The organism is Celeribacter ethanolicus (genome assembly GCF_001550095.1).
In the GTDB taxonomy this organism is placed as follows: domain Bacteria; phylum Pseudomonadota; class Alphaproteobacteria; order Rhodobacterales; family Rhodobacteraceae; genus Celeribacter; species Celeribacter ethanolicus.
Genome location: NZ_LRUC01000007.1, coordinates 1 through 57671 on the forward strand (window position 1 = coordinate 1; position 57671 = coordinate 57671).

At 59.2% G+C, this 57671-nt stretch carries 52 protein-coding genes and 1 pseudogene (1 of these 53 running past the window's edge); 32 read left to right on the forward strand and 21 right to left on the reverse strand.

Annotated elements, in window-relative coordinates:
- The 9 genes and pseudogenes from NH195_RS03210 to NH195_RS21640 all read left to right on the forward strand — a co-directional run.
- A partial coding sequence (locus NH195_RS03210) for a transposase (protein WP_155846031.1) occupies positions 1 to 616 on the forward strand: 616 nt, incomplete at its 5' end.
- Positions 617 to 1210: 594 nt separating this feature from the next.
- Entirely contained in the window at positions 1211 to 1648 is a 438-nt protein-coding gene (locus tag NH195_RS03215; protein WP_066703027.1) for a DUF4123 domain-containing protein, read from the forward strand.
- On the forward strand, positions 1579 to 2988 hold the full coding sequence (locus NH195_RS03220) for a hypothetical protein (protein ID WP_155846062.1): 1410 nt from the start codon (positions 1579 to 1581) through the stop codon (positions 2986 to 2988). The genes NH195_RS03215 and NH195_RS03220 overlap by 70 nt, the downstream gene beginning before the upstream one ends.
- A gap of 41 nt (positions 2989 to 3029) precedes the next feature.
- Positions 3030 to 3296, forward strand: a complete 267-nt coding sequence (locus NH195_RS03225) for a hypothetical protein (protein WP_155846063.1) — start codon at positions 3030 to 3032, stop codon at positions 3294 to 3296.
- Positions 3297 to 4258: 962 nt separating this feature from the next.
- A complete protein-coding gene (locus NH195_RS03230) occupies positions 4259 to 5536 on the forward strand; it encodes a hypothetical protein (protein WP_155846064.1) in 1278 nt (425 codons plus the stop codon).
- Complete coding sequence (locus NH195_RS03235) at positions 5533 to 6513, forward strand: ATP-binding protein (RefSeq protein ID WP_066703037.1); 981 nt, start codon at positions 5533 to 5535, stop codon at positions 6511 to 6513. Before NH195_RS03230 ends, NH195_RS03235 begins: the two co-directional genes overlap by 4 nt.
- A 546-nt stretch (positions 6514 to 7059) precedes the next feature.
- Complete coding sequence (locus tag NH195_RS03245) at positions 7060 to 7800, forward strand: hypothetical protein (protein ID WP_066703043.1); 741 nt, start codon at positions 7060 to 7062, stop codon at positions 7798 to 7800.
- A gap of 125 nt (positions 7801 to 7925) precedes the next feature.
- Positions 7926 to 8963: a hypothetical protein gene (locus NH195_RS20745; protein ID WP_238379683.1), complete on the forward strand. Its 1038-nt coding sequence runs from the start codon at positions 7926 to 7928 to the stop codon at positions 8961 to 8963.
- 190 nt (positions 8964 to 9153) lie between these two features.
- A pseudogene (locus NH195_RS21640) lies at positions 9154 to 9249 on the forward strand (chemotaxis protein MotB); the annotation flags it as partial.
- 224 nt (positions 9250 to 9473) lie between these two features.
- On the opposite strand, the gene NH195_RS03250 reads toward NH195_RS21640, so the two are convergent.
- Together NH195_RS03250 and NH195_RS03255 are read right to left on the reverse strand one after the other, a co-directional pair.
- Positions 9474 to 9827 carry a hypothetical protein gene (locus NH195_RS03250; RefSeq protein ID WP_066703046.1) on the reverse strand — a complete coding sequence of 118 codons (354 nt, stop codon included), beginning with the start codon at positions 9825 to 9827 and terminating at the stop codon, positions 9474 to 9476.
- Positions 9814 to 10104, reverse strand: a complete 291-nt coding sequence (locus NH195_RS03255; protein WP_066703050.1) for a rod-binding protein — start codon at positions 10102 to 10104, stop codon at positions 9814 to 9816. The genes NH195_RS03250 and NH195_RS03255 overlap by 14 nt, the downstream gene beginning before the upstream one ends.
- A gap of 106 nt (positions 10105 to 10210) precedes the next feature.
- Between NH195_RS03255 and NH195_RS03260 the strand changes: the two genes are divergently transcribed.
- The 3 genes from NH195_RS03260 (at position 10211) to NH195_RS03270 (ending at position 13982) form a co-directional block, all read left to right on the forward strand.
- A complete protein-coding gene (locus NH195_RS03260) occupies positions 10211 to 12370 on the forward strand; it encodes a flagellar hook-length control protein FliK (RefSeq protein ID WP_066703059.1) in 2160 nt (719 codons plus the stop codon).
- A gap of 12 nt (positions 12371 to 12382) precedes the next feature.
- Positions 12383 to 13057 carry a flagellar hook capping FlgD N-terminal domain-containing protein gene (locus tag NH195_RS03265; RefSeq protein WP_066703060.1) on the forward strand — a complete coding sequence of 225 codons (675 nt, stop codon included), beginning with the start codon at positions 12383 to 12385 and terminating at the stop codon, positions 13055 to 13057.
- A gap of 64 nt (positions 13058 to 13121) precedes the next feature.
- Positions 13122 to 13982 carry a phosphotransferase gene (locus tag NH195_RS03270; protein ID WP_066703061.1) on the forward strand — a complete coding sequence of 287 codons (861 nt, stop codon included), beginning with the start codon at positions 13122 to 13124 and terminating at the stop codon, positions 13980 to 13982.
- Here NH195_RS03270 and ubiB read toward each other — a convergent pair.
- Both ubiB and ubiE read right to left on the reverse strand, forming a co-directional pair.
- A complete protein-coding gene (gene ubiB / locus NH195_RS03275; protein ID WP_066703063.1) occupies positions 13963 to 15498 on the reverse strand; it encodes a 2-polyprenylphenol 6-hydroxylase in 1536 nt (511 codons plus the stop codon). The genes NH195_RS03270 and ubiB overlap by 20 nt on opposite strands.
- Complete coding sequence (gene ubiE / locus NH195_RS03280; RefSeq protein ID WP_066703064.1) at positions 15498 to 16247, reverse strand: bifunctional demethylmenaquinone methyltransferase/2-methoxy-6-polyprenyl-1,4-benzoquinol methylase UbiE; 750 nt, start codon at positions 16245 to 16247, stop codon at positions 15498 to 15500. Before ubiE ends, ubiB begins: the two co-directional genes overlap by 1 nt.
- An 87-nt stretch (positions 16248 to 16334) precedes the next feature.
- Here ubiE and mutM point away from each other — a divergent pair, with 87 nt between their 5' ends.
- From mutM to gyrB, 9 genes are all read left to right on the forward strand, one after another.
- Positions 16335 to 17186, forward strand: coding sequence for a bifunctional DNA-formamidopyrimidine glycosylase/DNA-(apurinic or apyrimidinic site) lyase (mutM, locus tag NH195_RS03285; protein WP_066703187.1), 852 nt, complete (start codon positions 16335 to 16337; stop codon positions 17184 to 17186).
- A gap of 60 nt (positions 17187 to 17246) precedes the next feature.
- Positions 17247 to 18023 carry an enoyl-CoA hydratase gene (locus NH195_RS03290; RefSeq protein WP_066703066.1) on the forward strand — a complete coding sequence of 259 codons (777 nt, stop codon included), beginning with the start codon at positions 17247 to 17249 and terminating at the stop codon, positions 18021 to 18023.
- A gap of 172 nt (positions 18024 to 18195) precedes the next feature.
- Complete coding sequence (gene rpsT / locus NH195_RS03295) at positions 18196 to 18459, forward strand: 30S ribosomal protein S20 (protein WP_066703068.1); 264 nt, start codon at positions 18196 to 18198, stop codon at positions 18457 to 18459.
- A gap of 777 nt (positions 18460 to 19236) precedes the next feature.
- The gene (dnaA, locus tag NH195_RS03300) at positions 19237 to 20607 is read left to right on the forward strand and encodes a chromosomal replication initiator protein DnaA (RefSeq protein ID WP_066703071.1); all 1371 of its coding nucleotides are present in this window, start codon (positions 19237 to 19239) and stop codon (positions 20605 to 20607) included.
- Positions 20608 to 20778: 171 nt separating this feature from the next.
- The gene (gene dnaN / locus NH195_RS03305; RefSeq protein WP_066703074.1) at positions 20779 to 21897 is read left to right on the forward strand and encodes a DNA polymerase III subunit beta; all 1119 of its coding nucleotides are present in this window, start codon (positions 20779 to 20781) and stop codon (positions 21895 to 21897) included.
- Positions 21898 to 21931: 34 nt separating this feature from the next.
- The gene (gene recF / locus NH195_RS03310) at positions 21932 to 23047 is read left to right on the forward strand and encodes a DNA replication/repair protein RecF (RefSeq protein ID WP_066703076.1); all 1116 of its coding nucleotides are present in this window, start codon (positions 21932 to 21934) and stop codon (positions 23045 to 23047) included.
- Positions 23044 to 23490 (forward strand): VOC family protein, encoded by a 447-nt coding sequence (locus NH195_RS03315; protein WP_066703078.1) that lies wholly within the window; start codon positions 23044 to 23046, stop codon positions 23488 to 23490. Before recF ends, NH195_RS03315 begins: the two co-directional genes overlap by 4 nt.
- A complete protein-coding gene (locus NH195_RS03320; protein ID WP_066703081.1) occupies positions 23487 to 24107 on the forward strand; it encodes a LysE family translocator in 621 nt (206 codons plus the stop codon). The genes NH195_RS03315 and NH195_RS03320 overlap by 4 nt, the downstream gene beginning before the upstream one ends.
- 101 nt (positions 24108 to 24208) lie before the next feature.
- Entirely contained in the window at positions 24209 to 26644 is a 2436-nt protein-coding gene (gene gyrB, locus NH195_RS03325) for a DNA topoisomerase (ATP-hydrolyzing) subunit B (RefSeq protein ID WP_066703084.1), read from the forward strand.
- A gap of 36 nt (positions 26645 to 26680) precedes the next feature.
- On the opposite strand, the gene NH195_RS03330 is transcribed toward gyrB, so the two are convergent.
- The 6 genes from NH195_RS03330 to NH195_RS03355 form a co-directional block, all read right to left on the reverse strand.
- A complete protein-coding gene (locus NH195_RS03330; protein WP_162265847.1) occupies positions 26681 to 27556 on the reverse strand; it encodes a class I SAM-dependent methyltransferase in 876 nt (291 codons plus the stop codon).
- A gap of 30 nt (positions 27557 to 27586) precedes the next feature.
- Positions 27587 to 28255, reverse strand: a complete 669-nt coding sequence (locus NH195_RS03335; RefSeq protein ID WP_066703090.1) for an ABC transporter ATP-binding protein — start codon at positions 28253 to 28255, stop codon at positions 27587 to 27589.
- Positions 28256 to 28258: 3 nt separating this feature from the next.
- Positions 28259 to 29455, reverse strand: a complete 1197-nt coding sequence (locus tag NH195_RS03340) for a KpsE/RkpR family capsule polysaccharide export protein (protein ID WP_238379684.1) — start codon at positions 29453 to 29455, stop codon at positions 28259 to 28261.
- Positions 29456 to 29539: 84 nt separating this feature from the next.
- Positions 29540 to 30493 (reverse strand): glycosyltransferase, encoded by a 954-nt coding sequence (locus NH195_RS03345; protein ID WP_066703092.1) that lies wholly within the window; start codon positions 30491 to 30493, stop codon positions 29540 to 29542.
- On the reverse strand, positions 30493 to 31653 hold the full coding sequence (locus NH195_RS03350) for a UDP-galactopyranose/dTDP-fucopyranose mutase family protein (protein WP_066703094.1): 1161 nt from the start codon (positions 31651 to 31653) through the stop codon (positions 30493 to 30495). Before NH195_RS03350 ends, NH195_RS03345 begins: the two co-directional genes overlap by 1 nt.
- 74 nt (positions 31654 to 31727) lie before the next feature.
- Positions 31728 to 32861: a hypothetical protein gene (locus NH195_RS03355; RefSeq protein ID WP_155846065.1), complete on the reverse strand. Its 1134-nt coding sequence runs from the start codon at positions 32859 to 32861 to the stop codon at positions 31728 to 31730.
- A 196-nt stretch (positions 32862 to 33057) separates the two neighbouring features.
- Between NH195_RS03355 and NH195_RS03360 the strand changes: the two genes are divergently transcribed.
- From NH195_RS03360 to NH195_RS03390, 7 genes are all read left to right on the forward strand, one after another.
- Positions 33058 to 33843 (forward strand): ABC transporter permease, encoded by a 786-nt coding sequence (locus tag NH195_RS03360; RefSeq protein ID WP_274377263.1) that lies wholly within the window; start codon positions 33058 to 33060, stop codon positions 33841 to 33843.
- 50 nt (positions 33844 to 33893) lie between these two features.
- A complete protein-coding gene (locus tag NH195_RS03365) occupies positions 33894 to 35525 on the forward strand; it encodes a glycosyltransferase family 2 protein (RefSeq protein WP_066703100.1) in 1632 nt (543 codons plus the stop codon).
- A 59-nt stretch (positions 35526 to 35584) separates the two neighbouring features.
- Positions 35585 to 36097 (forward strand): hypothetical protein, encoded by a 513-nt coding sequence (locus NH195_RS21410; protein ID WP_162265848.1) that lies wholly within the window; start codon positions 35585 to 35587, stop codon positions 36095 to 36097.
- Positions 36094 to 36990: a glycosyltransferase family 2 protein gene (locus tag NH195_RS03375; protein WP_066703105.1), complete on the forward strand. Its 897-nt coding sequence runs from the start codon at positions 36094 to 36096 to the stop codon at positions 36988 to 36990. The genes NH195_RS21410 and NH195_RS03375 overlap by 4 nt, the downstream gene beginning before the upstream one ends.
- A gap of 111 nt (positions 36991 to 37101) precedes the next feature.
- Positions 37102 to 39369 carry a calcium-binding protein gene (locus NH195_RS03380; RefSeq protein ID WP_066703109.1) on the forward strand — a complete coding sequence of 756 codons (2268 nt, stop codon included), beginning with the start codon at positions 37102 to 37104 and terminating at the stop codon, positions 39367 to 39369.
- A gap of 99 nt (positions 39370 to 39468) precedes the next feature.
- A complete protein-coding gene (locus NH195_RS03385; RefSeq protein WP_066703113.1) occupies positions 39469 to 39906 on the forward strand; it encodes a hypothetical protein in 438 nt (145 codons plus the stop codon).
- A gap of 34 nt (positions 39907 to 39940) precedes the next feature.
- Positions 39941 to 41566, forward strand: coding sequence for a M10 family metallopeptidase (locus NH195_RS03390; protein ID WP_066703116.1), 1626 nt, complete (start codon positions 39941 to 39943; stop codon positions 41564 to 41566).
- 26 nt (positions 41567 to 41592) lie between these two features.
- On the opposite strand, the gene NH195_RS03395 is transcribed toward NH195_RS03390, so the two are convergent.
- The 7 genes from NH195_RS03395 to trhO form a co-directional block, all read right to left on the reverse strand.
- Positions 41593 to 44022, reverse strand: a complete 2430-nt coding sequence (locus NH195_RS03395) for a glycosyltransferase family protein (RefSeq protein ID WP_066703119.1) — start codon at positions 44020 to 44022, stop codon at positions 41593 to 41595.
- A gap of 24 nt (positions 44023 to 44046) precedes the next feature.
- Positions 44047 to 44661, reverse strand: a complete 615-nt coding sequence (locus NH195_RS03400; protein ID WP_066703122.1) for a class I SAM-dependent methyltransferase — start codon at positions 44659 to 44661, stop codon at positions 44047 to 44049.
- 2 nt (positions 44662 to 44663) lie between these two features.
- Complete coding sequence (locus tag NH195_RS03405; RefSeq protein WP_066703128.1) at positions 44664 to 44900, reverse strand: hypothetical protein; 237 nt, start codon at positions 44898 to 44900, stop codon at positions 44664 to 44666.
- Positions 44887 to 46491, reverse strand: a complete 1605-nt coding sequence (locus NH195_RS03410) for a glycosyltransferase family 4 protein (protein WP_066703131.1) — start codon at positions 46489 to 46491, stop codon at positions 44887 to 44889. Before NH195_RS03410 ends, NH195_RS03405 begins: the two co-directional genes overlap by 14 nt.
- A gap of 6 nt (positions 46492 to 46497) precedes the next feature.
- Positions 46498 to 47793: a UDP-N-acetyl-D-mannosamine dehydrogenase gene (gene wecC / locus NH195_RS03415; protein ID WP_198403423.1), complete on the reverse strand. Its 1296-nt coding sequence runs from the start codon at positions 47791 to 47793 to the stop codon at positions 46498 to 46500.
- A complete protein-coding gene (gene wecB, locus NH195_RS03420; protein ID WP_066703142.1) occupies positions 47790 to 48944 on the reverse strand; it encodes a non-hydrolyzing UDP-N-acetylglucosamine 2-epimerase in 1155 nt (384 codons plus the stop codon). The genes wecC and wecB overlap by 4 nt, the downstream gene beginning before the upstream one ends.
- An 86-nt stretch (positions 48945 to 49030) precedes the next feature.
- The gene (trhO, locus tag NH195_RS03425; protein ID WP_066703192.1) at positions 49031 to 49954 is read right to left on the reverse strand and encodes an oxygen-dependent tRNA uridine(34) hydroxylase TrhO; all 924 of its coding nucleotides are present in this window, start codon (positions 49952 to 49954) and stop codon (positions 49031 to 49033) included.
- Positions 49955 to 50057: 103 nt separating this feature from the next.
- Here trhO and NH195_RS03430 point away from each other — a divergent pair, with 103 nt between their 5' ends.
- The 4 genes from NH195_RS03430 to pncB all read left to right on the forward strand — a co-directional run bounded on the left by NH195_RS03430 (position 50058) and on the right by pncB (position 54893).
- The gene (locus tag NH195_RS03430) at positions 50058 to 51452 is read left to right on the forward strand and encodes a trypsin-like peptidase domain-containing protein (protein ID WP_066703144.1); all 1395 of its coding nucleotides are present in this window, start codon (positions 50058 to 50060) and stop codon (positions 51450 to 51452) included.
- 185 nt (positions 51453 to 51637) lie between these two features.
- A complete protein-coding gene (pncA, locus tag NH195_RS03435; protein ID WP_066703146.1) occupies positions 51638 to 52249 on the forward strand; it encodes a bifunctional nicotinamidase/pyrazinamidase in 612 nt (203 codons plus the stop codon).
- Between the two features lie 4 nt (positions 52250 to 52253).
- Complete coding sequence (locus NH195_RS03440) at positions 52254 to 53513, forward strand: SulP family inorganic anion transporter (protein WP_066703149.1); 1260 nt, start codon at positions 52254 to 52256, stop codon at positions 53511 to 53513.
- A gap of 87 nt (positions 53514 to 53600) precedes the next feature.
- Positions 53601 to 54893: a nicotinate phosphoribosyltransferase gene (pncB, locus tag NH195_RS03445; RefSeq protein ID WP_066703153.1), complete on the forward strand. Its 1293-nt coding sequence runs from the start codon at positions 53601 to 53603 to the stop codon at positions 54891 to 54893.
- Here the strand turns inward: pncB and NH195_RS03450 are convergent.
- The 4 genes from NH195_RS03450 to NH195_RS03460 form a co-directional block, all read right to left on the reverse strand.
- Entirely contained in the window at positions 54890 to 55249 is a 360-nt protein-coding gene (locus tag NH195_RS03450) for a hypothetical protein (protein ID WP_081423772.1), read from the reverse strand. The genes pncB and NH195_RS03450 overlap by 4 nt on opposite strands.
- 62 nt (positions 55250 to 55311) lie before the next feature.
- A complete protein-coding gene (locus tag NH195_RS20750; protein ID WP_081423769.1) occupies positions 55312 to 56463 on the reverse strand; it encodes an ATP-binding protein in 1152 nt (383 codons plus the stop codon).
- 62 nt (positions 56464 to 56525) lie between these two features.
- A complete protein-coding gene (gene arfB / locus NH195_RS03455; RefSeq protein WP_066703160.1) occupies positions 56526 to 56942 on the reverse strand; it encodes an alternative ribosome rescue aminoacyl-tRNA hydrolase ArfB in 417 nt (138 codons plus the stop codon).
- Positions 56943 to 57304: 362 nt separating this feature from the next.
- A protein-coding gene (locus NH195_RS03460) for a queuosine precursor transporter (protein ID WP_066703162.1) crosses the window boundary here: on the reverse strand, positions 57305 to 57671 show its 3' portion. It continues 275 nt past the right edge of the window; only the last 367 of its 642 coding nucleotides appear in the window; its start codon lies off the right edge, out of view; it ends in the stop codon at positions 57305 to 57307.

The window sequence follows — 57671 nt, forward strand, 5'->3', positions numbered from 1 at the left end:
TACCCGTGTCAAAGACCGGTTCGATCTGCACCCCGAGCGTTTGATCGCAGACACAGCTTATGGATCAGGCCCAATGCTGGGTTGGCTGGTTGAGCGTGAGATTGCGCCGCATATTCCCGTCATCGACAAGGCGGGGCGCAGCGACGGCACTTGGTCACGCGCGGAGTTCGAATGGGACGCGGAGAATGATCAGTATATCTGCCCCGAAGGTCACGAACTGAAGCAGTTCCGGCGAAACTACTCCGACCCGAACCGAGGTCCGACCGGCAAAGGCACAGCCCGCTATCGAGCTTTGAAGGAGGTTTGCCAAACCTGTCCATCGAAACCAACTTGCTGCCCGAATGCAGAAGCCCGCAAAATCACCCGCGAAGAACACGAAGACGCCCGCCAAGTTGCCCGTGATATCGCCAAAACCCACCAATACGATATCTCGATGAAGCTCCGAAAGAAGGTCGAGATGCTCTTCGCGCATCTCAAACGAATTCTTGGCCTGAACCGGCTCAGGTTACGTGGACCCTGCGGCGCAAATGACGAATTCCTCCTCGCCGCAACCGCCCAAAACCTCCGTAAACTGGCCAAGATCTTTCCTGCGCCGCAGCAACCGCGAAAAGCCTGAAAAGAAAGGCGCTCACGCCCATTCGGGAACCGCAAATTCTGCGCTCGCAAACATCAGTTTTTCAACAGAATCGGCGGAAAGTTGCCGTTCGCTGCGTAATGCTTGAATGTCGGTTTTGCGAAATGTTGAGCCGATTTCGTGGTGCGTGAATACCTTTTCGCAAGGTGATTCATGCCTAAGCCGCCTATAATAAAGTTGATCGATAGCATACCTCAGGATCCAGATGACGGAAGGTTCAGAAATCGCTGATGTGGTAATCCGATCTCTTTTGCAGGGGATTGATCGTAGCATTCACACGATCATTATTATTTTTAAGCAGGTACGATGCCGTTGTTTCTTATATTGGAGCGATCGTTGTTGTAAGTCCGTAGCTATTCCGTTGCGATCTTGCTGAACCTAGTCGATGCTCACCAAAGAATGGAGGGCCAGCCTTCCGAGTCAGACAAAGGCGTCCTAAATCCGATCCACCAGACGCCGAAGCTGCACGCCTTACGCAAGTTTTTTACTATGATGTTTATAGTTGGCTTCTTGCGCCGATAGCGACCGCGATGCATAGTCCCCGCCATGTTTTAGGTATTGTTATGTAAGGCCGACGTGAGCGAAGATTTTTGGCTGGATATTGAGAGTGTTGCTGTGCAACGGGCAGACCGTCCTCTGGTCCTTCAGATCGAGGATATTTCGAAGGTCGAGCCGTTGGATAAGCAATTTGGGGTCGATCCGAAGCGTTCCGTCCCGGATGTTTTGCGCCCGGCTGTCTTTGGTGGACAGGATGGCGCCTCGCAGTGCTTTGCCATTCTGGATGCGGGAAAGGTCGAGAACTTGCCAGAGATGCTGGCGACGTCCGGTCTTGAGTATCGCTGCTTGTTCAAAGGGGAAACGGCAGAGGAACTAAGCGAGGTTGCGCCTTGGCTGGTGCGGCTGGAGGACGGCAATAAGTTCACGATGGGTCTGTTCACCCGGTCATGCGACACTGGCATATTGCGAATGGCACGATTTACCTCAGCACCCGCATCAACCGAAACATTGATGTAAACAACTTCTTCCTTGGCGATGACGAGGATCACATCAACCGGATGCCGACCAATGCCGAGGGCGCGGATTGGCTGAACGCGGTGATGGGCGACTGGATGGCGCGATCCGGCATTCCGGGGGCGAGCGCAGACGAAGAATTTTCCGACAACTGGAGTGCCCGCATAGCTTGGGGCGGGATGAATATCGTCTTTGGCGCGGCGGAATTTATCGGCGGCGTGGCGCTGACGGCGGGAACGCTGGGGTGGGGAACGGTTGCGGGTGGCGCTTTGTCCCTCGCAGGCTTTGAGGCAATCACTCAGGGCATCGACATGTGGCACACGCCGAATGAAGCCGCCCACAGCACCGGCTGGCTGGGCGATGCCACCTATGCCATGATGAACACGTTCGGTGTGCTTGATCAAAATGATCAGGCCTCGTTCAATCGCTACTGGTCCTTTGCGATGCTGGGGCTGAGCTTGGGCGGCGCGGGCGTTCTGGGTTATGCAGGCAAAGCCGTGCAGGCTGGGCGTGTGGGGCAAGCCGCGCGGCAGCTCGATTTCATTGCCGAGGTGTCCAAACGCACTTTGGCGTCGGCCCGCACCGCCATCGTCGGCATCAAGGGCGCGCGTTTCGGCGAATTAATTTTACATTATGCTTCGCTCCCTTCTGGGAGGATTGCAGTGAATATCAAAGGCGTAGGTCGCCTCGTCGTTCCACATTGGGAAAGCTTACCCCGCCTGCGTCTCAGGATGAATACTGCGAAGCAGAGCGTACTTACGGCCAACATGCGCCGAGCGCATGCAGGATACGCAAGCGCTCGACGTGTGGCTGGAGACCTGGACGCTGAAAAGTTACTGGAGGAAGCGGCCTCTCATTTGGGGATTGCGGACTATAGGCTCTACGTCGACGTAGTGAGATATGAGCCAACAGGATCCAGTTACTTTACGATAGAGAATGGGCAACGCATCTTGGCTTTGTCGGGTGAGCAAGTTAATGTGCTCGGACAAGCAGGGAAATTGATAACAGCTGGTCATGAGCTTCAGCACGCAAAGATATTCAATCTCCTCCGTAGATTGAGTAATCTGTCCGATGACGCATTCACCAATCTGCACTTTAGCCATCCTCAACTTTCAGTCGCCTATGTACGAGAGGAGTTCATCGTCGAAGGCGCGGCTCAGCGCAGAGTTTTGCGATCTTTGGACGCACAGGGGATCAAAATCTCGCCGAGCGATCTAAGGGAGACGAAAGAGTATTTCGCGGCACACAAATCCGCATTCGATTACTATAAAAGTACCGGAAACTGGCCACCCAAAGGTCAGAACTTTTACATTGATTACTATCGTGATGCAGGGGGGGGATGATGCGCGGAACACCTGAGCAGTTAAATAAGACACTTCAATCCATGAAACTGACTGAGCCACAAAAATGGATGGTCCAGCTTTGCGGCTATCAGATCAACCCTCGATGGCTTGTGACACCACTCCCAGAGGAGACCAAAGCCATACAGCAACAAAAGGCGCGGGCCTCTCTTGTTGCTCTTCTGGGCAAGGATTTTGGGAGTAATCTCTTGGATTGGCACCAAGCATTAAAAGGAAGTCAAGCCTATGGAGAGCGATATTGGCACGAGCGGTTTGACCGAATTATCGAAAGCATTGCTACTTCCAATTGACGATTGAATGTTAAAGGTCCCCTTGATCCGCTCCCAAATTCATGGGCACGACCTAGGTGATAATAATGCTTAGCAATTAACCAAGCTCGGCCGTGGCGTTTGTCAAAGGAGTTGTCCGCCAGCTTTATGCGTAATCTCTGATTTCAACTTTGCGGATTTTGGTTTCTGGATTGGCCAGCCAGAACCGGTCATTAGCTGCACCTAAAACGATTGACAGCATTGGGCCGAAAGCGCCCAAAGTAACACATGCAACTAACGGCCCTTTGCCGCCATTCCCCAATTGTCGCTATGACGCAGCGCAGCCCGCCAAACCTGCCATTCGTCGTACCTAGAAGCCTCAGGCATTATGCGACATAATTGAACTGTTGGGCTTAGAGTGGGGGATCACCTCTCGGGTGAAGGAGCACTGCGCGGACTGTCGGCGATGGCTTTTGCTCTTGCGAAAATGCCTATGTGAATCGGACTGTTCTCGTGATTCCCAGAATCTCACACGGGTGCTTGAGTAATCTATCTGCACACCCAAATTGAGAAAGTGGATTGCGGGGATAAGAACATGATAACGGAAACGCATATTCGGTAATGGGCAGATCGCATTGAAGCGCGTTCCCTGCTGCCTGTACTTGTTCGTCGCCTGATCCGTGAAACCACTCGGGGTCTGAAGTCGCTTCGCTTTCCCGGCAATGATGCAATCGCCCTCCACGGCGTTGATGGTGAGGCAGTGAGTGAGATCTCAACCCCGTGGGTGCCGGCTGGAAAGTCGCTATGGGAAATGGGCTGCGATCAATCTCCCTCCACAAAGGCTAACGCCGATTTATGATAAGAGGGTCAAAGAATTCGATGCCGAAATCCGGAAGGATACAGCATTTGTCTTTGTGACTCCAAGACGTTGGGCTAGTAAAGAGGAATGGCTGACTGAGCGCCGCGCAAGCAGGGACTGGGCAGAGGTCCATGCTTGGGACGCGGTGGATATCGAAACATGGCTGGAAGAGGCTCCCGGGATGCAGGCATCTCGCAAGATTGCCTTCGCACAGAATTGCTCTGGGCACTTGAAGCGCTTGCGTGGTCTCCAAACCGCGACGTCTTTATGCTCCCGTATTTCGGGCAGGAATGGATTGTCGCGGATGCGCGCGCTGTGCCGTGATTTTTCGATAAACGGCGTGTCACTTGGCAACGGCGTGGAGGAGGCTGGCTGCGAGAGCGATCCCATGCCCGCCGTCGGTATCGGTTCTATCGTTGGGGATAACGGCTCCGGCCTGCGCAATGCTTCTGTGAAAGCGGCTACCGTAGGCGTACTCGGGCAGAGCGTTGACGCCCGCAGCTATCATGGCATCGACAAACCGTTTCTAGAACGGATGTTCGGGTCTCTGGAAAGCATCCTGATCAACCTCATTCACGGCTATACTGGCCGAAAGGCAGGGGCTTTGCCCGGCTATGATCCGATCAAGAACGGTGTGCTGGATTGTCAGGAGCTCTATGGCCTGATCACGCGCTATCTGGTCGATCAATATCCCTATCAGCGACATTACGGTACAACGATGCTTGGGCAACGCCCGATCAAGCAGCTGCAGCTGACGAACCAATTCTATGGTGCCTTTGCAGAAATCTGCCCGCATGATCGCCGCATTCACCTCGGCTGGAAGAGCAAAGCGACTATCAGTGACGAGGGCGTCAAAGCTTTCGGGCTGCCCTATAACTCTCCCGAACTGCAGGCTGTCCGCGATCACGTCCACGGCAAAGTCTCCGTTTTCTCGGACCCCGATTGCACCAACCATGTCACCATCCTGATCGAGGGCCACCCTGATCCCATTTTGGGCTATCTCACATGGACCGCCATGTCCGATATGACGATCCCCGAATTCCTCGCGATCGCGGAGGCAACGCGGGCAGAAGACCCCGAAGAGACGGAGGAGTTCGAGGCGCGGCTTGCACGGGTACGGCGCGCGCGGTTCGATCAGCTTCATTTCATCGCGGTCGAGCATAAGCTTGCCCGCAGCTATATGACTATCGCAGAGGCCCAGAAGAAGGCTGAAATCGTCACGGCAGGCCAACATTCCCGTCCTTACAGCGCCCTGCCTGGCACCATGGATCCGAGCAGTATCGCGGATGAACACGCGACCGCCGGCGTTCGGAAGGTCGGCGCAGGGTTCAAGCCACCTCTGGACGGTTCGGTTGCCCCGAATGAGGTGCCAAACACCACAAAAGCCCTGCCGAAGCCAAATACGAAGGGGAAACTGTCATGAGTTTCATCAACCTATCGGCGGCTGACAACATTTCGACACTCAAGGCCGCGCATTACAGCTTCCCGAGGGCGGATCGATTGAGGGAGGACATGGTCTGGATGGTCACGGATTACTACGCCAAAGCCTCCCTGCGTCGCCCCTTTGAGGCGCGTGGTTTGCTGGTCACGGGCCCGTCCCGCACGGGCAAGTCGACCGAAATCCGGCGCCAGATCGACGCCTTGAACGATGGCTCCACGATCATGCCGGATGGCCGACCCGCGCGCTTTGTATCGGTTGTCTTGAAAGGCCTGCTCTCGTGGAAGGATCTCGGGATCCACACTTTGGATCAGGGGCTGAATTACCCCGCCATCGGACGACTTACACAGCGGGAAGTCTGGGAGCGCGTCGTCATCCAGGCCCGAGAACAGGGTGTGATCGGCATCCATTACGACGAATGTCAGCATATCTTTCCCCGCGTGACTGGAGAGGCGCGGGCGATGATACTCGACAGCTTCAAATCCCTTTTGAAGCAACCGGAATGGCCGCTCATGCTGATCCTGTCCGGGGTCGACAGCCTCGTTCAGCATATAACCAGTGAGGAACAGTTGGCCTATCTGATGCGGCCTATTTCTTTTCCCGAGGTAGCGCTACATCGGCCCGCTGATCTGGCGGAAATGGTCAGCCTTTGTCATGCCTATGCGGATAAGGCCGGGCTAACGTTTGACGTTCTCAATACGCGGGACTTCTACGAGCGGCTTGCCTGCGCCTGTGCCAATCGGTGGGGTCTCGTCATCGAGCTACTGATCGACGCATTTGTCATCGCGCTGGATCAGAAGGCAAGCGAACCAGCTCCACAGCATTTCTGTCTCGCCTTCACGCGGAGAACGGGCCTGCGGGATGGCTATTCACCCTTCTCGATCGATAGCTATGAGGCGCTATTCTCTCCGCAGAAGATCTTCGAGATATGGGAGAAGCGACGGGCTGCGATCAGCGCCTGACCAACCCCCATTACCAACTGATCGGGCTCGTGCTTTGCGCGGGCCTTTTTTCGTTTCACCGGCGGCGAGGGCGCCAGAGGCGGCGTTTGCAATTGCTCCAAATTAGTATGGAATTGCTCCAAACGCGAAAGATGGTGAAAATTATGATGATATCTCAATTGGTTGCGGATGATTCGTTTTGAGGCCCGTCGAAATTTGCGCTCTTATGGTCCAATGACATCTTTCCTAGTCACCCACGAATTTAGCATCAGTTTCAGCACCTTCCGCAAGTCGGCAGGGTGACGTTTGCGCTTTCGATTTTTCAGGCTTCCCGCTAGGCTATGCTCAGGATTGGCAAAAAGAGCCGATCCCGGGGCGTAGTAACCCCTCCAAGAGCGGCCGGTGTCGGCCGGAATGACACCTCCTCGAACCCTATGGTCGGGGAGGCACTGGCGTATGTCCAGGGCTCCGGCCTAAAGGCCAGCGCGGTCGTCTCTTGGCGGCTTACTAACTCCCCGGCTGCCAGAGGAAACTCTGGTGGCCGATTTCGTTAGTAGAGGAGCCATTATGAACCCCAAAAGCCATAAGACTGAGCCATCACCAGACGCGAAGCCGTCGATCTTGCGCCGTTATGTTCGCTTCCAAGTCGTTCTGATTGAACTTGCCCTTCTGGGCTACGCCCTGCACCTCCTGCAAAAGGCGAACGCCAGCGCCCAGACGCTCGTCGCGACGGCGCTGTTTTTAATCGCGATGTTCACGCTGATCACGGGCAAGGGCTTCCCGCATTTTCGGAGGCGGGGCAAAGCCCTGCTGTTCGTGTTGTTGTCCGGTTTTTTCGTGATGTCTGGCGCTGTCGTTTTCGACCAGGAGCTTGAGGCCCATCTTGCGGAACTGCGTGAAACTGACCCGGCGACCTACCTGACAGAGCTGCGTGCAATCGACGCGGAGCGCTGGCTTGCAGCGCTGAAAGAGATTGACCCGGACGCCTATGCGCAGGAGGTGGAGCACCGTGCCGCAGAAGCTGAGGCTCAGCGCTTTGATGCCTGTTCCAAGGCGAGCGTCAGCTTAGCCTATGTCATGATACAGTCGGACGTCAAAAATCAGCTGCGCGCACCATCGACGGCAAAATTTCCGGGTCGGTATGAGACCGGGACAGGATACTTGGGCAACTGCATTTTTCAGGTCGTGGGCTCATTCGATGCACAGAACGGCTTCGGCGCGATGATCCGGGGCGATTTCCACGGAACAATAGAGTACTACCCCGAAACCCAAAGCTGGCGCACACAGGCGCTTGAGGTGCAGGGGTAGCGGATATTCTCGGGCACGCCCGGTACAGGTCCCCCTTCGTCCGTCATGGCGGGCCAGCCGTTACGCTTCATCTCAAGCAGCTCGAGCGCCCTCTGAATCTGACGTTTGTCGAAGATGGGGAGGAGTTGGACTTTGGTGATCGACGGAATTTGACTATTGTCCGTGCCTATCCCAAGGGGCGTTTAGACGTCAGGGAGGCGTTGCTGCTGTCGCACGTGCCCTCAGAAACCTTTCGCGCTGAACTTGAGAGCATGGGGCTGTCGCGCGATGACGCGGATAACCTCTCTATCAAGGTCGGCCATTCTGTTCCCGTATTGCGGCGTCAGCTCTCAGGCGATCCTGAAGTTCGGCGGCCAAGTTGGGTCAGAGATCGTGCAGCAGCAAAAAGTGTTCTCCCGTTTGCATTGGTAGGCTCTTGGGGCGAGCGCGAGAACCTGGATGATAGCACAATTCTACAGCTATTAGGTGATTTTCGGGATGGTGAAGTAGAAACAGTTCGAGACGAACTGCTCGCTCTGAACGACGCACCAATTGCGCGCTATGGGTATGTGAATGTCGTTGTATCACAAATCGACGCGCTTTTTGCCGTAAGGCATTACATAAGTAGAGACGATTTGGACCGCTTCTTTCAACTCTTGCCGGAATTGCTAGGCGATAGAGACCCCGCCTTAGACCTACCTCAAGATCAGTGGTACATGGCCAATGTTTTGGGGCACGCGCGAAGTTTTTCGGGAGCCCTGCTTTCCGGTCTCGGCGACGCGTTGTGCATTCTATCCGTTCATGGTGCAGAAATCTGCGGTGACAGGTTGGAAGTTGATCTTGCATACCGTGCTGGGGAAGTCGTTCGGTCCCTAATGCAAGGTGCAGATGAAGAACGTTGGCTTTCCATCCGGGGGCATTTGCGTGCATTGGCGGAGGCATCGCCATCTGCGTTCCTAGATTGCCTCGAAGCTGAGCTTAGAGAGCCGGAACCGGCCATACGCGCCATTAACCAGCCTCCAACACCATCTGATCGGGCTCGCGCTTTGCGCGGGCCTTTTTCCGTTTCACCGGCGGCGAGGGCGCTCGAGGCGGCGTTTGCAATTGCTCCAAATTGGTGTGGAATTGCTCCAAACGCGAAAGATGTTGGAAATTACGATGCTATCTCAATTGGTTGCGGATGATTCGTTTTACGAGCCGTTGAGATCGGTATTCTTATGGTCCAATGACACAAATTTCCTGACGCAGACAGGGCGTGGCGCGCCATTTCTCCAGATCTCGGAAGCTTAAAAAGAATCCCCTTAATTTTAGGGGTTAAGCCCGTGTTCATCCCTCTCTGTTACTCCTCAGGCCGGGTGAATATGAGGTGGTGGTATGAGCGGAAAGGGTAACGCTCCGATTATCATCAAGAAGAAGAAGGTTATTCAGGGCGGCGGTCACCACGGCGGTGCCTGGAAAGTCGCCATAGCATAATTTCCTTTGATCTTGGGACGCGTTTTGCGCCACACGAGTTTCGAGATCCGCCCCCACGGGCGGTTTCAGGATCGTCATTCTGACTGATTACGGATGACCGCTTCCGGTCGACCGTGCCACCCCCTCGGGATGCACTCTGATCTTTGGAGCTTAAAGGCTAAAAGTTTCCTAAGCTGGCTCCGATTGATGCTTTTAATTTGAGGCAAAAATTGGACAAAGCCTCAGGCTTTTCTCTTCATGGTTAACGACTTGCGTTCGATCTCGGTCGCTTTCCCCGCCGGGCCGTAGGCTGTGAACCCCCGTGACTGATGGCGCAGGGACAGGATGCGTTCGCGCGCCGTGCGCAGGCCTTTGGCGGAGGCCATAAGGAGGCGCTTGTTGTGCTCGCTGCGCTTTTTCAGATCCTGGAGCACCACGACGGGCGTTTTCGATTTCGCGACGAGGGACAGAAGCGATTCCTTCGATTTCGAAAGCGTCTCAAGGGTGGCGAAGTCACCTTTAAGAATCGCGGCCTTTTCCTTGTCGAGCAGATCGGCAAGCGCGCTTGCCGGGCGGAATGCATCAAGAAATGCCATCGGATGTGTCCTTCAATGCGGTGAAAATCTGTTCGGCGAGACCGATTCCCCCGGCCTCGACCATTTTTTCTGCCTGTGCCTGAACCAGAAAGGACGAGAATTGATCCTCCCCCGATCCTCCTCCGAAGGCGTCCGGTGTCTTCCCGAAGCCTGCGCTCTTGAGCATTTCCGCCAGAAACGTCGCCTCAAGCTGTTGCGACACGTCACGCAGCTTTTCCTCCTGCGACGCCTGCGGAAGGGGTGGGTGGGCTGAGGATGGGACAGCGGAGACGGCCATGAGGGATCACTCCAATTCGAAGCATTTTTCGACTCGTAACCGCAATCTGGTAAAGAACCGGTAACTCTCTGCGCAGATAGTGGCATCACGGCGAAAGAAATCCCGGATGCAAGAAATGCAGTTTCAGACCTTTGACTTTGTTAAAGCCGCGGCCAGCCCAGAGGCCGGGCGATCCGAAAAAGCCAATGCTTTCGGAAAAACCAGTACCTTCGGAAAGGTCTCAGGTGAGACGTCACCGGATACCGGTGACAAAGGCATGGCTTTGGACAAGCTGCCTTCGAAGACGACTGCACGCAACGCAACGCAAGGCGATACATTCGCGAGCTATCTTCGTGGACAATCGGGACCGACCCGGGGTCTGCCGGGCGATGGGGTTCCGGCCAAAGACCTGAAAGTCCTGGATGTGGGCAAGGCTGAAACCGAAGGGGGCTCCGCACCTCACATATCCGTTTCGGAAGATGCCTCCGTTTCGGGCGATGCCGCCGATCAGGGGAATGCCGTCATGCACCCAGGTGAAGGCGCACTGGACACAGCGTCCGTTGTGGCGCCCGGTGTCGGAGCCTCACGGAACGGATTTGCCACTCAGACGGCCATTCAGCAGATTCTCGTCGCAAATGGCGATCCTGAAGCAAAGGCGCTACTCACCGGTGATGGCACAGCCGATATGTCTTCGACCGATGCCGATGCATCCCAAGGGGAGACACCCGAAGACGTCTCACCTGAGACCTTTCAAATTCCGCCGGAAGTACTCTTGAACATGGGCGTTCCTTCCGAAGCCACGCCGCTCAAGGGACAGGCGAAAGAGGATGCAGGGCACACGACAGAGCTTTCCATTGAGGCGGATGATGTGCCCGGCGGAGTGAGCCTTGGCCATTCCGAGACGAACACGGATCAAAAGATCCTCTCCCCCGACGAACGCCTGACAGCGATGACGCGTGAGCTGGGGGCGGGGGATCGGAGCGGCTTTTCCGATGCTGTGAGGGAAGCCGAAAATTCATTGACCGCCGAACAATCTGCGACGGATGCGAAGGAGATTGTAAAGGATAATCTGAAGGACGATCAAAGGGTTGTCCTGTTGCAGGAGCAAGTCACGACCATGATGGGCGTGGCGACGCACATGCATGCATCTCAGTTGCAGGAGGCAGAAGATGACACCGCATCGGTGGCGCGTCTCGATCTTCCATCGAAGATGCAAGACGTCGGTGTCTCACGCCTCTTTTCTGTCGCTCCGAACGGGAGGTCGAACGGCGCGGATGCGACATCGCCGCTGGCTGAGGCGGTCGATCTGACATCGCGGAAAGCCAAGGTTGACATGTCACAGCCTGATGCGCAGGCCTCCACCACTTCCGTAAAATCCTCCGTAAATTCTTTGGACGCTACTGCCCTGTCGCTTGGTCAGTTCCCGGCGGTGTCCGATGGTCTGCCCGCTGAAACGCGGCCTGCTGGGCGGGCGAATCCCCTTGCTCCGGGAGGGCATAGCGACCTGAGCCCACAGCAACAGGCCTCGGGCCTCCTTGCGAATACGACCGTCACCTCTGTTTCCAGCGAAAGGAAACAGGCTCCGCAAACGCCAGCCACAGAGATGTCGGGCGCGGCCTCTCTGGGGGACAGGGAAGACATTATCGCACCGAAGGTGCATCGTGAAACGACCGACGCGTTGGCGACTTCCACCGCCCGGCCGCAGCAAAGCTCCGCAGCGCCGGGAATCTCCTTGATCTCCGCAGAGGCCCTGATGTCTTCCGGCCCGGATCGTGATCAAGGGCTTTCGATCGAGGAACTGGGTCCGATGTCCCATATGTCCTCGGAAGCGGACGCCATGCGGGAGCAGAGTTCCGCGACAAGTGCCATGAACCGGGTCGAATTTCCGACTCGTCTGGCGTCGCAGATTGCCGATGTCGCCCGGCAATTGCCGGATCGTCCGGTCGAAATCACGTTGTCTCCGCAGGAACTCGGCAAGGTGAGGCTGTCTTTTCATCTCTCCGAGAACGGCGCGATGCAGTTGGTGATTGCCGCCGAACGGGCCGACACGCTCGATCTGATGCGGCGCAATGTCGAAAGCCTGATCACCGAATTCCGCGATCTCGGCTATGCCGACAGCGGGTTCACCTTTCAGAATTTCGATCAGGGGGCACAACAAGGCGGTTCTGATGTTTTTGCTCCTCCGGCCGGTTCTTCCACCACATCCGACATGACCGATCCCATGCCGTCCGCTCCCCCCGTGCGCCTGTCGCTTGGGAATGAGTCAGGCATGGATCTCAGGCTTTGACAGGAGCGCAAGATGGTAAACACGATCACCGCCGCGACGACGGGCACGACCGGAGCAAGCAGTTCGAGTTCCAGCAGCGAGGCCGGGTCTGCGCTGAGTTCGGATTTCGACACGTTTCTCAAGATGCTTACGGTCCAGATGCAGAATCAGGATCCGCTCAACCCGATCGAATCGAGCGATTACGCGGTGCAGCTCGCCACCTTCTCGCAGGTCGAGCAATCCGTCATCACAAACGATCTGCTGGAAGGTCTTTCGGCGCAGCTCGGTCTCATGGGCTTTTCGGAATTGTCCGGCTGGGTCGGCATGGACGCCCGGAGTGAGGCCGCGGCCTATTTCGATGGCGCTTCGCCGGTCACGCTGACGGGCGAATTTGCGACCGCGGCGGATACCGGCGTCTTGATCGTGCGCGATGCCGATGGGGCGGTGGTCCAAAAGCTCACCATGGTCCCGACAGACCATGCCTTCGAGTGGTCCGGGCACGATGGAAATGGCGACGCATTCGAGGCCGGACTCTACTCTTTCGAGATCGAGAATTACCACAACGGCGATTATCTCTCCACCACAATGGTCGAGGGGTATTCCCGCATCGTGGAGGCCCGCTCCGACGATGGCGATGTCGTTCTGGTTCTGGCCGGTGGCAATGAAATCGGTTCCGACGATGTAACCGCCTTGCGCGATCCGTCGTGATCCGCTTGAGAGCGTGACGCTCCCTCGCTAGACTCGAACGGTCCACAACCCCGGAGCGCCCGTAATGTCCTGTGCCGCAGATCTTCCCCCGAAGGGGCTTCGGGATCTCGTGGCGCAACGCGTCACTGCGCCGGTGTGCTGGCTGCGCTTGCCCGGAGGTCGGACAAACCGCAGTTGGCGGGTACGTGGGGCCACCTGTGACTGGGTGGTCAAACTGTTCGACGCCAGCCGCTCCAACCGCCTGTTCCCGAACGATCCGCAGGCGGAACGTCAGGCGTTGATCGCTTTGGCGGGGCAGGGGCTTGGGCCGGACTTCGTGGCGGAGTTCGAGTTGCAGGGGGAAGTCGGTCTGATCTACGACTATGTCGAGGGTGCGCTTTCCGGCAATACGGATCATCGCACGATCCGCGCGTTGGGCCGTTTGCATCAACTGACGCCTCCCCTGGAGCTGCGCCAGATCGACGTGTGTCCCGTGGCGCTTCTTGAGCAAGGCCGTTCTTTTCTGCGGGGGCTCGATACCCCTCTGGTGCGTCATCTGATCGCAACGGAACCTGCCCCTTCTCCCGTTCCGGGCGGCAGAGAGGTGTTCCTCCATGGCGACCCCGTGCCTGCCAATGTCCTGATCCACGACGGTCGGCTCCGGTTCATCGACTGGCAATGCCCGGCCCGCGGCGATGCGACAGCGGATCTGGCCATCGCTCTGTCCCCGGCCATGCATCATGTCTATGGACGGGGTATTTTTGCGAAAGCGGAACAGGAGACCGCGCTTGCTGCCTATCCTGAGGCCGACACCATTGCACGTTACCGTCAACTCGCCCCCTTTTACCGCTGGCGCATGGCGGCCTATTGCGCGTGGAAGGCGGCGCGGGGCGAGGCGATCTATGAGGTGGCCGCAGAAGCCGAGCTTAACCCAGAACGAGCATGACCGCGGCGCCGATCCCGGCGGAGACGATACCGCCGACGATCAGCCAGAGAACCTGCCAGCGGTTGCTCTGGGCAACGGGGGCGACAGATTCCTTGCTTTGAGCGATCAAAAGTGCCTCTGCCAGTTGCGGCAGGCGAGGTCCGAAGCGCGACAGTACCCTGGCCGTGTGCCAAAGATCGCGGGCCAGGGCCTTGGGGCCAATGTTGGCCTTGATGTACTCTTCGACCACCGGCTTGGAGACTTCCCAGATGTTGATATGCGGATCGAGAGAGCGCGAGACGCCTTCAACCACCACCATGGTGCGCTGCAACAGGATCAGTTCGGTCCGTGTCTGCATCCCGAAGCGTTCGGTCACCTCGAACAGGTAGGACAACAGCCGTGCCATGGAGATGCGCGTCGCGTCCATGCCGAAGATCGGATCGCCGACGGCCCGCAGCGCACGGGCGAATTCATCCATGTCGCGATCAGCGGGAACATAGCCCGCCTCGAAATGCACCTCGGCGACACGTTTGTAGTCTTGTTTGATAAATCCATACAAAATCTCGGCATAAACACGTCGTGTATACTCGTCGAGCATCCCCATGATGCCGAAATCCAGCGCAATGATGTCGCCGTTCGGCGCGATCTTGAGATTGCCGTGATGCATGTCGGCATGAAAGAATCCGTCACGCAAAGCATGGGTCAGGAACATTTGCAGGACGCGGGGACCGAGAACCGTCACATCGTGACCGGCGGCGATGATCTCGTCGATGTCGGAGGCGGCGATGCCCTCGACCCATTCCAGCGTCATGACCCGTTTCGAGGACAGGGCCCAGTCGATGGCCGGGACGTTGAAGCCTTCATCGCCCGCCGTATTCGCGGCATATTCTGAGGCTGAGGCGCTTTCCAGACGTAGGTCCAGCTCACCATGAACGACGCCTTCGAAATGCGCGATGACATCGGTCGGACGGAGGCGGCGCGAAGCGGGAGAGAGCTTCTCGATCAGGGAGGCGAGGAAATAAAAGGCGTCAATATCGGTGCGAAACGCCTTCTCGATGCCGGGACGCAGCACCTTGACGGCAACCGCCTGGCCGGTGTCGGCACGCACGGCCTTGTGGACCTGAGCGATGGAAGCGGCCGCGACCGGTTCGGAGAATTCGGAAAACAGCTCGGAGATCGGCGCCTGAAGTTCGGCCTCCACCGTCTTGATCGCCGCATCGCGCGGGAAGGGCGGCATCCGGTCCTGAAGCACCTGCAACTGCTTGGCGAGATCGGCACCGACCACATCGGGGCGGGTCGAGAGAATCTGTCCGAATTTGATATAGGCCGGCCCCAAGGCGGTAATCGCGCGCGTCAGCGGCGGCAGGTTCGGATCGCCCTTATAGCCGAGCCAGCGGAAGGGCCAGACGACGGTGCGGGCCAGTATGCGAAAGGCGCGGGGGGCGTCGAGCGCGTCCATCGCCTGGGTCATCGCACCGGTACGCTCCATGGTTGCACCGGTGCGGATAAGCCGCCAGAGATTGTGAGGTCCGCGCATCAGATTTTCCACCCGGAATGCAATGCCGCGATGCCCATAGTCAAATTACGATACTTTACATTGGAAAAACCAGCGGTTTTAATCATCTGCGCAAATGTATCCTGATCCGGGAATTTGCGGATGCTTTCTACCAGATATTGATAGCTGTCCCGATCCCCGGCGATCATCTGCCCCATGCGGGGGATGACGTTGAAGGAATAGAGATCGTAAGCCTTCTGCATCATCGGGTTCGGCAGTTGCGAGAATTCAAGCACCATGAGACGTCCGCCGGGTTTCAGAACACGGTAGGCCTCGGAGAGCGCATCTGGGATGCGGGTCACGTTCCGGATGCCGAAGGAGATCGTGTAAACGTCGAACTGATTGTCCTCGAACGGCAGTTTCATTGCGTCGCCCGTGACCCATTGCAGGCTCTCGGCCATCTGTTCGGCCTCGGCGCGTTTGCGACCTTCCACCAGCATCGACTCGGTCATGTCCAGAACGACGGAGGTCGCCCCCGGCGCGCGTTTCAGGAAGCGAAACGAAATGTCGCCCGTGCCACCTGCCACATCGAGAAGGTGCTGATCCGGGCGCGGCGCCAGCCAATCCATCATCGCGTCTTTCCAGACCCGGTGAATGCCCATCGACATCACATCGTTCATGATGTCGTATTTCGACGCGACGGAGGTGAACACCCCATGCACCATCCCGGCTTTCTGATCCTCGGCCACATCCTTGAAACCGAAATGGGTGGTTTTGCCGTTCTCGCTCATCGCTCTTGAACCTTTCTCGAAACTCACCCTTCTTATAGGGCTCACATCGGGCGTGACAATCGCATGTCGCAAAGCAAAGGGGCCAAAATGCCGGAATTGCCAGAGGTCGAGACGGTTCGTCGCGGGCTGGAACCCTCAATGGCGGGGGTGCGGATCACACAGGCCGATGTGAACCGGCCCGATCTGCGCTGGCCCTTCCCGGAGCGGATGGCGGAGCGGCTCATGGGTGCGAGGGTTGAGCGGCTGCGCAGGCGGTCGAAATACATCTTGGCCGATCTGGATACGTCGGAAACCCTGCTCATTCACCTGGGCATGTCCGGGAGAATGACGGTTTCGGGCGATCCGCTTGGGCAATTCGTGCATGACCATCCGGCAAAGGAAAAGCATGACCATGTGGTGTTTCATATGGAAAACGGCGCGCGCGTGACCTTCAACGATCCGCGGCGTTTCGGGGCGATGGACCTGATGGCCACGGGGACGGAGGAGACGCATCCTCTTCTTGCCAAACTCGGGCCGGAGCCTTTGGGCAATGCGTTCAGCGAGGAGCACCTGATTGCCGCGCTCAAAGGCAAGAACACCCCGATCAAATCAGCGCTTTTAGATCAGCATATCGTCGCGGGGCTGGGCAATATCTATGTCTGCGAAGTGCTGTTCCGCGCAGGCATCCATCCGGGGCGCAAGGCGTCAAAGATTTCCGAAGCGCGCATTGCCTCACTCGTCCCGATCATCAGGGAGGTGCTTTTGGAGGCCATCGAGGCCGGGGGATCGTCGCTCAAGGACTTCCGACAGGCCGATGGAGAGCTGGGATATTTCCAGCATAATTTCCGTGTTTACGGACGCGAAGGTGAACCCTGTGTGACGCCGGAGTGTGCGGCGCGTATAAAGAGGATCACCCAATCCGGGCGTTCCAGCTTCTTTTGCCCGACCTGTCAAAGATGACTTGATCCGTTCGGGTCAGATGTTAGGACTGCCCGGAAGGACCAGAAACCGGAGGGCGCAATGGCCTATAAAACGCTTCTTATCGAGATCAAGGATAGTGTCGAACTGATCCGTCTGAACCGACCTGAGGCGCTCAATGCGCTCAATTCCGAATTGCTCTGCGAACTGGCCGATGCGCTGGGCAAGGCCGATCTCGATCCGAAAGTGCGTGCCATCGTCATCACCGGCTCGGAAAAGGCTTTTGCGGCAGGCGCCGACATCAAGGAGATGTCGGAAAAGAGCTATGCCGATATGGCTTCCGAACGTCTCTTCGCCGAAGATGCCGACCGGATCGTGGCAACGCGCAAGCCGGTGATTGCCGCTGTGGCGGGTTATGCGCTGGGCGGGGGCTGCGAGTTGGCGATGATGTGCGATTTCATCCTTGCGGCTGATAACGCGAAATTCGGCCAGCCGGAGATCAATCTTGGCATCATTCCGGGCATCGGCGGCACGCAGCGTCTGACGCGCTTCGTGGGCAAGTCGAAAGCGATGGAGATGATCCTGACCGGACGCTTCATGGAGGCCGAAGAGGCGGAGCGCTCCGGTCTCGTTTCCCGCGTCGTGCCTGCCAAGAAACTGGTCGAGGAAGCACTCGCTGTGGCGGACAAGATCGCTGAGAAAAGCGCGATCTCCGTGGCGGCCGCGAAGGAGGCGGTGAACCGTTCTTATGAAATGACCCTCGCCGAAGGTGTGCGGTTCGAACGCACCAGCTTCCAGGGTCTTTTTGCCACGGAAGACCAGAAAGAGGGTATGGCCGCCTTCATGGAAAAGCGCGCGCCGCAGTTCCGGGACAAGTAAGTCGACAGGTTTCGGTGAAAACGGGCTTTCCTTTTCGGCGATTCTCGACTAAAGGGACGCCTTACATGCGCGTGGAGCCCGCTTTAGGCTATGATTGACCGCCCTTCTCAAAGGGGTTCGGGGTCCGTTTGCGCAATCGACATTGTAACACGACCTCGAAGAGGAAAATCCCATGGCGAATTCGCCCCAGTCCAAAAAACGCGCCCGTCAGGCCGTCCGTCGCACCGACGTCAACAAAGCCCGTCGTTCCCGCATCCGCACCTACCTGCGCAAAGTCGAGGAAGCCATCGCTTCCGGCGATCAGGCCGCTGCCAAAGCCGCTCTGCAGGCTGCTCAGCCGGAGCTGATGCGTGGCGTCACCAAAGGCGTGGTTCACAAGAACACCGCGTCCCGCAAAATGTCCCGCCTGTCTTCGCGCGTCAAAGCGCTCGGCTGATATTTGCGAAGAATTGATGTGAAAACGCGCCCTTTGGGCGCGTTTTTTGCGTTTTGGCGAGGCCATCCGGGGGCGGTTGCGATGCGGCTCCGCAGCGAATCTTTCGCGGCGGCGGCGCCTAGCAAGACTCACCCGAGAGTGACAATCGCCTCGCTCAAATCTTTCTCGAAGAGACGCAATCTGAGGCATATGCGCCACGGCTTTCTCAGCGCTTATTGAGCTTTTTGGATTCGGTTTCGGTAAAGACAGAGTCAAGCGCGAAGTTCGATTGCGACTCCGTCGAAGGGGTTGCTAGCTTGCCCATGCGATTCACGTCGTCTTGGGGGGACATTCAGGATCGTGTCGCGGAAGAGCGATAGGTGTTTGCCGGAGAGAAGAACATTCTTTCCGACACGTTTCCTTTGCCAACGCGCATGGTTTTGAAACCATTTTCGGATAGGGGTATCCGGGAAACGGTTGTCCGAAGAGTTCTGTGCCTTTGCACGGGGCTTTCCGGTCTGTCCATATAACCCGTGTCGCCGCCAATGTGCCTGTCTCCGTGGGGTGTGAGGTTCCCACAGGTTGAAGGGTACATGAGGCGTTCGGCACATCACCATTCTGGCCGGGTCGGCCGCAACCGCGACTTTGTGAGGGTGTCGCGGGGTCGACCGTATTTCGGCCTGCGTGGCGACAAGACGACCCGAGGCGCAAGAGCCGTGGGCGTTGCGGGCAACCGCAATTCCCCATGCCGGATCAAAACCGGCATAGATAAAAACGATAATGGGTCGAAAAGAGAAAATGAAAAACGATACGTGGGGACGTGTTAAGGAACAACTTCTTGAGTCTGTGGGGCGCAGCAATTACGCGAACTGGATCGAGCCGCTGGAACTGAGGAAAGTCGACAACGGGGTTGCCGTATTTTCCGTGCCGACGAGTTTCATGGCAAACTGGGTGTCCCGCAATTTCGCCGATACCATCCTGACCCATCTCAAGGCGGCGAACGCGCCTGCGTCCCGCGTCGAGTTCAAGGTTGAGCCGCATCAGAGCCAGACTGTCACGCCTGTCGACACCGCGCCCGTTGCGCATGAGCCGACTCCGGTGACGGTTCAGGAGACGCCTGCCGCCGATCTGCCCGGCGCGCCGCTCGATCCGCGCTTTACCTTCGACAATTTCGTCGTCGGCAAGCCGAACGAACTGGCCCATGCCGCCGCGCGCCGTGTGGCCGAGGGCGGTCCGGTGACCTTCAATCCGCTGTTTCTCTATGGCGGTGTCGGCCTCGGGAAGACCCACCTGATGCACGCCATCGCCCATGAGATCCGGGTGCGCGATCCGAAGTTGCGTGTGCTTTATCTCTCTGCCGAACAGTTCATGTACCGCTTCGTTCAGGCGCTGCGCGATCGTCAGATGATCGACTTCAAACAGATCTTCCGGTCTGTCGATGTGCTCATGGTCGATGACGTGCAATTCATTGCCGGCAAGGACAGCACGCAGGAAGAGTTTTTCCATACGTTCAACGCCCTCGTGGATCAGAACAAGCAGATCATCATCTCCGCCGACCGCGCGCCGGGCGAGATTCAGGGCCTTGAGGACCGGATCAAATCGCGTCTGCAATGCGGTCTCGTCGTCGATCTGCACCCGACCGATTACGAATTGCGTCTCGGTATTTTGCAGACCAAGGCCGAAGGCTATCGTGCGCAATATCCCGATCTGAAATTCGCCGACGGGGTGCTGGAATTCCTCGCGCATCGCATTTCGACCAACGTGCGGGTGCTCGAAGGGGCCTTGATGCGTCTCTTCGCCTTCGCCTCGCTCGTGGGGCGCGAAATCACGCTGGACCTGACGCAGGAATGTCTGTCCGACATCCTCAAGGCCTCCGAGCGCAAGGTTACGGTCGAGGAGATCCAGCGCAAGGTCTCCGAACATTACGCCATTCGTCTCTCCGATATGATCGGACCGAAACGGGTGCGATCCATCGCCCGCCCGCGTCAGGTCGCCATGTATCTGGCGAAACACATGACCACGCGGTCCCTGCCGGAGATCGGGCGTCGCTTCGGCGGTCGAGACCACACCACCGTCATGCACGGGGTGCGCCGGATCGAGGAGCTCAAGGCCACAGACAGCCAGATCGCCGACGATCTGGAAATGCTGCGCCGCACGCTCGAGGCGTAAGGCCCAACCTGAGTCAAATGCGCTGCACCGCCGTGACAATCGTCTCCGGCGGTGTCTGCGTCTCTTGACCTTCCGAACCGGACGCAACACAGTCTGGGCAAACAAACTATTGCACCCGGCGATGGATCGTTTACCTTCATCGCCCCGGGCTTTGAAACACGCGAGGGTGGTATGAAAATCAGCATCGAACGCGGCACGCTTTTGAAAGCGGTCGGTCAGGCGCAATCCGTGGTCGAGCGCCGCAACACGATCCCGATCCTCGCCAATGTTCTGATCGAGGCCGAGGGCGACACCGTGTCCTTCCGCGCCACCGATCTCGACATCGAGGTGGTGGACAAATGCGCCGCCATGGTCGAACGCGCAGGCGCCACCACGGTCTCCGCCGTGACGCTGCATGAGATCGTGCGCAAGCTGCCGGACGGCGCCATGGTTCAGCTCACCGACGACAGCACGACGGGCCGTCTGACGGTTGAGGCCGGGCGGTCGAACTTCTCGCTCGCGACGCTTCCGAAAGAGGACTTCCCTGTGATGGCCTCCGCTGAATACGACAGCAATTTCGCCGTCCCCGCGCCGGTGCTCCGCCGTCTCTTCGACAAGTCGAAATTCGCCATTTCGACCGAGGAAACCCGCTATTACCTGAACGGTGTCTACATGCATGTCGCCGACAGCGAGAACGGCCGTGCGCTGCGCTGTGTCGCGACCGACGGTCACCGTCTCGCCCGCATCGACGCGACCCTGCCGCCCGAGGCCGCCGATATGCCCGGCGTGATCGTGCCGCGCAAAACCGTGGGTGAGCTGCGCAAGCTTCTCGACGATGACGACATGACGATCGCTGTCTCCGTGTCCGAGGCGAAAGTGCGCTTTGCGACCCCCGAGATCACCCTCACCTCGAAAGTCATCGACGGCACTTTCCCGGACTACTCCCGCGTGATCCCGGTCGGCAACACTCGCAAGCTCGAAGTGGACGCCGCCGAATTCGCCAAGGCCGTGGATCGTGTGGCCACCGTGTCTTCCGAACGCTCGCGTGCGGTGAAGCTGACGCTGGAAGACGACAAGCTGACGCTTTCCGTCAACGCGCCCGACAGCGGTGCCGCCGAGGAAGAGCTGGCCGTCGCCTATAATGACGAACGTCTGGAGATCGGGTTCAACGCGAAATACCTGTTGGAGATTGCCTCTCAGGTGGATCGCGAAAACGCCGTCTTCCTGTTCAATTCCTCGGGCGATCCGACCCTGATGCGCGAAGGCAATGACACCTCCGCCGTCTACGTCGTCATGCCGATGCGCGTGTGAGTATTTTTCCAGCAAAGGAAACGAGTGAGGCGCGATGGGCGGCCTGTTCATAGAAGAGCTAAGCCTGTCGCATTTCCGCTCCCACAAGGCCGCGCGTCTCGAACTGGACGGGCGGCCTGTCGCCATTTGGGGGCCGAATGGCGCGGGCAAGACGAATATTCTCGAAGCGGTGTCTTTGTTGTCTCCGGGGCGGGGGCTGCGGCGCGCCAGTCCCGATGAGATCGCGCGCAAACCCGAAGGTTTCGGTTGGAAGATCCGTGCCGATCTACACTCCCTGCACCAGTTTCACGAGGTTGAAACCTGGGCCGAACCGGGCAATTCGCGCAATGTGAAGATCGACGGTAAGGCGGCGGCGCAGGTGGCGCTTGGGCGGATCGCGCGGGTGGTTTGGCTCATTCCGGCGATGGACCGGCTTTGGATCGAAGGGGCCGAAGGGCGGCGGCGGTTTCTGGATCGCATGGTGATGTCCTTTGAGCCGCGTCATGCCGAGGCGGTTTTGGCCTATGAAAAGGCGATGCGGGAGCGCAACCGCCTGCTCAAGGATATGGTGCGGGATGCCCATTGGTATGGCGCGCTCGAGGCACAGATGGCCGAACATGGTGCGGCGATCATGGCGCATCGGATTGCGACGCTGACGCGATTGGCGGAGGCACAGGAGGGTGCGGAAACCGCGTTTCCCGCCGCAGAGCTAAGCCTGAAAGCCTCCGACGATATGGACTTGCCGGCGGAACAGGAGGCGCTTCTCTCGGCATTTCGAGAGGGTCGCCCGCGCGATCTGGCAGCAGGTCGCACGTTGATCGGTCCACACCGCGCCGACTTGGGGGCGATTTACACGGCCAAAGGTGTACCAGCAGATCAGTGCTCGACCGGAGAGCAAAAGGCGCTTCTGATCTCGCTCATCCTTGCAAATGGCCGCGCATTGGCGGAAGACTTCGGAGCTGCGCCGATCTTTTTGCTGGACGAGGTCGCGGCCCATCTCGATGCCTCCCGGCGCGCCGCGCTTTATGACGAGATTTGCGCCTTGGGGGCACAGGCCTTTATGACCGGGACGGGCCCCGAATTGTTCGCCGAACTCGGCACGCGCGCGATGCAGATCGAAGTGCGGGAAGACGCGGGTCTTTCCCTGATTGACGAAAGGATACCCGGATGACGCCGCAACGTGTGACGCTGATCACTCTTGGTGTGGACGATATGGCGCGCGCCCGTGCCTTTTATGCGGCTCTGGGCTGGGAGATGCATCCGCGCTCACAAGATGAGATGACCGTCTATCAGGCGAACGGGTTTGCGCTTGGCCTTTTCGGGCGGGAAGCTCTGGCCGAGGATCAGGCCCGCCCTGGTGTGCCGCTTGGCACAGGGGCGATGACACTGGCTCAGAATTTTCCGTCGGAAGCGGAGGTTGACGACGCTTTCGCGCGGGCCGAGGCGGCGGGCGCAACCGTATTGAAACGCCCTGAAAAGGTGTTCTGGGGCGGATATTCCGGCTATTATGCCGACCCTGACGGGCATGTCTGGGAACTGGCTTACAATCCCTTTTGGCCGCTTGAGGCGAACGGGAATCTGACGCTGCCTGATCCTGAGAAAGACCCCGAATGACCATCACCCCCGGCGATCTCGGGCTTTATGCCTTTGCGCTTTTGATCCTCTTCCTGACCCCCGGTCCCGTCTGGCTCGCCATGCTCGCGCGCTCGCTTTCGGGCGGGTTCCATGCCGCTTGGCCCCTCGCACTTGGCGTGGTGATTGGCGATTTCCTCTGGTCGCTTCTGGCCATTCTGGGCGTGAGTTGGATCATCTCCGAATTCGCGAGTTTTCTCATCGTCATGCGTTGGATCGCTGTGGTGATGTTCATCGGGATGGGGGCTTTGCTGATCCGCCACGCCGACAAGCAAATCGCCGCTGACAGCCGTCTGACGCGCCCCGGCATGTGGGCCGGGTTCGTTGCGGGGCTGATCTGTATCCTCGGCAACCCGAAAGCGATCCTGTTCTACATGGGCTTTCTGCCAGGGTTCTTCGATCTCTCGGTTCTGACGGTCCCCGACATCGCCGCGATCTGTACGATTTCCGCTGTGATCCCGCTGGTCGGCAACCTGATCCTCGGCGCGTCCGTCGGTGCGGTGCGCAAGATCATGACCTCGCCCAGGGCGCTCAGACGTATGAACATTTCCGCGGGTAGCCTGCTGATTTTCGTGGGCCTGATCCTGCCCTTCGTCTGATTGCGGAAACCTGCCTTTTCCCGGTCTTTTTCCGTGTCAATTGCGTGACATCCCGGGTGTGCTCGCGTATAAAATAAGCAGGAAATAACAAGGATTTTCGAATGTCCGACGACACGCAGCAGCCTTCCGAGTACGGCGCAGATTCCATCAAGGTTCTCAAAGGCTTGGAGGCCGTCCGCAAACGTCCCGGGATGTATATCGGGGACACGGACGACGGTTCCGGCCTGCATCACATGGTCTATGAGGTCGTGGACAACGGCATCGACGAGGCGCTGGCCGGTCACGCCGACTTCGTTTCGGTGAAAATCCACAAGGACAGCTCGGTTTCCGTGCGCGACAACGGCCGGGGCATTCCGACCGATCTGCACCAGGAAGAGGGCGTCTCTGCTGCCGAGGTCATCATGACCCAGCTTCATGCGGGCGGTAAATTCGACAGCAATTCCTACAAGGTCTCCGGCGGTCTTCATGGCGTGGGCGTGTCGGTTGTGAACGCGCTGTCCGAATGGCTGGAACTCAAAATCTGGCGCAAGGGCAAGGTGCATCAGGCGCGGTTTGTCAAAGGCGAAACCTCCGAGCATCTCAAGGTGATCGGCGAGGCGGGAGACGAGACCGGCACCGAGGTGCGCTTCCTCGCCTCCGCCAAAACGAACGACCCGGAAGGCACGTTTTCCAACCTCGAATACTCGTTCGAGACGTTGGAAAAGCGTCTGCGTGAGCTGGCGTTCCTGAACTCCGGGGTGCGGATCATCCTCGAAGACGAACGTCCCGCCGAGCCGCTCAGAACCGAGCTGCATTACGACGGCGGTGTGAAGGAATTCGTCAAATATCTCGACCGGCACAAGACGGCGATGATCCCGGAGCCGATCTTTGTCACCGGCGAGCGCGACGACATCGGCGTCGAGGTCGCGATGTGGTGGAACGACAGCTACCACGAAAACGTCCTGCCCTTCACCAACAACATTCCGCAGCGCGATGGCGGCACGCACCTTGCGGGCTTTCGGGGTGCGCTGACCCGGACGCTGACGAAATACGCGCAGGAAAGCGGCATCGCGAAGAAGGAAAAGATCAACTTTACCGGCGATGACGCGCGCGAAGGTCTGACCTGTGTGCTCTCCGTGAAAGTGCCTGATCCGAAATTCTCCTCGCAAACCAAGGATAAGCTTGTGTCTTCCGAGGTGCGGCCCGCGGTCGAAAACCTTGTCGGCGAAAAGCTCACCGAATGGTTCGACGAAAACCCGGCGGAGGCCAAGATGATCGTCGGCAAGATCGTCGAGGCGGCCATGGCGCGCGAAGCTGCGCGCAAAGCCCGCGAGTTGACCCGCCGCAAATCGGCGCTGGATGTGAATTTCCTCTCCGGCAAGCTCAAGGATTGTTCGGAAAAAGACCCGAGCCTGACCGAAGTTTTCCTCGTCGAGGGGGATTCCGCCGGTGGCTCTGCCCAGACGGGCCGGGATCGTCGGACGCAGGCGATCCTGCCGCTCCGGGGGAAAATCCTCAACGTCGAGCGCGCGCGGTTCGACCGGATGCTGTCGTCTCAGGAGATCGGCAACCTTGTGATGGCGCTTGGCACCGGCATCGGTCGCGACGAGTTCAATCTCGACAAGCTGCGCTACCACAAGATCGTCATCATGACCGATGCCGACGTCGACGGTGCGCACATCCGGACGCTTCTGCTCACCTTCTTCTTCCGCCAGATGCCGGAACTGATCGAGGCCGGGCACCTCTTCATCGCCCAGCCGCCGCTTTACAAAGTCTCTCGTGGCAAGTCCGAAGTGTATCTGAAAGATCAGGCGGCACTTGAGGATCACCTGATCCATCAGGGCGTTGAAGGCGCGGTTCTGCGGCTCAAAAATGGCGAAGAAATTGCCGGCACCGATCTTGAGCGGGTCGTCGAAGGGGCGCGCAGCTTCAAGCGCGTGCTGGAGATTTTCCCGACGCATTATCCGCGTCACATTCTCGAACAGGCGGCGCTGGCCGGCGCGTTCGAACCGGGGCGGGTCGATGCCGATCTGGCGGGCACGGCGGAGACGGTTGCGAAACGTCTCGACATGATTGCGCTGGAATACGAGCGTGGCTGGACCGGACGTCCGACGCAGGATGTCGGCATTCGTCTCACCCGCGTGCTGCGCGGTGTCGAGGAGGTGCGCACCCTCGATGGTACGATCCTGCGCGGTGCCGAAGCGCGCCGCATCCATCAGGAAGTCGCCGCCACCGAAGGCCATTACAAAGACCCGTCGAAACTCGTGCGCAAGGATCGCGAAACCCTGATCCACGGGCCAATCGACCTTCTGGACGCCATTCTGGAAGAGGGTGAAAAGGGCCTGTCGCTGCAACGCTACAAAGGTCTCGGCGAGATGAACCCGGATCAGCTCTGGGAAACCACGCTGGACCCGGAAGCCCGCACGCTGTTGCAGGTGAAGATCGAAGACTTCCAGGAAGCCGACGACATTTTCACCAAGCTGATGGGCGATGTCGTGGAACCGCGCCGCGAGTTCATTCAGGACAACGCGCTCAATGTCGCGAACCTCGACGCGTGACGGTTTACGGGAGAGGTTCAGGCCTCTCCCGTCATTCTATTGTGCGACGAGGACGGCGGTGATGGCGTTGACGGCCAGTTCGTCGAGATCGTGGTGCACATTCAGTTCCGGCATGGCCTTCAAAATGCCGAATCCGACCCCGGTCAGGTGCTCCCGGTAATAGGCGAGGCGGAATCCGTTCTCGGCAAAGAAGATGTCGCGATAGAGCGACAGCGGGTGGCGGTTGACCGTGTAATAGGCGTCTTCGCGCCCGGTGAATTCCGCCACGACCTCTTCGCGGAACAGGTGGTGCATGAAGGGCAGGTTGATTTCTCGCGTCAGATGCGGACCGTTCGCGGCATTGAACTGCGGGCCGAAAGTGGTGCAAAAGACACCTCCCGGCCGGAGCACCCGGGCGATTTCGGAGATTGCTTTTTCCGGGCGGGTGACGTGCTCCAACACATTGAAGCTACATGAAAAATCAAAGGTATCCTGCTCAAAGGGCATGTCTTCGACAGAGGCCTTGATCAGATCCATTCCCTGTTCTCTTGCGGGGAAATGCTGGTCGTCCAGATCAATCCCCGTATAGGCGTGAATCCCGGCCTGTCGGATCGGCCCATGGTTTTCCGCCCGGGCACACCCGACATCGAGCGCCGAGGTAAACGGAATCCCGGCATGGGCTTCGGCCAGTTTGATCGCCCGTTCCACCCGACGCTCCGAACGCTTGCGCAAGGTTTCGGCGTCGTATTTCAACCCGCCGCGCGGCGGCAGGACCGCGTGGATCTGACGCAGGATGCCGATGTCACGGCCCTGCTGCAACAAGGCCACGATCTGCTCCTCTTCGGGACTGAGCGTGACCGTGTCGAGGCTACGACGCACAACGTCGGAAATATCATGAACGCGGGGGTCGAGTTTGCGGGGTTTCTCAAACACGACAGAAGCTTTCTGCAAGAATGGAAAAGGTCATTCGTCCTCCTGTGAACCAAGGATGTCGTGATGAAGCGCGATGGCGTCCTCGAGGTCTTCGAAATAATGCAGTTGCCCCTCATGAAGCACCGCGCCGGAGGTACAGAAGAGCCTGAGCTGCGGCACCGAGTGTGTGACCACGATGGCGCCCGCGTGTTTCATGCGTTCCTGAAAGTAATGTCGACTCTTCACTTTGAAACTGGCGTCGCCCACCGCCGTGACCTCATCCACCAGATAGGTGTCGAAGGGAATGCCGATGGAGATCGCAAAAGCGAGACGCGCGCGCATCCCCGAGGAATAGTGCCGCACCGCGACGTGGAAATGCCCGCCGAGTTCCGAGAATTCCCTGGTGAAATGCAAAAGCGACTCGGTGTCGACGCCGTAGGCACGGGCCACGAATTTCGTGTTCTGCGCCCCCGTCAGATTGCGGTGAAACGATCCGGCAAAGCCCACGGGCCATGAGATGCTGCCGGTTGTCTGAATCTCGCCACTGTCCGGGCTGGTCTTGCCGCCGATCATCTTCAGCAAGGTGGATTTCCCCGCGCCGTTCCGGCCAAGAAGCCCGATCGAGGTCTTGCCCGGCAGCGTCAGGTTCACGCGATCGAGGATCACCTTTTTGCCATCGGGTGTGGCGAAGGATTTGCTGACGTCGACAAACCGGATCATGGATCAGCGCCGGTCTCTGAGCGAGTAGTAGATCAGCAGGAGGATCGTCCAGCCGAGAAAGAGAAACAGCCCGACAAGCATGAGAATCGTGCCGCGCGCCGGGTACATGGAGCGTTCCGCCAGTGTCGGCGTGATGAAGGTCGCCAGATACCGTGTCGTGCGCCGCGCCTCGCCCAGAGCGGCGTCATGAGCGCTGCGGGCCGCCGTATAGGCCATCTGGGCGAATTCATAATCGACGGAGAGTTTTTCGAATTCCGAAACCTTCGCCGCGTAATTGTCCCCGTCGGCGCTCTCTCCGGAGAACTTGTTGCGTTCCTCGGCGATCCGCTTGCGCGTCACGTCGATCCGCCTGCGGGTCTGTTCGAGGCGGGGGTCATTGGGCTGGGCGGTGATGGCCAGAAGGTCGAAATCGATCAGTGCCGTGGCAAGCTGTGACTGAAGTGTGTTCAACAGCCCCATCTGGCCTTCGATGTCCTTGGTCGGATCGACGATCTGGTTGGTGACCCGGAAATCCGTCAACTCCTGCCGGGCCTCTCGAAGCCGGGTTTCGGCGCGTTCGAGATCTTCCTCGGTGTACCGTGTCGCATCGGCACGGGCGGTGGCGGAGATGTCGTTGATGACGGCCTGACTCTCAACGAGGATGGCTTGGGCAATCTGATACGCATCCTCCGGGCGAAACGCGTTGACCCGAATGATCATCAGGCCCGAGCCACTGTCGTAGGACAGGTGCAGCATGCGTTTCCAATATTCGGTCAGATCCTCGATCGTGCCATCCGTCTGGAAGGAGAAAAACGGATCACTGTCCTGATGAATGGAAAACAATGTCCGCAGGTCGATCTTGTCGTCGATGTTCTGGACGATGTCCTGACTTTGGATGAACTCGTAGAGAATATCGCTGTCGTGCCCGCCGGAACTGCCGAGTGTGCGCGTCAGGCCGCCGAAGAAATCCGAGGCGCTGTTGTTTTCCTCGCTGCGCACGGTGAAGGCCACGGTCGAGGCATATTGGTCCTGGGCGAAGGCGAAGAGGTAGACGGCACTGATCAGGAACGGCATCAGAACGACCGAAATGAACGTATAGACAACGATCCGATGCCGCCGTTTCGGGCGCGCCGGTTTCGCGTGCGGCAAAACCGGACGTTGAGGCTGGGGACGCTTTTTCCCCGACGCGGGAGGGCCGCCGGACGGTGCCGTGTCTGTCATGTTCTGACCCGTTTTCATCTCGAAAATCTTAGAGGCAAGCTGTTCAATGTCATAACCTTTTCTGGGGCGCAGGCGCGGGCCCGGTCAGGGGCCGTGCAGATCATCGCATCGTCCCCGTCGCCCCCTGAACCCGTCGCGCAGGCCGCGCCAGAGCAGGCGATAATAGGTCTTCCGCTCCGGACCGTTGCAGGCCAGCCCGCGTTTCGACCAGATCGCGACATAGTAGAGCAGGGCGAAGGGAAAGATCATCGGACCGGCGGATTGCCGTGCGATCTCCACGCCGTTGCGGCAGTGATAGTAGATCTTCCACAGCGGACGATAAACGAAGTCACCGCCGAAGGTCGCGATGTCATGAGTGAAACGGACGGCGGGCATCACAAGGATACGCCATCCGGCTTTCCGTAGTCTGAGGCTGTAGAGAACATCGTCGCCATAGATGAAAAGCCCGGCTTCGGGCGGGCCGATCTCTTCGGCGGTTTTGCGGCGCAGGAAGAAACCGACGAAGGAAGAGAAATCCGCGTCTTTCGGCGTGGCCTCCGGTGCGAGAGCGCTGTCGGCAAGGTGAAATCCCTGCCGGTTGCCGCGAAACATCGTGCGCAGGAAGGCGGAGAGTTGCCAGAACGGGTTCACCCCCTGCCGGTTCATCTCGCAAATCTCGTCGGAGACCGTCTCCACCACGGCGCCGACGGCGCCCACGCGGTCGGGAAGATCGGGGGCCAGCGCTCTGAACCGATCAATCGCCCCGGTTTGCGGCCAGGCGTCGTCGTCGAACAGGCACAGCCAGTCACAGGTGGCAAGCCCCCCTTCGGTCATCGCCTGCACGGCTTGGCTGAACCCACCGGCACCGCCGGTGTTCTCTTCGAGATGCAGACAGCTCAGCCGGGGATCGTCCAGTGCTTCGAGCCGCCGCCGCGTGTCATCTGTCGAGGCATTGTTCACCACCACGACCCGCTCGAAAGGTTCGGCCAGAACCCGTTCGAGGCTCCGCATCAGGCTGTCGCACCGATTGTGCGTGGTGATGATTGCCGCCACCCGCATCAGATCGCCGCCGTCGTGAAGGCGGGCAGGGGAGTATCCCGTACCTGTGTCAGAAGAAACTGTTCCGCCGTGTCCATCGCCTCGCGGACGGAGACATCCATATCGAGATAGCGATAGGTCCCGAGCCGTCCGAGGAAGGTCACGCCAGAGGTCGCCTGCGCAAGATCGACATACTGGCGCAGCATGTCCTGCTCCCTGGCGAGGCGGATCGGATAGAAGGGAATGTCGTCGGGCCCCGCGGCGCGCGAATACTCGCGAAACAGCACGCTGTTCTTATGCGTCTCCCACGGCGCGAAATGCTTGTGCTCGGTGATCCGGGTCCAGGGGACATCCGCGTCGCAGTAATTCATCACCGCGCAGCCCTGCACATCGCCCTCGCCATAGACCCGCTCGAAATCGAGGGTGCGATAGCCAAGCCGACCCAGACGATAATCGAAGAACCGATCAATCGGTCCGGTCCAGAAGACATGGTCCCATCTGACCGCGTCCGTTGCGCTGAACGCGGTGTTCAAAACGACCTCGATGTTCGGGTGATCCAGCATAGTCTCGATCAGTGCGGTATAACCGTCCCGCGGCATGCCCTCGTACTGATGGGAGAAATACCGGCAGTTGTAATCGAACCGCAGCGGCATGCGTTTGAGGATCGAGGCCGGAAGATGGGTCGGATCGCAGCCCCATTGTTTGCGCGTGTAGCCCTCGAAGAACGTGCGGTAGATTTCTTCGCCCATCAGAGCGAGCGCCTGTTCTTCGAAATTCTCAGGCATTTCACAAGCATGGGTGAGCGTGTCGAGATGGGCTTTTGCCTCGGCAGGGGAGAAATTCCGTTTGAAAAGCTGGTTGATCGTGCCGAGATTGATCGGCAGGGAATAGGTATGCCCGCCCGCATTGGCCACGACCGTGTGGCGATAGGTTTCGAACCGGGTGAAGCGGTTGACGAAATCCCAGACCGCGCTGTCATTGGTGTGAAAGATATGCGGCCCGTATTCATGCACTATAACGCCGGTCTGCGCATCCCGGGCGGTGTGGCAATTGCCCGCCACGTGATCGCGGCTTTCGAACACCGTGACGCGATACCCGGCTTCCGCGAGGCGCCGCGCGACAGTCGCACCGGAGAATCCTGCGCCAGCGATTGCGACTCCGCTGTTCTGACCGATTTTCATCTTATGTCCTGATATCCATGAACTGGCGTTTATTTGGCCGGATCAGATATGGCAGCAGTATCGTTAAAATTTTCTTATTCTGACGACAGGTTCGGGATATTCGGGAGAAATGTGATCCCATCGAGGAATGGCGACAGGACCGTGTCTTCGCGCAGCGCGGAGCGGGACAGGAGCTGTGTTTTGAGCCGATCCCACAGCGCATGTTCCGGGATCGCACGGCAGTGACCGAGCGCGTCGATATCGGGGAAGAACGCCTGACGCCCTGTGACTTCTGACAACCAGTCATGGATCGGCGCAAAGACACGCAGCATCTTGGCGCGTGCCACGGGGCCGAACATTTCGATCTCTTTCGCGGGCGGCAAGGCATCATTCAAAGCGATTTTTGAGACGATCTCGCGAAACCGGAGCGCGTCTTGGCGCGAAAGCTGAATATTCGCCCGCCTGATGAACTCGATCAGGCCCGGGTGCACGCTTGTGTTCAGCCGTCGCGAGGTTTGCCAGGGCGGCGGGGGCTTCAGACCGGCCAGCTTGAAAAAATTCTTGACGCTGCCGCCTTGCGCCAGCACCTCATCGTAGCTCTGGATTGTGAACCGTGCCTCCGGCAGGGCGGTCATCCAGGGTTCCAACATGAGCCGGTAATCGAAATGCACCCCCCTCTGGTAATGCCGCGGCACCGTGTCCGCCAGCGGTTTGAGGATGGTCCCGAACTTCAGCCGCTGACCGTACCACGAGACGAGATAATCGTCGACGCGCCGCAGCGAGGCGATCACATGAATATCGTCGATCTGTGGAAACATCCCGACCAGTTCCCGGATCAGATCGGTCCCGCGCGCACCGAAATTCGAAAACACCTCCGCCGCAAGCACCATCGTCTTGGGGCGAAACGCCTCGATCTGCGCCGTGATCGTGCGGCCGATCTCGTCTTTGCCCGGTAAGGGCAGATGAATGTCCGGGACGCCGTTCGGCGACCACATGCGAAAGGCCAGCGCATTATGGCCCTCGCGATAATTCAGCGGGATCGGCCATGTGCGACGCTGCATCGCCCCGATCCGTCCGGAGGCAAATCCCGCCAGCATTGCAAGCCCACTGCTGTCGACCGCCGGATAGAGCACATCGTGACGCAACAGCGCACGACAGTTCCGCGCCAGAGCGGCCTGCAGAGCGGTTGAGCCGGCCTTGTGATGGCCGATGAAGAGGATCATTTTCATCTGTAGTGTTCACCGCTCACTCGCCGTATGGTTGTTCGTACCGTGTTGGCCGCCTCATGGCAACTGGCTTGCAAGACTTGGGTTTCGCGTGATTTATTCGAAAAAGTGCCGTCCCGTGCGGTTTCATTAAGACAATTTAACAACTTTTCCGGGTATTTGGGTCGAGCAACTTGGTCGAATAAGATTGGATTTTCTGGTGGACAAAGCCGTTGAACCCCTTCGCTTTCAGGCCCTGAGGAACATTTTCGCCCTCATGATGCGCGAAATGTCCTCGACCTTCGGGCGCTCTCCGGGCGGTTATTTCTGGGCGATTGCCGAACCCGTGGGCATCATCTTGATGCTGGCCATAGGGTTCTCTCTGGTTGTGCGCGCACCGGCGCTTGGCAACAATTTCATCCTGTTCTACGCCACCGGCTATCTGCCCTATTCGCTTTTTGCGACACTGGCTCGGGTGATCATGCACGGTCTCGGCTATTCGCGCCCGCTTCTGGCCTATCCGCGCGTTTCTTGGATCGAGGCCCTGTTTGCCCGGCTGTTCCTGCACAGCCTGACCAATTTCGCGGTCTCCTTCATCGTCCTCGGTGCCATCCTGATGTTAGAGGACACGCGGATCGAGCTCGATTTCATGCCGATCCTGAACGGCTATGCCATGCTCGTTCTCACCGGCTTTGCGCTCGGTATGATGAACTGTTTTCTCATGGGGCTCTTCCCGGTCTGGGAAAACATCTGGACCATCGTGAACCGCCCGCTGTTCCTAGCCTCCGGCATTTTCTTCCTGTTCGACGATTTGCCCAAGGCGGCCCAGTCGATCCTCTGGTTCAACCCGATCATCCATGCCATCGGAGAGGTGCGCCGCGGCTTCTACGCCACCTACGATCCGGCCTATATCAGCCCGACCTATGTCTATGGCCTCGCCCTGGCGCTTCTGGCCTTCGCGCTCTTGCTGTTGAAACGCCACTACCGGTGGATTCTCGAAGAATGACGGGACAGGGCGGATCGGTTTTCCCTCTGCGTCTGCGGGACTTCTCTCCAATGCGAGATGGCGACCACGTCGCCTTCGATCACTGGGAGGACCTGTTCAACCTGAGCCTCTGGAGCGCGGCCACACATCTGGCTAATCCCCGGCTCGTCCTGCGAGGCACCGGACGAGTGCAGCTTAAACTCTGGCGGCAGGGCGACGAGGGCGACCCATCTCCCGTTCTCGACGCAGAGCACGATTTGCCGCTCATCCTGCCCTTGCCAGAGGGAACGGAGAGCGGGATTTTCTGGCCCGAGATCACTGCGCGCGGGTCGGTGTCGCTCGACAGTGTCGGCTGGTCCGCCGATCCGCCGACCCGAGACATTCGCATTGCTCTGGTGATCACGACCTATCGGCGGGAGGCAGAGGTCCGCACCGCCGTTGCCAAACTTCTGCCGAGCTTGCAAAGAGATCTGCCGCCCGGCGCCGCTCATTTCGTGGTGGTCGACAACGGGCGCAGCCTGACGCTTCCTGCCGCCCCCGAACTCACCCGTCTGGACAACCCCAATCTCGGCGGATCGGGCGGTTTTGCCTGTGGGCTCGCCTTCGCCCAGGACGGCGGATTTACCCACGCGCTGTTCATGGATGACGACGCCGCGACCACACCGGAGGCGCTGATCCGCACCCATGCCTTCCTGTCCCGTGCCCGTGACGACAGGGCCGCCGTGCTCGGTGCCATGCTGACCGACACGGAGCCGTCCCGTGTGTTCGAATACGGTGCCGCGTTCGATGGTTTGTGTCGCCCCCTGTGTCACGGTCTCGATCCCACCTCGCGCACCGACGCCTTGCAAATGGAGCGCGACATCCACGCGCCCCTGCCCGACACCCATTATGGCGGCTGGTGGTTCTTCGCCTTCCCGCTCGCCCCCCTGCGCCATTGGCCCTTCCCCTTTTTCGTGCGCGGCGACGATTCCGGGTTTTCCCTGTCCAATCCCTTCACGCTCTGGCGCATCGCCGGGGTGGCCTCCGTTCAGGAGGGGTTCGATCTCAAATCCAGCCCGCTGACCCGCTATCTGGATTTCCGCTATCACCTGATCCACGGGCTGGTCTTCGACAGCCTGGGCCTGTCTCGGTTCAAAGGGCTGTCGGTCGCCCTGCGGCTGATCGTGCGCAACATCCTCACCCTGCATTACGACAGCGCCGAAGCCGAGCTTCTCGCCTGGGCGGAGGTGCTCTCCGGTCCCGAGACCTTTGCAACCGATCCGACCGCGCAAAAGGGCCGGGCGGCTGTCGCAGAACTCCTCTCCAACGAACGCTGGACCCCGACCCCGATGCAACCGGTGAGCACCCTCTCGCTGTCCGATCCGCATTGGCGGCGCAAATGGATCAAACTGACCCTGAACGGCCATCTCGTACCGTTCTGGGCGACATGGATGCCAGACCGGGTCATCGACCGCAGCACCCGAGGCGATATGCGGAGCTATTTCTTTGCCCGTCAGGTCGTCGTCCAAGATGAGACGCGCGGCACAGCGATGGTGCTCCGCCACGACAAGCGCCGGGCCTTTCGGATCGGGCTGCGCGCGGCGGGTCTGTCGCTGCGCTGGCTGCTGGGCCATTCGAAACTCCGCAAATCTTTCAAAACCGGCTATGACGAGATGACCACGCGCGCCTTCTGGGACGCGCAATTCATCCGGGAGGATTTGTGAGACGGGTTCGAACAGCATTGCGGGAACGTTTGATCCGCCTCTGTGCGACGCGGCGGAGCATGTCCCTGTCGTCTGGTCAGGTGCTGGACCTCCTACCGCTCCGCAATGCCCATGGTCCTGTGACCTCCCGTCCCATGGCCGACGGGATGCAGTTCCACATCGACCCAAAAGGGCAAGTCGAGGGCGAATGGTTCAGCGAAGCCGGGCAGCGGTTTCATTTCACGGCGCGGGTGATCGCCTCGGTCGATTGGGTCGCGCTCCATATCGACCTGCCACGTTTCGAGAAGATGTCGGAACTGTCGCACCTCTCCGTGATCCTGCGCGCGGCCAGTGCGGTGCCGCTGCGCCTCGAACTGGCGATCCGCAGCTACACCGCAGAGGGGTTTCAGGACAGTTTCCTGTTCCCGGAGCTTCACCTCACCCCCGGCGGTGTAGACCATTGCGCCACGCTCGCGCTGGCTCAGGCTCCGGATTTTCCGAGACAGGCCGATCAACGCGAGCTTGTGATCTTCTGCCCGACCGAAGGGGAGATGGAGATCGCGTTCGACACGCTGAAGGTTCTAAGCCTGTGAGACTCGATCTGGCTCTGGTGATCCCGGTCCATGACGACCTTCCGGGGCTCACGCGCCTCGTCGGCGAGGCGCGGCAAAGCGGGTTGTTTCGCCAGATCATCGTCGTCGATGACGCCTCCCCCCTGCCGGTGCCTGCGATGGAGGGGGTCACGCTTTGCCGCCTGCCCGACAATCGCGGTGCCGGGGCGGCGCGCAACGCCGGGCTGGATCTGGTGGATTGCACCCATGTGCTGTTCTTCGATGCCGACGACACGCTCCTGCCGGAGCTTTCCCGCCTCACAGAACACCTCGCCGAAACCCCGAATTTCGACCTGTGCCAGTTCAAATACGCCCAGAGCAGCGAGCTGCGCCACGGCCATTGGGGGCAGCCGGATTATGACGAGGCCGTCTGGGCCGAAGCGGGGCTAAGCCTTGCACGTCACAAGGTCCTGTCGCCCGCCCAGCGCCACTTGATCGCGCAAACCGCCAATTACCCGTGGAACAAGATTTGCCGGACGGAGTTTCTGCGCGCGGAAGGCATCCGCTTCATGGAGATCCCGTTGCACAACGATCTCGCCTTTCATTGGCGCGTGTTGAGCCGGGCGAAGACCGTGATCGCCAGCGACCGGATTTGCACCTATCACCGTGTCCACACGGGCCGTGCGCATCTGACCAATCGTCGCGGACACGAGCGGCTCTGCGTGTTCGACGCGCTCGACACGGTGCGCCGCGAGCTTGCCCCGCTTGACCCGGACTGGCACGCGGCTTTCGCGGCTTTCGCCTCCGCTCTCGTCACCTGGGCGCGTCAGGGTCTCGACGAGGCCTCTCTCGACCGGTTCGACAGGCTCTCAGAGCAATTCTTTGAAAACATGAAAGAAACAGGGTCTCCCCCGGCCAGATCCGATAAATTTTGAAGCGATTTTCGGCCAAATTGAAAACAGGGGCCGCAAAAACGCCGCTTTCGCGCAAATGAAAAGCAACCTCGTTTCGAGACACTTATACCCGGGTATAAAGGGGTATGAACCGTGGTCTCGATCCAACACATATCGACAGAGCACGTCGCGTATGAAGAGTATTTCTCGCATACATCCGACATCGAGGTCGTGACGGTCGATGGCCGGATATTCGTTCTGACGGTCGGGCAATATGACGGCGGCGCATCCGCTTGGGAGCTTCAATCCGGGTCCCTCGTCAAGGTCGACGCCTTGACGCTCTCAACCGGGGTGACGGCCGGGGCCGAGGGCGATCTGACCGCGCTCAACACCACCGCACAGGATTACATCCTCACTGGTGGCGGCGTCTCCGGTGCCTTTCGTCTGATCACCGCGAACGGTACGGACATCTTCGGTAGCTCCACCTCCCTCGGGACGGTTACGGCCTTTTCCGGCGATCTCTATGGCACAAGCACGATCCAGCTCGACACGGGCAAGATCCTCGTTCTGGGTGCCATTGCAGGCGAGGCGCAGATCGGCGTGCTCCAGATCGACACGGTGCAAAAGACCATTTCCGCGGCTGGAACCATGTCTTACGGCAGCAATGTGGACAACGATGCCATCGGCGCCTCTCTCGTGACCGAGATCGACGGCCACAGCTATTTCGTCGCCGCAACCCAAAGCAGCAACACGCTTCAGGTCTGGGAAATCGACACGGCGACCGGCGCGCTCACCGCCCGTGCCTCCATGGATGCCGATCAACTGTTTTGGGGCACGACCCCAAGCTCCATGGTCGCGGTCGAGATCGGCGGGGTGCAATATCTCGTCGTCGGCGCTTATGACTCCTCCTCGATCCATGTCGTTCAGATGGCCGAAGACGGCGCCCTGACCATGGTCGATCAGGTGATTTCCGATAGTGTGTTCCATGTCGGCAATGTCACCGCCGTGGCGACGATCGCCTATGAGGGCGACACCTATCTCGCGGTCGGCGGCAATCAGGGCGGCGTCGCGCTCTATCTCATGTTGCCCGATGGCACGTTGACCTGCGTGTCGCATATCTACGACAGCGCGGCGATGTCCCTTCAGAATATCTCCGATATCGCGCTCTACGCGGACGCCGACGGCATCGACATCTTTGTCAGTTCCGCAAGCGAATACGGTCTGACCCATCTTTATGTCGATATGTCCGCAGAAAACGGCCTCATCGCTGGAACGGATGCGGCGGAGACCCTCATCGGCACAAGTCTGAACGACGTCATCTTCGATGGCCCCGGAAGCGATGTGCTCCAGGGCGGTTCAGGTGCCGATCTCTTTGTCCTCGCTGCGGATGGTGAAACGGACGTCATCCGCGATTTCCGCCTCGGCACCGACCGGATCGACCTGTCGCATTGGGAAGGGCTCAACAGTCTCGATCAGCTTAGCTTCGTGACCATCCCCTCGGGCATCCGCATTCACTATGGCGATGAGGAACTGATCCTCTATTCGCATGACGGATACGATCTCTATGCCTCCGACTTCTCCTATGAAGATCTTTTCACCCTTGATCGCGTGGCTCTCGAAGGCGGAGAGAATCAGGCGGCGTTTCAGCTTTACGGAACGGTGGGAAACGACACGATCTTCGGCACGGAATTTGTGAATATCATCTTTTCCGACAGCGGCGACGACCAGATCTTCGGGTACGGCGGCAATGATCAGATTTATGCGGGCAGTGGCGATGATTTCATCGACGCCGGTGACGGCGACGATGTGATCTATGGAGAAGACGGTGCGGATACGATCTACGGCGGTCTTGATCAGGACACGATCTATGGCGGTGGCGGCAACGATATTCTCGACGGTGGCCGGGAACGCGACATCATCTACGGCGGCGAAGGGGACGATGTGATCTACGGGTTCACCTCACACGACCGGCTGTACGGCGAGGATGGCAACGACAAGCTCTACGGCTCGAACGGGCTCGATTACATGAAAGGCGGCGCGGGCAACGACTATCTGGCCGGGGCGCGCGATGCGGACTCGCTCTTTGGCGGCGACGGCAACGACCAGTTGCGGGGCGGTTCCGGTGAGGACAAGCTGCGTGGCGAGGGAGGAAACGATCTTCTCTACGGTCAGGATGATCGGGACGCGTTCATTTTCTCGGACGATTTCGGCCGCGACACGATCTACGATTTCGAGGTCACTCTGGTCGAGATCATCGACCTGAGCGATGTGTCGGAGATCACCTCCTGGGAGGATCTCGTGGCGAACCATCTGACGGAAACGACGGGCGGTTCGGCGCAGATTTATCTGGATGAGAACAACATCATCACCATTTCCGGTGTCGGGATGGAGGAGCTGACCTCGGACATGTTCGTATTCTGAGATGGGGTGTGACCGGTTTGCGCCTGAGCGACAGAGAAATGATTTCAACGCAACCGGTCTCGTTTGGAGGGATCGGGAGAGCGGTGATAGGAATGAGGAATGAAAACAGTGGGTGAGCAAATGAACCACCTGATACGCCGCATGGCAAAACGTGGTTTGCCTGCCGTGTTGTGGGCTGTCGGGGCGGGGGGGCTTCTAATAACCGGAGGAGTGAGTTTGACGATGGCTGATGAGATGGCGCAAGCCGGGGAGATCCTGTGTCGCTCAGACCTGCCCCCATCCTATTGCGAAACGGCGACAGAGGCCTGGGCGAAAGCCGTCGCAGGGGTCGAGGCCGCGCCGCAGATGGAGTTGACGATCACGGAGGCCCCGTTGGGCTTCTCGATCTCCGCCCGCCTGCATCGGGATGGTCAGCCCCTCGCACTCCGGGACAGTGCATTCAGTGTCGTGGACCGTGCACCACAAGGCGATGATGCCGCCACCCGCAAGTTTTTTGTTAATCTTTTCAAAGATATGCTTTCAGAAAAAAATTTTTAGGCCTTGAGGCGCAGATAAAGAGGAGAACTAAGACATGTGTGAAATTTGTGCCCAGTTCCGACCGACCGACGACTCCTGTGTCTACGAGGAGGCTGCGGCCCTGACCTCGACCGGCACGACATCTGCCGCTCTTGTCAACGGCACCCTGACGGAGCTTGCCGATTATCTCACCACGGGATTCTGGAACGACTACGGTTTGAACACACGGTTCTTTGACACATCGTCGTCGAATGTGATCACGGTCAATATCAGCGATCTCAACGCCACCGAGCAAAAGCTTGCGCTGAGCGCGCTCGAGGCGTGGGAAATGGTCGCCGATGTCACTTTCGTCGTCACCACCTCCTCCAGCGCCGACATCACGTTTTACAACGACGACGGTGGCAATTCCACGGTGCTTTCGGCCTATTCGACCTCTGCCGTGTCCGGGACGACGATCCAGTATTCCGATGTCGTGATCACCAGCGGCTGGGTGAACTCCTACATGGGGGATGAAATCGGCACCTACGGTTACCAGACCTATATCCACGAGATCGGACATGCGCTCGGCCTGGGGCACCAGTCCTTGTACAACGGCAGTGCAGATTACCCGACCGATGCGGATTTTCTCAACGATAGCTGGCAATTGTCGGTGATGTCCTATTTCTCGCAATCCGACAACACGAGTGTGAACGCGAGCTATGCCTATCTCGTCTCGACGATGATGGCGGATATTCTGGCCATTCAGGACCTCTACGGGCCCGCTGGTGAAGGGAGCGCAACCTGGGGCGACACGATCTGGGGGCTGAATTCGAACCTCGGCAATTATTTCGACGGGGTGTTCACCGATCTCTCGAACGGGACCACGACGACCTACTCCGGCGATCCGATTGCCTTGACGATCTTCGATGCCGAGGGCGAAGACACGATCGACCTCAGCTTCTCGACGACCAATGATCGTGTCGATCTGAACGACGAAAGTTTTTCGGATGTGCTGGGTCTGGTCGGCAATCTCGGGATCGCCTCCGGGACCATCATCGAGAATTACATCTCGGGCGCAGGCAATGACCACATCACCGGCAATGAGGCCGACAACAAGATCTACGGTGGCCTTGGTGAGGACACGATCTTCGGAGGCGCAGGCAACGACCTGCTCGACGGAGGGCGGGAACGTGACATCATCTACGGTGGCGATGGCGACGACGAAATCTACGGGTTCACCTCGCACGACCGGCTGTACGGCGAGGATGGCAACGACAAGCTCTACGGCTCGAACGGGCTCGATTATATGAAAGGCGGCGCGGGCAACGACTATCTGGCTGGGGGCCGCGACGCGGATTCGCTCTTTGGCGGCGATGGCAACGATCAGCTCCGCGGCGGCTCCGGTGACGACAGGTTGCGTGGCGAAGCGGGCAGCGACATGCTCTACGGTCAGGACGGCAAGGATACCTTTATCTTTTCTGACAATTTCGGGCGCGACGCGATCTATGATTTCGACATCGCGGAGGGGGAGATCATCGACCTGAGCGATGTGTCGGAGATCACGTCCTGGGAGGATCTCGTGGCGAACCATCTGACGGAAACGACGGGCGGTTCGGCGCAGATTTATCTGGACGAGAACAACATCATCACCATTTCCGGCGTCGGGACGGAGCAGCTTACCTCGGACATGTTCGTGTTCTGAGACGGGGGCTTTGCCCGCATTCCCGTTCAGACATAGGCCCGCGCGCCGGGGAGCCCGTCACAGATGAGGTTCGTCTTGCCGTTCAGGTAATCCTCATCGCGGATTTTCCATGTGTGCTGCGCAATATCCGCGTAGCGCATATGGACGAAATTGAAGATGTTGGTCGACAGGATGGGGAGATCGCGCTCCTGCAGCATTTGCAGAAAAGCCGTGTCCGTGCCCTGCCTTTGCGCGGCAAAGCTCAGCCCCTCCGTCTTCTTGCGATCCCAGATCAGGGTGCCGCCATGCACCAGATTGGTCATCTGGTTGTCCCGCCCCGGGAAACGCAGATAGGTTTTGTCGCGCTGTTCCAGATAGGTGAAATAACTGTTTTTGCCGATCAGCGCCGTGCGCGGGGCGTAGTCGAACCCGAGGGCCGAGTCGAATATGTAATTCGGCCCATAGAGATCGTCGTCATCCCATTTCGCGAATGTGTCCCCCTCAGCGATCTGCATTGCATCGTTCAGCGCATGTGCCAGGAATTTCTCCTCGGAGGTGCGGAGGATCTTCAGGTTGCGTACCCCGTGCAGGGCGCGCGCGACCTGCTCTTCGCTCATGTCGTCGCGGTGCATGACGAAAAGCGTTTCGGTGTCGGTATAGGTCTGCGCCCGGATCTGCCGCCCGACGGCTTCGAGAAACTGTGGCCGTTTCGAACTGCACAGGATCGAGACCTTGCGCGCGGGTTTGGCGACGAAGGGCTTGCCGATCTTTTCCGACATCTCCTGAAGCCGGTGCCGATAGGTGTGTTTGCTGTGAATCAGCCGCACTCCTTTCGTGGCCAGAGCCGCACGGTAGAGATCGTCGCCCAGAAGCTGGTCGGTCATCTCACCCGCCTCCTGCTCCGTCGAGGGCATGAGCACCAGATCGCCGAACACCTTTTCCATCGCAGGCGAATAGGACGACATCACCGGCGCGCCGCAGCCCATGATCTCGAACACCCGCCTTGCCAGCATGGTGTCCGAGCCTTCCACGGAATTCACGTTCACGAAAGCGTCGTAGGTCTTGTAGACGCGCTCGACCAGCTTCGGATAAGGCACCCCTCCCCGCAGTGCAGGCTGGAATTTCGCGGGAAAAATCAGGTCGGGGTTCTCCTTTTCGTCACTGAACCGGTCGTAAATATCCAGAACCCCGCGTTCCTGCGCCGGGCTCAGCAACAGGTTGAGCCACTCCGCCCGCTTCGGATATTTGATCCCCCGCCAACTCCCGGTGAAGGCCACGCGGTTCTGCCGGTCTTCCCTGCGGATCGGATTGTGCAACGAGGATTGCGCCGCGAACATCATCACATGGGCGTGCCCCCGCCCGACATGCGCCTCATAGGCCGGAACGCAGCCGACGTCGGTCGTGAACACATGATCGAACTGACGCGCCGTGTCGATGAACGTCTCGAAATTGACCGGGTCTTCCTTGTTCCAGAACAGCGTGGGAATGCCGTCGCCCTTGCAGGCCTCGATCAGTTCGGACAGCTCCTTGCCCCATTTTTCCGGCTTGGTCATGGCGTAATTCCATAGGCCATCATTGCCGCGCCACGCAGACTCGGCAAAAAAGGCGAAAGCGTCGCGGTTGTCCCGGAAGTCCTCCTGCCAACTCTTCTTGCCGATCCGCACGCTTCGGGTGTCCGGCGCAAGGCATTCGGCGGTGAATTCATCCGTCACCGTGATCAGTTTCGGCAGGCGCTCCCGCTCTTCCGGGCTGAGATGCGCATGTGGCAGGAAGGGCGCAGCATTGCCGAGCGCCAGCAGCCCGCGCGAGGCAGGAACGCAGGCGGCATCGCGCAGCACCTTGAGCCGGGCAAAGCCATTCTTCGCCTCCCAGCCGACAAGCCCGATGCGCATCCGCACGGCACGCTGCGGCGCGATCAGATCCTGCGCAAAGCACACCGGCTGCTCTTGCTGTAACACATAGCCCTGTGCCAGTTGCTGTTTCGCAAGCCATGCCAGATTGTTGGAGGGATCGAATTTCAGCGCATGCCCCGACTCCGTCACGAATTGCACGGTGAAAAGCGCAACTTTTTGTGTGGCCGATTTGGGGGTCTTGAGCCAGAGACGGCCCTCGATGCAGACGCGCTCTCCGGGTTTGACAGGCAGCTCGATCCAATCCGTCTCTCCGCCGAGGTTCACATAGCTGACCGGCGCAGATGCATAGCGCGGGCGTGGCGTTTTGACCGCGTTGCCCGCCGCCCTGCGCGCAAGACTGGTGCGCAGTTCGCGGGCCAGCCGTAACGGAAGCGCCAGGGCGCCACGAAAACTGCGGAGCGAGAGGGCCAGCGTATGACCGATGCGAAAGGAACTGGACTGTGCGATCTCATGATATGCCTGCTCCCATTCCATGCGCTGCCGTTGCTCTTTCGCAAGCTGCTTGACGAGTTCTTTCAGATCAGCGCCCTTCGCGGCGGTGTCTTTCGGCGTCTTGGCCATCATGGACTTTCCCGTGACTGAAGGGGCTCAAAAGGTTTCGATCGCGATCGCCCAAGGCCAGCCCTTGCGATGCGGGCGTTGCAACAAACGGATATCGGCTTTCGGGAACACCTCCGCGATGCGCGCGGCATCGAAATATTGATGGTGATAGGACGGCAGAGGACGGGGCTCGTCGAAGGGAACAGAGACGATCAACTGTTTCCTGGCGACCCGGCGCAACTCCTCCAGCGCCGTGGACATGGCGTCGCCGGGGATATGTTCGAGCACTTCCATGCAAACGACCGTGTCATAACTGTCATCTTCGAACGCCAGGGCGGTCGCGTCCATCACGCGGAAATCCGTCCGCTCGTCGACCAGAATCTGCTTGGAGTAGCGCCTGAGATCAATGCCTGTGACCTGATCGTAACGCTTGCTGAGTTGAAGGTAATTCAACAGGGCCGAGGGCCCGACACCGACATCGAGGATGGAGCGGCTGTCCGGATCGAGCAGTTCGATGCCGTATTGAATCCGTCGCCAGTCATGCTGTGTGTAAAATCCTTTGCCGGATTTCTTGCCGTGCAATTCGACATATTTGTAGCCGTAATACTCCCGCAACAATTTCAGAAGCGGGTCGCTCACCGGCGGCAGGGGGATGTCTGTCATCGTCATGTGTCTGGTCGTGCCCTCAAGAGTTTTCTACCCAGTTTCGAAAGACGGCGCAGCGGTGCGGTCACGCGCCAGGACAGGCTGTTCCGCATCTCGCGCAACTCCGCCCGAAGTCTTCGCAGCTCCTGCTCTCCCTGAGACGCGGTCTCGATGCGAAAGCAGAGTTCTTTCTCCAACGCATCGAGGCGTTCGCTCAGAAGCGTCATTTCCTCCACGCTGGGATCACGCGGCTTCATGCGCGTTCCTCCCCGCATCCTGCCCTGTCGTGATTTGGTCCGCCATGATATGTCGAAGCGTGATGGCGTATTCCGCACAGATGGCCGGCCAAAGATACTCTTCCCGCGCTTTGGCTCGGGCCCGCGTGCCAAGATCCTGTCGCAGATTCCTGTCCTGCAGAAGCCTGAGGAGCGCGTTTTGCAACCCGTCGACCGAGCCTGCGGGAAACCGCAAGGCGGTCTCGCCCGCGCTCAGCATCCCGTCGAATCCCCCGACATCGGAGGCGACGATTGCCTTGCCGGCCATCATCGCCTCGATCGGTTTGAGCGGCGTGACAAGCTCGGTCACACGGCTGCGCAGCCGGGGAAACACGGCGATGTCGAGCGCTTCGACATAGGTGCGGGCCTTTTCCGGGGCCACCCGTCCCGGCGCTTCGGTCCGATCCGACAGGCCGTGCTCCGTCAGCAGATCCAGCATAGCGCGATGCGCCCTCCGACCGGCATGGCCGCTGCCCTTGCCATCTCCGACCAGCAACAGGCGAAACGCGAGCCCGCCTCGTTTCAACGCGCCACAGGCCTCCACCAGAAGTGCCAGACCTTCATAGGCGGCAAAGCTGCCGACATAGCCGATCACGGGCACGCTGTTTCGTGACTTCGAGCCACAGGGCATGGCTTCCGTCGCGCCGTTGGGCACGATGGAAATCCGCTCCGCTGGTACGCTCCGTGTCACCAGTTCACGTTTCATCGCCGTTCCGAGCGTGATCACCCGGTCCGCCCGGCGCGCCACTTCGCCGTCCCAATGGCGCTCGAGAAAATATTGTCGCGAGCCCATGAAACCCGGCTCGCGCGCCGCCCGGCTGTCCTCCCAGAACCCGCGCACCTCATGGACAAAGGGCACCCCGATCCGGCGGGCGGCAAGGCAGGCGGGTATGGCGCAGGCATGGTTGCTGGCCGCGATGACAAGCGCGGGTTTGAGGTCGCGAAAACAGGCCTCAAGCGCCTCGGTGGAGTGCCGGACATAGGCCGCGTGATTGTCCCAGGAAAAATACCCCGGCGCCTTCAGCCGATGATAGGGCACCCCGTCCCGCATCTCGACGCAATCTCCCTCCGGTGCGGGCGTTTCGAGTGCGCTGGCCGGTTCGTCCCAGGGATAGCCGGGCCGCGAGATTACCTGAAGATCGAGCCCCTGTGCGCGCAATCCTTGCGCAAGGAAATGGGTCCGGTTCGCGTATCCGGTCGAGTGATAGGGCAGGCTGCTGTAACTCACATAAGCGACGCGATTTTCGACGGGGGGGATGGGGGTGCCGGGCAATCCGGCGATGTTGTCCATCAGGAACAATCCCTCTGTCGTCTGGCTGTCCAGCATCTCCAGCACACCTGCCGCAACTCCCATCGCCACAAGGCGATTGTGGGCCGCCTGGACCACATCCGGCAGGCTCAGCTCGATCGCCTGTGCAGAGATCAGCAGGACGTCTTCCGCATCGGGGGCGCTTTCGAGCAGGTCCATGAGCAGAGGGGCGACATCGAAACCGGGCTGCTGCACCCGCATGTGACGGGCGGCCGAGAGCGTGCCGCGCAAAAGCCGTTCCTGTTCGAATGCCTGTCCCATCATGCGATGTCACGCCGCGCGGCGGGCTTGGCGCCAGACGCTGCGGGTTTGGCGCCACATGCCGCGGGTGTCGATCACAGGTTTGCCGAGCGGCACGGCAAGATTTTTGAACGGGCGGTGGTCGACCAGAAGCAAGACGATATCCGCCGCCTCGATCGCCGCCTCTGCCGTCATCATCTCGGCTTTGTCGGCAAGCGCGGGGGGCAGGGCGTGAATGTTAGGTTCGCTGACAAGCACCTCGAAGGTGCCGCTGCCACTCAGCTCTCGCACGATATCGAGCGCCGGGCTTTCGCGCAGATCGTCAATGTCGGGTTTGAACGCAAGCCCGAGACAGGCGACGCGCGGCTTGCGACCGATCAGCCCAAGCGCCTCGCCGGCCTCGCGCACCTGATCGAGCACCCAAAGCGGCTTGCTGTCATTGACCTCGCGCGCGGTGCGGATCAGCCGGGCGGTCTTGGGTGCCGAGGAAACGATGAACCACGGATCGACCGCGATGCAATGCCCGCCGACGCCGGGGCCGGGTTGCAGGATGTTCACACGCGGATGGCGATTGGCCAGCTCGATCAATTCCCAGACATCGACACCGACTTCGTCGCAAATCAGCGAAAGCTCATTGGCAAAGGCGATGTTCGTGTCGCGATAGCTGTTTTCGGCCAGCTTGGCGAATTCCGCCGTGCGCGCGTTGGTCGGGATACAACAGCCCTTGACGAAAATCCGGTAAAGCTCCGTTGCGCGACGGGCGCAACGCGGGGTCATGCCGCCGATGATGCGGTCGTTCTCGAACAGCTCGCGCATCACATGACCGGGCAGCACGCGTTCGGGACAATGCGCGACCATGACATCCGCAGCCTCTCCCGCCTGCTGCGGGAAACTCAGGTCGGGACGTTCCTCGGCCAGCCAGGCTGCCATCTGATCCGTCGCCCCGATCGGTGAGGTGGATTCGAGCACCACGAGATTGCCCCTCGCCAGATGCGGCGCAATGGATTTCGCCGCCGCGCGGATATAGTTGAGATCGGCGGCGTGGCTCTCTTCGACAAAAGGCGTGGGGACCGCGATGACAAAGGCATCGGCGGGACAGGGCGTCACCGAGGCGGTCAGATAGCCCCGCGTTACGGTGTCGCGCACGATCATGTCGAGATCGGGTTCGACGATGTGAATCCCGCCCGCATTGATCGTTTCGACCACGCGGGGGCTGACGTCGACCCCATGCACCTGCACTTTCGAGGAGGCGAAAACCGCCGCCGTCGGCAGGCCGATATATCCAAGCCCGATGATGTTTATTTTCGAAAATCCGTACTTTTTCACTGGAAACACCTCTCTCTTGTCGTGGCCCAACTCTGGATCGCAGTGACGATCCGGTGCGAGGCCTTGCCATCGCCATAGGGGTTATGAGCGAGGCTCATCTCCGCATAAGCGGCCGTGTCGTCGAGAAGACGCGCGACCTCGCTCACGATCTTGTCCCTGTCCGTCCCGACCAGCTTGACCGTTCCGGCATCCACCGCTTCGGGCCTTTCCGTCGTGTCACGCATGACGAGGACGGGTTTGCCGAGAGAGGGCGCTTCTTCCTGAATGCCGCCGCTGTCCGTGAGGATGATGTCCGCACGGCTCATCAGGAAAATGAAAGGATAGTAATCAAGGGGGTCGATCAGCGTGATGTTCTCTCTGCCGCCGAGCAACCGTTCCACAGGTTCTCTTACATTAGGGTTAAGATGGACCGGATAAATGATCTGGACATCCGGCCGTTTTGCCAGTTCGGCAAGCGCATTGCAGATCCGTTCCATGCCGCTGCCGAAACTCTCGCGCCGGTGTCCGGTGACAAGAATCACCCGTTTGCCGGGCTGAATTCCGGTTCTTTCAATCAGCGCCTGTTGTGCCGAACTGTCCTGTTCGAGCCGCGCGACCACGCTCATCAGCGCGTCGATCACCGTGTTTCCGGTGACATGCACCGATGCTGGATCGACATTCTCGGCCAGCAGGTTGGCGCGGGATTTTTCCGTCGGTGCAAAATGCAACGCGCTGATCGTGCCGGTGAGCTTGCGGTTCACCTCTTCGGGCCAGGGCGAATAGATATTACCGGTGCGCAGACCGGCTTCGACATGACCCACCGGGATCTGATTGTAATAGGCGGCCATCGCGGTCATGGCCGTGGTCGCAGTATCGCCATGCACCAGAACGAGATCGGGTCTGGCCTGATCCAGAACCTGTTTCAGCTCTTTGAGGAGCATGGCGGACAGATCGTGCAACCCCTGTCCCGTGCGCATGAGATCGAGATCGTATTCCGGCCGGATCTTGAACAGGCCCAGAACCTGGTCGAGCATTTCCCGATGCTGCGCCGTGACGCAAATCTCGGAGGTGATGCCTTGTGCGGCCCCCAGAGCGCCGACCACAGGGGCCATCTTGATGGCCTCGGGGCGGGTCCCGAAAACGGACAATACCTTGATGGGGTGAACTGTCATTGTAATCCCTACGACGAAACGGGTGGGTTGTTTCTCTGTAGGGTTGTGGCCGGATAGTAGTTAATATCGCGTTAAGTGCGTTAACTTCATTTCGCCGAGGGCACGCCGGTTCCGAAATGCCGCTCGCCGCGGGCCTTTGCCAGGGCGATCTGTTTCTGACGCTCGCGGAACCGCTCCTTGCGCGCCTCGTCATACTCGTCGATGCACTGATGACAGGACACGCCTTCCTCATACTCCGGGCGCTGCTTGTCCTCGGGCAGGATCGGACGCCGACAGGCATGGCACAGCTCATGCGGCCCCTCGGTCAGCCCATGGCCGATGGACACCCGCCCGTCGAACACGAAACATTCGCCTTCCCAGAGGCTCTCCTCCTGCGGCATCTCTTCGAGGTACTTCAGGATCCCGCCCTTGAGGTGATAGACCTCCTCGATCCCCTGCCCGAGCAGGAAGTTCGTCGATTTCTCACAGCGAATCCCCCCGGTGCAGAACATCGCGATCCGCTTGTTGTGGAACCGCTCCTTGTTCTCCTCCCACCAGTGCGGGAATTCGCGGAAGGTCTTGGTCTGCGGGTCGATCGCGTCCTTGAACGTACCGATCTGCACCTCGTAATCGTTGCGCGTGTCGATCACCGCCACGTCGGGCGCAGAGATCAGTTCGTTCCATTCCTCGGGGGTGCAATAGTGTCCAACCCGTGCCTTCGGGTCGACATCGGGTTGCCCCATGGTGACGATCTCTTTCTTGAGCCGCACTTTCATCCGGTTGAACGGCTGCTCCTCCGCCGTCGACAGCTTGTATTCGAAATCGGCACATCCCGGCAGGGCGCGGATATGCGCAACCAGCCGCTCGATAGACGCCGGTGTCGGCCCGGCCACCGTGCCGTTGATCCCCTCCCTGGCCAGCAAAAGCGTGCCTGTGATGCCCTCGGCATGGCACAGCTCCATAAGCGGCCCCCGCAAGGCGGCAGGGTCGGGGAAGCGGGTGAAGTGATAGAGTGCGCAGACGGTAAACATGATGTGTTCGATACGCCGCAAGCCGTGATCAGGCAAGAGCTTGCAAAGCACGGCCCGCCCGCGTCATCTAATCGCATCCGAGGAACTGTCACGAGGCCCCGCAATGACACGCAGCGCAATCCTTGCCGTTTTTCTGGCTTTCACCGTCACTAATCCGGCCCAAATGGCCTTTGCCGAGACGCCCCAAGTCCCCGAAAGCCGCGCTGAAATTCAGCTTTCCTTCTCTCCCATCGTCAAGGAAACCTCGCCCTCTGTGGTCAATATCTACGCCTCCCGTGTGGTCGAGGAACGCCTGTCCCCCTTCGCGGACGATCCGTTCTTCTCGCAATTCTTCCGCTCCGGTCCGGCGCGTCAGCGTGTGCAACGCTCGCTTGGTTCCGGGGTGATTGTCTCGGGTGACGGGCTTGTCGTGTCGAATTATCACGTCGTGGGCGAGGCCTCCGACATCCGCGTCGTCCTCTCCGACAAGCGCGAATACAAGGGCGAGGTGATCCTCGCCGACAAGGACGCCGACGTCGCCGTGCTCCGTCTCGACGGCGCCACCGACCTGCCCGCCCTGCCTCTGGCCGACAGCGATGCGCTCGAGGTCGGCGATCTGGTGCTGGCCATCGGCAACCCGTTTGGTGTCGGCCAGACTGTGTCCTCCGGCATCGTCTCGGGTCTTGCCCGCTCCGGCTCGGCGATCCCCGGCGGCGCGGGCTCCTATATCCAGACCGACGCGGCCATCAATCCGGGCAATTCCGGCGGCGCTTTGGTCGATATGTCGGGCCGTCTCGTCGGCATCAACACCTCGATTCTGTCGCGCTCTGGTGGCTCCAACGGCATCGGATTTGCCATCCCGGCCAATCTCGTGCGCGAATTCACTCGTCAGGCCGAGGCGGGCCAGACCCGTTTCATTCACCCCTGGTCCGGCGTTTCGACTCAGTCCGTGGACGACGCGGTCGCCGAGGCTCTGGGGCTCGACCGCCCCGAAGGCGTCGTGCTCTCCGAGTTGCACCCGCAATCTCCCTTCGCAATGCTCGGGTTGACGGCGGGAGATGTGCTCCTCTCCCTCGACGATCAACCGATCCTGTCGCCTTCCGATCTCGAATACCGGTTGTCGATCCTGCCGGTCGGATCTTCGGTCAAACTCTCCGCGCTGCGTGCAGGAGAGCCGATTGAGCTGGATTTGTCTCTGATTGCAGCGCCAGGGTCGGAGAGCATCGACACGGTCGAGATCACCTCTTCCGGTCCACTGGGCGGTCTGGTCGTGGCCGATCTGACGCCCGCCTTGATCGACGAATACGGCTTGTCGCTCATGTCCGACGGGGTTGTCCTGATGGAGGCTCAGGGTCCCTCCGCCCGTCTCGGGCTTCAGCCCGGCGACCGGATCGTCGAGGTCAATGCCACGGAGATCCGGACAACCAAAGACCTGCAAAGCGCCGCACGGCAAAAGATCGGCATGTGGCTGATCACCTTTGAGCGGGGCGGGAGACTGTTGCGGATGCGGGTAAAATAGAGCCAAATCCAGCCAAAACAGACCACGATGGCGATTTTCACCCTCGTCTTGTGCCTGGATGACTCTTAGCCACATGACCCTGAACGCGCCGAAAGAGGGGGCGAAGGGCGGGCGCGATGCCAACCAGGCACGCTCTTGCCCGATGGCTCGTGGAGCGCTACCACTTGGCGCGAAGGAGACCTCCCATGCGCGCAGCGAACAAATCTCTGAACGAAGCCCTGATCGTCATCGACATTCAAAACGATTTCTGCCCGGGCGGCGCGCTCGCCGTCGCTGGCGGCGACGAGATCGTGCCCGGGGTCAACGCGCTCATGGCCGAATTCCCCGCCGTGATCCTGACGCAGGACTGGCATCCCGGGGGCCACAGCTCCTTCGCAAGCACTCATGGTGCCGCGCCCTATTCGACCATGGAAATGCCCTATGGCACGCAGGTGCTCTGGCCGGATCATTGCATTCAAGGGACCGACGGCGCAGCCTTCCACAAGGATCTCGTGACCACCGGCGATCTGATCATCCGCAAGGGGTTCAATCCCGCGATCGACAGCTATTCCGCGTTTTTCGAGAATGATCACAAAACGCCCACCGGTCTCGAAGGCTATCTGCGCACGCGTGGCATCGACACGCTGACTCTGGTCGGGTTGGCCACCGATTTCTGTGTGAATTTCTCCGCCGTCGACGCTGCCAAACTCGGATTTACCGTCACGGTGCGCACCGATTTGTGTCGTGCCATCGACATGAATGGCTCTCTTGCGGCGGCAATCGACGGCATGAAGGCCGCCGGGGTGGAGGTCCTGTAGGGCCATGACACCGAAGCTTTTCACCACGCTGAAAACCTACACCCGGGCCGAGTTCGGCTCTGATGTCTTCGCCGGGATCACTGTGGCGCTGGTCGCCCTGCCGCTGTCCATCGCCATCGCCATCGCCTCGGGCGCCGCCCCTGCCGCGGGCTTTGTCACCGCCATCGTCGCGGGCTTCCTGATCTCCGCGCTGGGCGGCAGCCGGGTCCAGATCGGCGGCCCCACCGGTGCCTTCATCGTCGTCGTCGCCGGGGTGATTACCACACATGGCTATTCCGGCCTCGTTGCCGCGACCTTCCTCGCGGGCATCGTTCTGATCATTGCCGGGCTGTTCCGGGCGGGCCAACTGGTGCGCCATGTCCCCGAAGCGGTGATCAACGGCTTCACCATCGGCATCGGCGTGATCATCGGCACGAGCCAGCTCCCCGATTTCTTCGGGCTTGCCGGACCGTTTCCCGCCGATTTCCTCGAAAAAATCCCGGCCCTGACCAAGGCTGCTCCGGCGTTGAACCCCTCAGCCCTCGGCATCGGGCTTGCGACGATGGTGCTCATCATGTTGCTGCGCCGCGCCTTTCCACGCCTGCCGGGTCTCATCGTTGCCGTCGCCCTGACCTCCGCCGCCGTGGCGCTGTTCGATCTGCCGGTCGAGACCATCCGTTCCCGGTTCGGCGAATTGCCGCAAAGCCTGCCCGCGCCGCATCTGCCGGAGCTGAACCTTGCCACCCTGCGGGACCTGTTGCCCTCCGCTCTGATCATCGCCTTCCTCGCCGGGGTCGAATCCCTGCTCTCGGCCATGGTCGCCGACCGGATGATCGGCGGCAAACACCGCTCCAACGCCGAGCTGATGGCGCAGGGCTGGGCCAATATCGGCTCCTCACTCTTCGGCGGCCTGCCCGCCACCGGTGCCATCGCCCGGACTGCCACCAACGTGCGCGCGGGCGGCAAGACCCCGGTCGCGGGCATCGTCCACGCGCTGGTGCTCCTTGCGATCATGATGCTGGCCGCGCCTTTGGCCGGTTATCTCGCGCTTCCGGCGCTCTCCGGTCTTCTGCTTCTGACTGCCTGGAACATGTCCGAACCGCATCGCTGGGGTGCTTACCTGCGCGGGCGGCGTTCCGATGTGGCGCTTCTGCTCATCACCCTCGTGCTCACCGTGCTCACCGATCTCACCGTCGCCATCGGCACCGGTATCGCGCTCGGCCTTGCCCTGCGCCTGTCGCGGCGGGGCGTCGAGGACCCGGATTGGACGCCGCGGGACAAATGAGCCAAGCGTGAGCGTTAACATCAACCTTGCCAAACCCTTGCCCGCCCTGCTTTAACAGGGCGGTTACAGGAAGAGGGGCCTTTTCACATGGTCGACATCGCCACCCGTGTCTACAATCACAAATGGAAGATCGACCCGATCGTCCGCTCCCTGATTGACACGGATTTCTACAAGCTCCTGATGTGCCAGTCGGTGTTCCGCAACAAACCGGACACCACCGTCACCTTCTCCCTGATCAACCGTTCCAAGGACATCCGCCTCGCCGAGATGATCGACGAGGGCGAGCTGCGCGAACAACTCGACCACGTCCGTTCCCTGTCGCTCAAACGCGGCGAGAGCACCTGGATGCGCGGCAACACCTTCTACGGCAAACGCCAGATGTTCCGCTCCGATTTCATGGAGTGGTTCGAGAACCTGCGCTTGCCCGCCTATCAGCTCGAAAAACACGACGGCCAATACGAACTGACCTTCGAAGGCTCCTGGCCCGAGGTCATGCTCTGGGAAATCCCCGCACTGTCGATCCTCATGGAGCTCCGTTCCCGCGCGGTCCTCGGCCCGATGAAGAAATTCGAGCTTCAGGTGCTCTACGCCCGCGCCATGACCAAGCTTTGGGAAAAGGTCAAACGCCTGCAACCGCTCGACGGCCTCAAGATCGCCGATTTCGGCACCCGCCGCCGTCATTCCTACCTCTGGCAGGACTGGTGCGTGCAGGCCATGGTCGAGGGCTTGGGCGACAAGTTCACCGGCACCTCGAATTGCCACATCGCCATGATGCGCGATCTCGAAGCCGTCGGCACCAACGCCCACGAACTGCCCATGGTCTATTCGGCGTTGGCCCGTGACGACAAGGCCTTGGCCGAAGCCCCCTATGACGTGCTGCGCGACTGGCAGGACGAGCACGAAGGCAACCTGCGCATCATCCTGCCCGACACTTACGGCACCAAAGGCTTCCTCGACCGCGCCCCCGACTGGCTCGCGGGCTGGACCGGCATCCGCATCGACTCTGGCGATCCGGCGTCCGGCGCGGAACAGGCCATCGCGTGGTGGAAATCCCGTGGCGAAGACCCGACCAGAAAACTCGTCATCTTCTCCGACGGTCTGGACACCGACAAGATCATCGAGCTGCACCAACAGTTCAGCGGCCGGGTCAAGACCTCCTTCGGCTGGGGCACTCTCTTGACCAACGACTTCCGCGGCCTGACCCCCGACGACGCGCTGGCACCGTTTTCACTGGTGTGCAAGGCGGTGTCGGCGAATGGCAAACCGACGGTGAAGCTGTCGGATAATCCGAACAAAGCCATGGGGCCGGTGGAAGAGGTCGAGCGGTATAAGCGGGTGTTCGGGGTTGGGGAGCAGGAGGCGATGGAGGTTGTGGTTTAGATCCTACTAAAATCAAAGCCAAAAAGCTTACTAAGAATGTGCTCTACAACTTCGGAAAAGTCTGCAAGTTGGTAATCAGTTATATCAACTGTTGCTCGTTCGTGGATTAGCTTGTTTCTTAGATTGTTGTAATGTGATGATTTTTTCCAGTAATCGTCATTAATAGAGATGTGTTTCTTTATTTCTGCAATGACCAAATGCCTTTTTGTGAACAGCTTTGAAATATCGCCGTCAGAGTAATATTCTTTGTTGTTGACCAAAAATTCTTTGAGGCCAATTTCTAGGTTGCTATCGAGGATGATTAATCCCAAGCGATTTCTGGAATGGTATTTTTTTCCAGCAAGCACTTCGAACATGCTCATTGCTTCCAAGAGGCCGAGAGTCCAAGGCATCTTTTTGGTAATGTGCGTGTTTTGGTCTAATAGACGATCTGCGTAAGACTTTTTTCTTCCTCGAGGGGTAGGAAGAGATACAATTTTTTTAACGAGTCAGGCTTGTCTAATTCTATTGGGATAATTGCACCCTTGTCATATTGGAAAATGCCATTCTCTCTATCTACTTTGGTGCGCCTTGAAATCTTTGTAAAATAACTAGTTAGCTCAATCACTCTGTCGCGAATTATTTGAAATGTCGGATGACTCCAGTTTATTCCCGCTTTGTTCGAGGTCCAAGGCATGAGTTCTGGACGACCAAATATTTCGACAATAACGCGGCACAAAGAAGCGTCTGGGTGTGGTGTGCCGGCTTTCCCGCTAAAATAGCCAACCTCCGGACCCTTTTCATGGGCAAGTATCAGTCTCTTGTTGCAATAAAAGTATACGCCATAGTTACCTTCCTTCGGATTTCGATCTGCGATCAATCCAGCAGTTATTTTTACATTTACAGTTTCCTCACTTGCTTCGACGGGTTGAATACTAAACTCCGCTGATCGAGGGGAGTAGTCGGGAGGATATGACCAATTATTAAAATTTTCTTGTAAGATAGGATTGCCATTAACCTTAATAAGACATTGAGAATTAATAAAGTTTGCGTAAATTTCGCTTAGTCGATTTTCAAATGCGGTAACTTGGTCTGTAGTAAATCCTTGGCGCAGATTAGAAATATGAACTTCTGTAGTTCCTAGTGAAATATCTGATATTTGCTTTGCAATAAGTGACCAATCCCTTTCTTCTGACAGCCATTCAGTGTCTACAACGATGGAATATGTTGGACCGTTAGCATGTCGACTTCTGATTTCGACCCGTTCTCCAAGAGCAACCCCCGCCCTCTTTCCACCAACACCAAAATTGCCGATTATCTCATTCTTCACGTTCTCTCGGCTGGCGCCTGGGGCCACAAGTAGCTCTAATGCATCGGAAGGAACCCCTCCCGCATTGTCCGAAACCCGGATCATTTGTCGATCTACGCTCAGTAGGACATTTATTTCTAAGGGGGCTGACATTTCAGACATCAGCCAGTGATCAATTGCATTGTCAATCAGTTCGCACAGAGATGTGAGCAGAGAATAGTCCGCTATGATTGAGTGAAATAGTCGCTTTTGTGGTGTAGCATCGACGGGAAGTTGATCCATAGAAATTGCCTTAAATTTTCTAAAAATCTACGATTATCGGAGTGATACATTCAAGAAATTAATCACCCCACCTTCCCCCGCAACTTCTTAACCTCCCCCCGTTCCTTCTTCGCCTTAATCCGCCGCTCGACCGACCCTTTCGTCGGCTTCGTCTTCACTCGCCGTTTCGGCACCACAAGCGCCTTGCGCACCAGTTCCGCCAGACGCTCTCGCGCGATCTCCCTATTCCGCGCCTGCGACCGGGTCTCTTCGACCTGAATGACAATCGCCCCCTCCTTGGTCCAGCGCCGCCCCGCCAGACGGCGCAGGCGGTTTTTCACAGGCTCCGGCAGGTTCGGCGAGCGCGCCGCTTCGAACCGCAATTCGACCGCTGTGGAGACCTTGTTCACATTCTGCCCACCAGGACCGGAGGAGCGGACGAACTGCTCGGTGATCTCCCAATCGGCGATCTCGATCTGGTCGGTGACGGTGAGGGGCATGGCGATGATCCGGCGAGTTCAGGGGCAGATCAGGGGGAATACCTGACGAAAAAAGATGACATACGGAAGTCCGACGCAAAGCCGACGTATATCCGACAGGGGCAAAAAGGGCAAAACCGGGGGCGAAAGGGCAGACACGGAAAAGGGCTGCCAGATAGAGCAGCCCTCCGAGATCTCAGGAGATGGGGTCAGTTAGGACACCCAATCAGGAGTGTTTCACTCTAGAAGATTGCCTCTAGGTGGCGGCCCCCCCGACTGTCTTGACCTCGCTCTCCAACATCACTCTAGACACTGGACCACCTCCTTTCGATGAATTGCCGATAAGATAATGGTGGCACAGATTTGGTATATAGCAAGTTAATTTATACCATACGTGCGGTAAGACGCCCAACAATGAGGCGAAAAGGCACGAGAGCGATCAAAGCGAGGGCAAGTTTGACACACCAATCGGCCACCGCGAGTGAAATCCAGAGCGGCACGGGCGCGCCGACCAGAAGGAACGGCACAGAGTCCCAGGCCCAGGAGACCTCCATATCGGCGGCCTCGCCAAAGATGTGGATGTTCTGCGAAAACGCGATGCCAAAGAAGATCGCAGTGTCGAGCGCAGAACCGATGATCGAGGAGGCAAACGGCGCTTTCCACCAAGACCCCTGCCGCAGCCGGTCGAACACGAACACATCCGTGAGCTGGGCGATCAGGAAGGCAATGGCGGACCCCACGGCGACACGC

Bases quoted from the DNA above. Each gene is read 5' to 3' on its own strand.
- NH195_RS03245 (WP_066703043.1), top strand. From the start codon at position 7,060: ATGAACCCCAAAAGCCATAAGACTGAGCCATCACCAGACGCGAAGCCG.
- NH195_RS03390 (WP_066703116.1), top strand. From the start codon at position 39,941: ATGTGTGAAATTTGTGCCCAGTTCCGACCGACCGACGACTCCTGTGTC.
- NH195_RS03350 (WP_066703094.1), bottom strand. From the start codon at position 31,653: ATGAAAATCGGTCAGAACAGCGGAGTCGCAATCGCTGGCGCAGGATTC.
- NH195_RS03430 (WP_066703144.1), top strand. From the start codon at position 50,058: ATGACACGCAGCGCAATCCTTGCCGTTTTTCTGGCTTTCACCGTCACT.
- pncB (WP_066703153.1), top strand. From the start codon at position 53,601: ATGGTCGACATCGCCACCCGTGTCTACAATCACAAATGGAAGATCGAC.
- recF (WP_066703076.1), top strand. From the start codon at position 21,932: ATGGGCGGCCTGTTCATAGAAGAGCTAAGCCTGTCGCATTTCCGCTCC.
- NH195_RS03345 (WP_066703092.1), bottom strand. From the start codon at position 30,493: ATGCGGGTGGCGGCAATCATCACCACGCACAATCGGTGCGACAGCCTG.
- NH195_RS03320 (WP_066703081.1), top strand. From the start codon at position 23,487: ATGACCATCACCCCCGGCGATCTCGGGCTTTATGCCTTTGCGCTTTTG.
- NH195_RS03335 (WP_066703090.1), bottom strand. From the start codon at position 28,255: ATGATCCGGTTTGTCGACGTCAGCAAATCCTTCGCCACACCCGATGGC.
- NH195_RS03400 (WP_066703122.1), bottom strand. From the start codon at position 44,661: ATGACAGACATCCCCCTGCCGCCGGTGAGCGACCCGCTTCTGAAATTG.
- wecB (WP_066703142.1), bottom strand. From the start codon at position 48,944: ATGACAGTTCACCCCATCAAGGTATTGTCCGTTTTCGGGACCCGCCCC.
- NH195_RS20750 (WP_081423769.1), bottom strand. From the start codon at position 56,463: ATGGATCAACTTCCCGTCGATGCTACACCACAAAAGCGACTATTTCAC.
- NH195_RS03410 (WP_066703131.1), bottom strand. From the start codon at position 46,491: ATGATGGGACAGGCATTCGAACAGGAACGGCTTTTGCGCGGCACGCTC.
- dnaN (WP_066703074.1), top strand. From the start codon at position 20,779: ATGAAAATCAGCATCGAACGCGGCACGCTTTTGAAAGCGGTCGGTCAG.
- mutM (WP_066703187.1), top strand. From the start codon at position 16,335: ATGCCGGAATTGCCAGAGGTCGAGACGGTTCGTCGCGGGCTGGAACCC.
- rpsT (WP_066703068.1), top strand. From the start codon at position 18,196: ATGGCGAATTCGCCCCAGTCCAAAAAACGCGCCCGTCAGGCCGTCCGT.
- NH195_RS03405 (WP_066703128.1), bottom strand. From the start codon at position 44,900: ATGAAGCCGCGTGATCCCAGCGTGGAGGAAATGACGCTTCTGAGCGAA.
- pncA (WP_066703146.1), top strand. From the start codon at position 51,638: ATGCGCGCAGCGAACAAATCTCTGAACGAAGCCCTGATCGTCATCGAC.
- dnaA (WP_066703071.1), top strand. From the start codon at position 19,237: ATGAAAAACGATACGTGGGGACGTGTTAAGGAACAACTTCTTGAGTCT.
- NH195_RS21410 (WP_162265848.1), top strand. From the start codon at position 35,585: ATGTCCCTGTCGTCTGGTCAGGTGCTGGACCTCCTACCGCTCCGCAAT.
- NH195_RS03365 (WP_066703100.1), top strand. From the start codon at position 33,894: ATGCGAGATGGCGACCACGTCGCCTTCGATCACTGGGAGGACCTGTTC.
- arfB (WP_066703160.1), bottom strand. From the start codon at position 56,942: ATGCCCCTCACCGTCACCGACCAGATCGAGATCGCCGATTGGGAGATC.
- NH195_RS03250 (WP_066703046.1), bottom strand. From the start codon at position 9,827: ATGGCATTTCTTGATGCATTCCGCCCGGCAAGCGCGCTTGCCGATCTG.
- NH195_RS03290 (WP_066703066.1), top strand. From the start codon at position 17,247: ATGGCCTATAAAACGCTTCTTATCGAGATCAAGGATAGTGTCGAACTG.
- ubiE (WP_066703064.1), bottom strand. From the start codon at position 16,247: ATGAGCGAGAACGGCAAAACCACCCATTTCGGTTTCAAGGATGTGGCC.
- NH195_RS03340 (WP_238379684.1), bottom strand. From the start codon at position 29,455: ATGACAGACACGGCACCGTCCGGCGGCCCTCCCGCGTCGGGGAAAAAG.
- NH195_RS03260 (WP_066703059.1), top strand. From the start codon at position 10,211: ATGCAAGAAATGCAGTTTCAGACCTTTGACTTTGTTAAAGCCGCGGCC.
- gyrB (WP_066703084.1), top strand. From the start codon at position 24,209: ATGTCCGACGACACGCAGCAGCCTTCCGAGTACGGCGCAGATTCCATC.
- NH195_RS03450 (WP_081423772.1), bottom strand. From the start codon at position 55,249: ATGTTCGAAGTGCTTGCTGGAAAAAAATACCATTCCAGAAATCGCTTG.
- NH195_RS03315 (WP_066703078.1), top strand. From the start codon at position 23,044: ATGACGCCGCAACGTGTGACGCTGATCACTCTTGGTGTGGACGATATG.
- NH195_RS03385 (WP_066703113.1), top strand. From the start codon at position 39,469: ATGAAAACAGTGGGTGAGCAAATGAACCACCTGATACGCCGCATGGCA.
- NH195_RS03265 (WP_066703060.1), top strand. From the start codon at position 12,383: ATGGTAAACACGATCACCGCCGCGACGACGGGCACGACCGGAGCAAGC.
- NH195_RS03440 (WP_066703149.1), top strand. From the start codon at position 52,254: ATGACACCGAAGCTTTTCACCACGCTGAAAACCTACACCCGGGCCGAG.
- NH195_RS03355 (WP_155846065.1), bottom strand. From the start codon at position 32,861: ATGAAAATGATCCTCTTCATCGGCCATCACAAGGCCGGCTCAACCGCT.
- trhO (WP_066703192.1), bottom strand. From the start codon at position 49,954: ATGTTTACCGTCTGCGCACTCTATCACTTCACCCGCTTCCCCGACCCT.
- NH195_RS03235 (WP_066703037.1), top strand. From the start codon at position 5,533: ATGAGTTTCATCAACCTATCGGCGGCTGACAACATTTCGACACTCAAG.
- NH195_RS03395 (WP_066703119.1), bottom strand. From the start codon at position 44,022: ATGATGGCCAAGACGCCGAAAGACACCGCCGCGAAGGGCGCTGATCTG.
- NH195_RS03270 (WP_066703061.1), top strand. From the start codon at position 13,122: ATGTCCTGTGCCGCAGATCTTCCCCCGAAGGGGCTTCGGGATCTCGTG.
- NH195_RS03255 (WP_066703050.1), bottom strand. From the start codon at position 10,104: ATGGCCGTCTCCGCTGTCCCATCCTCAGCCCACCCACCCCTTCCGCAG.
- NH195_RS03220 (WP_155846062.1), top strand. From the start codon at position 1,579: ATGCGACACTGGCATATTGCGAATGGCACGATTTACCTCAGCACCCGC.
- ubiB (WP_066703063.1), bottom strand. From the start codon at position 15,498: ATGCGCGGACCTCACAATCTCTGGCGGCTTATCCGCACCGGTGCAACC.
- NH195_RS03225 (WP_155846063.1), top strand. From the start codon at position 3,030: ATGAAACTGACTGAGCCACAAAAATGGATGGTCCAGCTTTGCGGCTAT.